The organism is Sporolactobacillus putidus (assembly GCF_014647035.1).
GTDB classification, from domain to species: Bacteria; Bacillota; Bacilli; order Bacillales; family Sporolactobacillaceae; genus Sporolactobacillus; species Sporolactobacillus putidus.
Genome location: NZ_BMOK01000015.1, coordinates 1 through 57,671 on the forward strand (window position 1 = coordinate 1; position 57,671 = coordinate 57,671).

At 45.7% G+C, this 57,671-nt stretch carries 58 protein-coding genes, 2 pseudogenes and 1 riboswitch (1 of these 61 running past the window's edge); of the genes and pseudogenes, 44 read left to right on the forward strand and 16 right to left on the reverse strand.

Annotation, left to right across the window (positions count from 1 at the left end; all coding sequences use genetic code 11):
• From IEX81_RS13870 to IEX81_RS13885, 4 genes are all read left to right on the forward strand, one after another.
• A partial coding sequence (locus IEX81_RS13870; RefSeq protein WP_229727626.1) for a YkoP family protein occupies positions 1 to 481 on the forward strand: 481 nt, incomplete at its 5' end.
• 193 nt (positions 482 to 674) lie between these two features.
• Positions 675 to 1,283 (forward strand): ECF transporter S component, encoded by a 609-nt coding sequence (locus tag IEX81_RS13875; RefSeq protein WP_188804392.1) that lies wholly within the window; start codon positions 675 to 677, stop codon positions 1,281 to 1,283.
• A gap of 105 nt (positions 1,284 to 1,388) precedes the next feature.
• Positions 1,389 to 1,649 (forward strand): holin, encoded by a 261-nt coding sequence (locus IEX81_RS13880; protein ID WP_188804393.1) that lies wholly within the window; start codon positions 1,389 to 1,391, stop codon positions 1,647 to 1,649.
• A gap of 177 nt (positions 1,650 to 1,826) precedes the next feature.
• Positions 1,827 to 2,768, forward strand: coding sequence for a 3-hydroxyacyl-CoA dehydrogenase family protein (locus IEX81_RS13885; RefSeq protein WP_188804395.1), 942 nt, complete (start codon positions 1,827 to 1,829; stop codon positions 2,766 to 2,768).
• A gap of 205 nt (positions 2,769 to 2,973) precedes the next feature.
• Here IEX81_RS13885 and IEX81_RS13890 read toward each other — a convergent pair whose 3' ends face one another.
• The gene (locus IEX81_RS13890) at positions 2,974 to 3,411 is read right to left on the reverse strand and encodes a DUF4395 domain-containing protein (RefSeq protein WP_188804398.1); all 438 of its coding nucleotides are present in this window, start codon (positions 3,409 to 3,411) and stop codon (positions 2,974 to 2,976) included.
• Positions 3,412 to 3,758: 347 nt separating this feature from the next.
• On the opposite strand from IEX81_RS13890, the gene IEX81_RS13895 reads away from it, so the two are divergent.
• Positions 3,759 to 4,637, forward strand: coding sequence for a cation diffusion facilitator family transporter (locus IEX81_RS13895; RefSeq protein WP_506003413.1), 879 nt, complete (start codon positions 3,759 to 3,761; stop codon positions 4,635 to 4,637).
• Between the two features lie 31 nt (positions 4,638 to 4,668).
• Here the strand turns inward: IEX81_RS13895 and IEX81_RS13900 are convergent, their stop codons facing one another.
• Both IEX81_RS13900 and IEX81_RS13905 read right to left on the reverse strand, forming a co-directional pair.
• Positions 4,669 to 5,697, reverse strand: coding sequence for an acrylyl-CoA reductase family protein (locus tag IEX81_RS13900; protein ID WP_373292385.1), 1,029 nt, complete (start codon positions 5,695 to 5,697; stop codon positions 4,669 to 4,671).
• A 112-nt stretch (positions 5,698 to 5,809) separates the two neighbouring features.
• Positions 5,810 to 6,556, reverse strand: coding sequence for an SDR family oxidoreductase (locus IEX81_RS13905; protein ID WP_188804403.1), 747 nt, complete (start codon positions 6,554 to 6,556; stop codon positions 5,810 to 5,812).
• Positions 6,557 to 6,824: 268 nt separating this feature from the next.
• Between IEX81_RS13905 and IEX81_RS13910 the strand changes: the two genes are divergently transcribed.
• From IEX81_RS13910 to ribH, 6 genes are all read left to right on the forward strand, one after another.
• Positions 6,825 to 7,589 (forward strand): DeoR/GlpR family DNA-binding transcription regulator, encoded by a 765-nt coding sequence (locus tag IEX81_RS13910; RefSeq protein WP_188804406.1) that lies wholly within the window; start codon positions 6,825 to 6,827, stop codon positions 7,587 to 7,589.
• A gap of 180 nt (positions 7,590 to 7,769) precedes the next feature.
• Positions 7,770 to 9,707: a PTS fructose transporter subunit IIABC gene (locus IEX81_RS13915; protein WP_188804408.1), complete on the forward strand. Its 1,938-nt coding sequence runs from the start codon at positions 7,770 to 7,772 to the stop codon at positions 9,705 to 9,707.
• A gap of 185 nt (positions 9,708 to 9,892) precedes the next feature.
• A riboswitch (FMN riboswitch) is annotated at positions 9,893 to 10,038 on the forward strand.
• 201 nt (positions 10,039 to 10,239) lie between these two features.
• The gene (ribD, locus tag IEX81_RS13920) at positions 10,240 to 11,331 is read left to right on the forward strand and encodes a bifunctional diaminohydroxyphosphoribosylaminopyrimidine deaminase/5-amino-6-(5-phosphoribosylamino)uracil reductase RibD (protein ID WP_188804410.1); all 1,092 of its coding nucleotides are present in this window, start codon (positions 10,240 to 10,242) and stop codon (positions 11,329 to 11,331) included.
• A complete protein-coding gene (gene ribE / locus IEX81_RS13925; RefSeq protein ID WP_188804412.1) occupies positions 11,331 to 11,993 on the forward strand; it encodes a riboflavin synthase in 663 nt (220 codons plus the stop codon). Before ribD ends, ribE begins: the two co-directional genes overlap by 1 nt.
• Before the next feature lie 67 nt (positions 11,994 to 12,060).
• Positions 12,061 to 13,248: a bifunctional 3,4-dihydroxy-2-butanone-4-phosphate synthase/GTP cyclohydrolase II gene (locus IEX81_RS13930; protein WP_188804414.1), complete on the forward strand. Its 1,188-nt coding sequence runs from the start codon at positions 12,061 to 12,063 to the stop codon at positions 13,246 to 13,248.
• Positions 13,249 to 13,288: 40 nt separating this feature from the next.
• A complete protein-coding gene (gene ribH, locus IEX81_RS13935; RefSeq protein WP_188804416.1) occupies positions 13,289 to 13,771 on the forward strand; it encodes a 6,7-dimethyl-8-ribityllumazine synthase in 483 nt (160 codons plus the stop codon).
• A gap of 352 nt (positions 13,772 to 14,123) precedes the next feature.
• Here ribH and IEX81_RS13940 read toward each other — a convergent pair whose 3' ends face one another.
• Positions 14,124 to 15,851: a pyruvate oxidase gene (locus IEX81_RS13940; protein WP_188804418.1), complete on the reverse strand. Its 1,728-nt coding sequence runs from the start codon at positions 15,849 to 15,851 to the stop codon at positions 14,124 to 14,126.
• 324 nt (positions 15,852 to 16,175) lie between these two features.
• Here IEX81_RS13940 and IEX81_RS13945 point away from each other — a divergent pair, with 324 nt between their 5' ends.
• On the forward strand, positions 16,176 to 16,769 hold the full coding sequence (locus IEX81_RS13945) for a hypothetical protein (protein WP_188804421.1): 594 nt from the start codon (positions 16,176 to 16,178) through the stop codon (positions 16,767 to 16,769).
• A gap of 74 nt (positions 16,770 to 16,843) precedes the next feature.
• On the opposite strand, the gene IEX81_RS13950 is transcribed toward IEX81_RS13945, so the two are convergent.
• Together IEX81_RS13950 and IEX81_RS13955 are read right to left on the reverse strand one after the other, a co-directional pair.
• The gene (locus IEX81_RS13950; protein ID WP_229727627.1) at positions 16,844 to 18,520 is read right to left on the reverse strand and encodes an ABC1 kinase family protein; all 1,677 of its coding nucleotides are present in this window, start codon (positions 18,518 to 18,520) and stop codon (positions 16,844 to 16,846) included.
• Between the two features lie 24 nt (positions 18,521 to 18,544).
• The gene (locus IEX81_RS13955) at positions 18,545 to 18,877 is read right to left on the reverse strand and encodes a phasin family protein (RefSeq protein WP_188804423.1); all 333 of its coding nucleotides are present in this window, start codon (positions 18,875 to 18,877) and stop codon (positions 18,545 to 18,547) included.
• Between the two features lie 145 nt (positions 18,878 to 19,022).
• Between IEX81_RS13955 and IEX81_RS13960 the strand changes: the two genes are divergently transcribed.
• Positions 19,023 to 19,982, forward strand: coding sequence for a hypothetical protein (locus IEX81_RS13960; protein ID WP_188804425.1), 960 nt, complete (start codon positions 19,023 to 19,025; stop codon positions 19,980 to 19,982).
• Between the two features lie 116 nt (positions 19,983 to 20,098).
• Here the strand turns inward: IEX81_RS13960 and lexA are convergent, their stop codons facing one another.
• On the reverse strand, positions 20,099 to 20,710 hold the full coding sequence (lexA, locus tag IEX81_RS13965; RefSeq protein ID WP_188804427.1) for a transcriptional repressor LexA: 612 nt from the start codon (positions 20,708 to 20,710) through the stop codon (positions 20,099 to 20,101).
• A 176-nt stretch (positions 20,711 to 20,886) separates the two neighbouring features.
• Between lexA and yneA the strand changes: the two genes are divergently transcribed.
• The 10 genes from yneA to acnA all read left to right on the forward strand — a co-directional run bounded on the left by yneA (position 20,887) and on the right by acnA (position 31,309).
• Positions 20,887 to 21,180 carry a cell division suppressor protein YneA gene (gene yneA, locus IEX81_RS13970; RefSeq protein WP_188804429.1) on the forward strand — a complete coding sequence of 98 codons (294 nt, stop codon included), beginning with the start codon at positions 20,887 to 20,889 and terminating at the stop codon, positions 21,178 to 21,180.
• A 610-nt stretch (positions 21,181 to 21,790) separates the two neighbouring features.
• Positions 21,791 to 22,273, forward strand: coding sequence for a sporulation inhibitor of replication protein SirA (gene sirA / locus IEX81_RS13975; protein WP_188804431.1), 483 nt, complete (start codon positions 21,791 to 21,793; stop codon positions 22,271 to 22,273).
• Between the two features lie 38 nt (positions 22,274 to 22,311).
• Positions 22,312 to 22,524, forward strand: a complete 213-nt coding sequence (locus IEX81_RS13980; protein ID WP_373292388.1) for a YneF family protein — start codon at positions 22,312 to 22,314, stop codon at positions 22,522 to 22,524.
• 741 nt (positions 22,525 to 23,265) lie between these two features.
• Positions 23,266 to 24,189, forward strand: a complete 924-nt coding sequence (locus IEX81_RS13985; protein WP_229727628.1) for a Gfo/Idh/MocA family protein — start codon at positions 23,266 to 23,268, stop codon at positions 24,187 to 24,189.
• Positions 24,190 to 24,283: 94 nt separating this feature from the next.
• Positions 24,284 to 24,760: a CcdC family protein gene (locus tag IEX81_RS13990; RefSeq protein WP_188804538.1), complete on the forward strand. Its 477-nt coding sequence runs from the start codon at positions 24,284 to 24,286 to the stop codon at positions 24,758 to 24,760.
• A 59-nt stretch (positions 24,761 to 24,819) separates the two neighbouring features.
• Positions 24,820 to 25,662, forward strand: a complete 843-nt coding sequence (locus tag IEX81_RS13995) for a DUF72 domain-containing protein (RefSeq protein WP_188804437.1) — start codon at positions 24,820 to 24,822, stop codon at positions 25,660 to 25,662.
• A gap of 106 nt (positions 25,663 to 25,768) precedes the next feature.
• A complete protein-coding gene (gene nagA / locus IEX81_RS14000; RefSeq protein ID WP_188804439.1) occupies positions 25,769 to 26,944 on the forward strand; it encodes an N-acetylglucosamine-6-phosphate deacetylase in 1,176 nt (391 codons plus the stop codon).
• Positions 26,941 to 27,693, forward strand: a complete 753-nt coding sequence (gene nagB, locus IEX81_RS14005; protein ID WP_188804441.1) for a glucosamine-6-phosphate deaminase — start codon at positions 26,941 to 26,943, stop codon at positions 27,691 to 27,693. The genes nagA and nagB overlap by 4 nt, the downstream gene beginning before the upstream one ends.
• Positions 27,690 to 28,418 (forward strand): GntR family transcriptional regulator, encoded by a 729-nt coding sequence (locus IEX81_RS14010; RefSeq protein WP_188804443.1) that lies wholly within the window; start codon positions 27,690 to 27,692, stop codon positions 28,416 to 28,418. Before nagB ends, IEX81_RS14010 begins: the two co-directional genes overlap by 4 nt.
• A gap of 149 nt (positions 28,419 to 28,567) precedes the next feature.
• Complete coding sequence (acnA, locus tag IEX81_RS14015; RefSeq protein WP_188804446.1) at positions 28,568 to 31,309, forward strand: aconitate hydratase AcnA; 2,742 nt, start codon at positions 28,568 to 28,570, stop codon at positions 31,307 to 31,309.
• A gap of 303 nt (positions 31,310 to 31,612) precedes the next feature.
• Here acnA and IEX81_RS14020 read toward each other — a convergent pair whose 3' ends face one another.
• Positions 31,613 to 32,986: a dipeptidase gene (locus IEX81_RS14020; protein WP_188804448.1), complete on the reverse strand. Its 1,374-nt coding sequence runs from the start codon at positions 32,984 to 32,986 to the stop codon at positions 31,613 to 31,615.
• 210 nt (positions 32,987 to 33,196) lie between these two features.
• Here IEX81_RS14020 and IEX81_RS14025 point away from each other — a divergent pair, with 210 nt between their 5' ends.
• The 4 genes from IEX81_RS14025 (at position 33,197) to dat (ending at position 35,756) form a co-directional block, all read left to right on the forward strand.
• Positions 33,197 to 33,316, forward strand: a complete 120-nt coding sequence (locus tag IEX81_RS14025; protein WP_188804451.1) for an FbpB family small basic protein — start codon at positions 33,197 to 33,199, stop codon at positions 33,314 to 33,316.
• Between the two features lie 164 nt (positions 33,317 to 33,480).
• On the forward strand, positions 33,481 to 34,002 hold the full coding sequence (locus IEX81_RS14030; protein ID WP_188804540.1) for a GrpB family protein: 522 nt from the start codon (positions 33,481 to 33,483) through the stop codon (positions 34,000 to 34,002).
• Positions 33,947 to 34,789: an SGNH/GDSL hydrolase family protein gene (locus IEX81_RS14035; protein ID WP_188804454.1), complete on the forward strand. Its 843-nt coding sequence runs from the start codon at positions 33,947 to 33,949 to the stop codon at positions 34,787 to 34,789. The genes IEX81_RS14030 and IEX81_RS14035 overlap by 56 nt, the downstream gene beginning before the upstream one ends.
• A 109-nt stretch (positions 34,790 to 34,898) precedes the next feature.
• Positions 34,899 to 35,756, forward strand: coding sequence for a D-amino-acid transaminase (gene dat / locus IEX81_RS14040; protein WP_188804457.1), 858 nt, complete (start codon positions 34,899 to 34,901; stop codon positions 35,754 to 35,756).
• Between the two features lie 140 nt (positions 35,757 to 35,896).
• On the opposite strand, the gene zwf is transcribed toward dat, so the two are convergent.
• A complete protein-coding gene (gene zwf, locus IEX81_RS14045; RefSeq protein WP_188804459.1) occupies positions 35,897 to 37,369 on the reverse strand; it encodes a glucose-6-phosphate dehydrogenase in 1,473 nt (490 codons plus the stop codon).
• Positions 37,370 to 37,737: 368 nt separating this feature from the next.
• On the opposite strand from zwf, the gene cshA reads away from it, so the two are divergent.
• A complete protein-coding gene (gene cshA / locus IEX81_RS14050) occupies positions 37,738 to 39,189 on the forward strand; it encodes a degradosome RNA helicase CshA (protein WP_188804461.1) in 1,452 nt (483 codons plus the stop codon).
• 200 nt (positions 39,190 to 39,389) lie between these two features.
• Positions 39,390 to 39,617, forward strand: coding sequence for an IDEAL domain-containing protein (locus IEX81_RS14055; RefSeq protein ID WP_188804463.1), 228 nt, complete (start codon positions 39,390 to 39,392; stop codon positions 39,615 to 39,617).
• Positions 39,618 to 39,781: 164 nt separating this feature from the next.
• On the opposite strand, the gene IEX81_RS14060 is transcribed toward IEX81_RS14055, so the two are convergent.
• Positions 39,782 to 40,696 carry a DMT family transporter gene (locus IEX81_RS14060; RefSeq protein ID WP_188804465.1) on the reverse strand — a complete coding sequence of 305 codons (915 nt, stop codon included), beginning with the start codon at positions 40,694 to 40,696 and terminating at the stop codon, positions 39,782 to 39,784.
• On the reverse strand, positions 40,693 to 41,118 hold the full coding sequence (locus IEX81_RS14065) for a reverse transcriptase-like protein (RefSeq protein WP_188804467.1): 426 nt from the start codon (positions 41,116 to 41,118) through the stop codon (positions 40,693 to 40,695). The genes IEX81_RS14060 and IEX81_RS14065 overlap by 4 nt, the downstream gene beginning before the upstream one ends.
• A 163-nt stretch (positions 41,119 to 41,281) precedes the next feature.
• On the opposite strand from IEX81_RS14065, the gene IEX81_RS14070 reads away from it, so the two are divergent.
• From IEX81_RS14070 to IEX81_RS14085, 4 genes are all read left to right on the forward strand, one after another.
• On the forward strand, positions 41,282 to 42,973 hold the full coding sequence (locus tag IEX81_RS14070) for a formate--tetrahydrofolate ligase (RefSeq protein WP_188804469.1): 1,692 nt from the start codon (positions 41,282 to 41,284) through the stop codon (positions 42,971 to 42,973).
• A 168-nt stretch (positions 42,974 to 43,141) separates the two neighbouring features.
• Positions 43,142 to 44,605, forward strand: a complete 1,464-nt coding sequence (locus IEX81_RS14075) for an MFS transporter (RefSeq protein ID WP_188804471.1) — start codon at positions 43,142 to 43,144, stop codon at positions 44,603 to 44,605.
• 45 nt (positions 44,606 to 44,650) lie between these two features.
• Complete coding sequence (locus IEX81_RS14080; protein WP_188804473.1) at positions 44,651 to 44,881, forward strand: DUF2164 family protein; 231 nt, start codon at positions 44,651 to 44,653, stop codon at positions 44,879 to 44,881.
• A gap of 326 nt (positions 44,882 to 45,207) precedes the next feature.
• Positions 45,208 to 46,083: a VIT1/CCC1 transporter family protein gene (locus IEX81_RS14085; RefSeq protein WP_188804475.1), complete on the forward strand. Its 876-nt coding sequence runs from the start codon at positions 45,208 to 45,210 to the stop codon at positions 46,081 to 46,083.
• A 35-nt stretch (positions 46,084 to 46,118) separates the two neighbouring features.
• On the opposite strand, the gene IEX81_RS14090 is transcribed toward IEX81_RS14085, so the two are convergent.
• Positions 46,119 to 47,393: a BaiN/RdsA family NAD(P)/FAD-dependent oxidoreductase gene (locus tag IEX81_RS14090; protein WP_188804478.1), complete on the reverse strand. Its 1,275-nt coding sequence runs from the start codon at positions 47,391 to 47,393 to the stop codon at positions 46,119 to 46,121.
• A 364-nt stretch (positions 47,394 to 47,757) separates the two neighbouring features.
• Here IEX81_RS14090 and trhO point away from each other — a divergent pair, with 364 nt between their 5' ends.
• Complete coding sequence (gene trhO, locus IEX81_RS14095; RefSeq protein WP_188804480.1) at positions 47,758 to 48,696, forward strand: oxygen-dependent tRNA uridine(34) hydroxylase TrhO; 939 nt, start codon at positions 47,758 to 47,760, stop codon at positions 48,694 to 48,696.
• An 826-nt stretch (positions 48,697 to 49,522) separates the two neighbouring features.
• Here the strand turns inward: trhO and IEX81_RS16620 are convergent.
• Positions 49,523 to 49,786: a hypothetical protein gene (locus IEX81_RS16620; protein ID WP_229727629.1), complete on the reverse strand. Its 264-nt coding sequence runs from the start codon at positions 49,784 to 49,786 to the stop codon at positions 49,523 to 49,525.
• 54 nt (positions 49,787 to 49,840) lie between these two features.
• On the opposite strand from IEX81_RS16620, the gene IEX81_RS16625 reads away from it, so the two are divergent.
• The 6 genes and pseudogenes from IEX81_RS16625 to IEX81_RS14120 all read left to right on the forward strand — a co-directional run.
• Positions 49,841 to 50,092, forward strand: a complete 252-nt coding sequence (locus IEX81_RS16625; RefSeq protein WP_229727630.1) for a hypothetical protein — start codon at positions 49,841 to 49,843, stop codon at positions 50,090 to 50,092.
• Between the two features lie 447 nt (positions 50,093 to 50,539).
• Entirely contained in the window at positions 50,540 to 50,845 is a 306-nt protein-coding gene (locus tag IEX81_RS14105; RefSeq protein ID WP_188804482.1) for a recombinase family protein, read from the forward strand.
• 57 nt (positions 50,846 to 50,902) lie between these two features.
• Entirely contained in the window at positions 50,903 to 51,187 is a 285-nt protein-coding gene (locus tag IEX81_RS16910; RefSeq protein WP_188804484.1) for a recombinase zinc beta ribbon domain-containing protein, read from the forward strand.
• Positions 51,178 to 52,368 (forward strand): SDR family NAD(P)-dependent oxidoreductase, encoded by a 1,191-nt coding sequence (locus IEX81_RS14115; RefSeq protein WP_188804487.1) that lies wholly within the window; start codon positions 51,178 to 51,180, stop codon positions 52,366 to 52,368. The genes IEX81_RS16910 and IEX81_RS14115 overlap by 10 nt, the downstream gene beginning before the upstream one ends.
• 239 nt (positions 52,369 to 52,607) lie before the next feature.
• Positions 52,608 to 52,898, forward strand: a pseudogene (locus tag IEX81_RS16630) (IS4 family transposase); the annotation flags it as partial.
• 99 nt (positions 52,899 to 52,997) lie between these two features.
• Positions 52,998 to 53,189: pseudogene (locus IEX81_RS14120) on the forward strand (oxygen-dependent tRNA uridine(34) hydroxylase TrhO); the annotation flags it as partial.
• An 88-nt stretch (positions 53,190 to 53,277) separates the two neighbouring features.
• On the opposite strand, the gene IEX81_RS14125 reads toward IEX81_RS14120, so the two are convergent.
• The 3 genes from IEX81_RS14125 to IEX81_RS14135 all read right to left on the reverse strand — a co-directional run bounded on the left by IEX81_RS14125 (position 53,278) and on the right by IEX81_RS14135 (position 55,565).
• On the reverse strand, positions 53,278 to 53,637 hold the full coding sequence (locus IEX81_RS14125; protein WP_188804489.1) for a YhjD family protein: 360 nt from the start codon (positions 53,635 to 53,637) through the stop codon (positions 53,278 to 53,280).
• A gap of 147 nt (positions 53,638 to 53,784) precedes the next feature.
• Positions 53,785 to 54,585: a protein-glutamine gamma-glutamyltransferase gene (locus tag IEX81_RS14130; protein WP_188804491.1), complete on the reverse strand. Its 801-nt coding sequence runs from the start codon at positions 54,583 to 54,585 to the stop codon at positions 53,785 to 53,787.
• Positions 54,582 to 55,565: a hypothetical protein gene (locus IEX81_RS14135; RefSeq protein WP_188804493.1), complete on the reverse strand. Its 984-nt coding sequence runs from the start codon at positions 55,563 to 55,565 to the stop codon at positions 54,582 to 54,584. Before IEX81_RS14135 ends, IEX81_RS14130 begins: the two co-directional genes overlap by 4 nt.
• A gap of 150 nt (positions 55,566 to 55,715) precedes the next feature.
• Here IEX81_RS14135 and IEX81_RS14140 point away from each other — a divergent pair, with 150 nt between their 5' ends.
• From IEX81_RS14140 to IEX81_RS14155, 4 genes are all read left to right on the forward strand, one after another.
• Positions 55,716 to 56,510, forward strand: a complete 795-nt coding sequence (locus IEX81_RS14140; protein ID WP_188804495.1) for a thymidylate synthase — start codon at positions 55,716 to 55,718, stop codon at positions 56,508 to 56,510.
• Positions 56,507 to 56,992, forward strand: coding sequence for a dihydrofolate reductase (locus IEX81_RS14145; RefSeq protein ID WP_188804497.1), 486 nt, complete (start codon positions 56,507 to 56,509; stop codon positions 56,990 to 56,992). The genes IEX81_RS14140 and IEX81_RS14145 overlap by 4 nt, the downstream gene beginning before the upstream one ends.
• Positions 56,993 to 57,096: 104 nt before the next feature.
• Positions 57,097 to 57,315, forward strand: a complete 219-nt coding sequence (locus tag IEX81_RS14150) for a hypothetical protein (RefSeq protein WP_188804499.1) — start codon at positions 57,097 to 57,099, stop codon at positions 57,313 to 57,315.
• A gap of 79 nt (positions 57,316 to 57,394) precedes the next feature.
• Positions 57,395 to 57,671: the 5' portion of a C39 family peptidase gene (locus IEX81_RS14155; RefSeq protein ID WP_188804501.1), read on the forward strand. It continues 332 nt past the right edge of the window; the window shows 277 of its 609 coding nt (coding positions 1–277); it begins with the start codon at positions 57,395 to 57,397; its stop codon lies off the right edge, out of view.

Below are 57,671 nucleotides of genomic sequence, written 5' to 3' on the forward strand. Positions count from 1 at the left end.
GGATACCATAAAATCCCATCAAGGGGTTATCTCTTTGTTTTATTTACACAGAACATTTCACTCTCCAGTTAATAATAATATGCTTCTGAATATCTACTTGAGATCAAAAAATCGCGTTCAGATGGCGTCAATCCTTATCCGCTCGATGAAATGGACATTAATCAGGTTAAATACCTATCTGGAAGAGACGAAAAGCCGGAATATCCATGTTAAAGCTCTTTATGGCGTGTCTTTACTGCATAAGGGAGCGAAACAATTCGGGTTCGATGTCATCGATTTGCCTTCTGGGTGGACGAAAAGATGGATCCGTTTTTTCATGCTGACACTTTTGATTATTGTTCATCCGAACGGCAGTAAAAGATTAACGACTCATACCAGAAAACTATCCCCTATGATCATTGTTTCTTCAACAGAATCATTTCAGAATAACATCGCGAGACTGCCGGTGACAGAGGAAAAAAGGCAAAGAGCACTGTGCTGACGTGCTGGCGCATTGTTAAAGCTTTTACGGATTCATAAATGCGCGTTTTCTTTTTTTATGGAAGGGCTTTATGATTTGAAAAACAAGGGTTTGAATGATCCTATCCAGGATAGACCTCAAAGCCGCGCTGTGCTATATTATAGAGCGGGAGCGCTTGCACGAAATCTTTCATACTTTGAGGAGATTCTAATCGATGACGATCAATCAACACAATAATAGAACCTATCGAATTGTTTTCATGGGAATATTCACCGCGATCATTATTATGCAAAACTTTGTCCCTTTTCTAGGCTATATACCTGTAGGCCCTTTGAGCCTGACGGTGATTCACATTACGGTCATTATCACCGCAATCGTGCTGGGGCCGGTTGACGGAGCGATAATTGGGGGAATCTGGGGGATGACAACTTTCATCAGAGCGTTTACATTCCCAAGCAGTCCGATTGCCCCTATTGTTTTTACTAATCCTCTGATATCCGTAGTTCCGAGAATACTTATCGGGCTGATCGCCGGTTATGCGTTCCAGTTGTTGAGGAGAATCAAACGGTTTGATCTTGCGGCCATGTCTCTATCTGCTGTCCTCGGATCTCTGACGAATACGATTCTGGTGCTAGGTTTGATTTATTTATTCTACAGAGTTCCTTATGCAAACTATTATCATATGGACGTAACCCAACTTCTTCCCGCCCTGCTTTTTATCGTTTGCACAAATGGTTTGGCGGAGGCTTTTGCTGCGGCATTGATTTCACCTCTCGTAGCCAAACCTTTGATGAAAGTAAGACGTAATAAAGAAAGAAGCTGATTTTCGGTTTATCCATGGCTTTGTCAAGAACCTCTTGAAAGATTAATACATCATAAATCTCGTCCCGCAGAAATACAATGAATTGTAGAAGGGAGCGCGATCGATATGGAACAAGTTCTCGTGCTTGCTACAATTCTCTCACCGGTCATTACCGCATTAGTCGGACTCCTGAAAAAATCGGTCTCTATGCCCAAAAATCTTGTTCCCGTGTTTGCCGTTGTCATCGGTATTGTGATCGGATATTTCGCTACGCCATTCACCGATTTGAATGCCGTTGACAGACTTTGGGCAGGCGGACTCTCAGGATTATCTTCCACGGGATTGTTCGAGCTCGCGTTCAATCCCCGAGAGGGGAAAACAAAATAAAAAGAAACAACCATTCTCCGCGGTTTTCCGGGGAGAATTTTTTTCGACTTGTTTGCTTTCATGCTATTATCGGAGGCACCTGTAAAAATGCCAAGCATAAATGTTCACAAATTAGACACATAGTTTTAAAATATTAAATGAAATAAGCGCTTACATTAATGTGGGAGGTTAACTTTGATGATAAAAAAAGTTACGATTATTGGATCGGGTGTCATGGGCAGAGGCATAGCCCAATCTTTTGCAGTTGGCGGCTTTCCGGTTAAAGTAAACGACATAAAGGAAACCTTTCTTGAAGCGGCGGAGAAATCGATTGATCAGAATCTGGCGTTGCTTGTGCATTCGGGAGAGCTGAGAGATGATGAGAAAAGAGATGCAAAAGGAAGAATCGCTTATACCGCAGATCTGAAAGATGCGATAAGAAATGCCGATCTGATTATTGAAGCCATTCCGGAAGTTCTCGAGATGAAGTGGGCACTTTACAAGGATCTCGAACAATACAAAAAACCGGGTGCCGTTGTATCGTCTAACACTTCAACCTTCCCAATATCCAAATTAACGGAACAAACGGCGTTCAATGGCGATTTCCTAATCACACATTTTTTTAATCCGGCCCACCTTGTCCCACTTGTAGAAATTGTGAAACAGGATGAAACGAAACAAGAAATCGTTGATGATGTTGTCGGTCTTCTGAAGAGAATAGGGAAGTCACCGGTAGTGCTAAAAAAAGAAGTCAATGGATTCATTGCCAACAGACTTCAGACAGCGCTGATGCGGGAGGCGTTTTCACTGGTCGGACAGGGAGTGGCCGATGCCGAGGATATCGACACCGCAATCACTGCGGGACCGGGATTCAGATGGGCGTTTGTCGGACCTACGAGGATTGCCGATCTCGGGGGCCTTGACACATGGAAACGTGTCTTTGACAACATCGCTCCGGATCTTGATAAGAGCGATGGAGCGCCGGAGATTATCAATCGCCTGGTTCAGGCAAACAAGCTAGGCGTCAAGACGGGGGAAGGTCTTTTCAAATACGGAAAACATGAAATTCAGACTGTTATTAATCAACGCGATGACTATTTTGTTAAACTTGGCAGAATTAAGAAGGTTAACGAATTCTGATTCCTTATGATCGGCTCAGAAGATTGGATCCGCACAAAAAAATCGAGACATCCGTCTCGATTTTTTTTATATCGGATACTTGGCAGATGAAATAAAGCGGAGATCACTCATTTCGGACAGCATTAAAGACAAGTATCATAAACCTACCCATCTTACGTCCGGACGGATGAACATTCTGGCCCCAAAGCTTCTTCCTGATGGATTTTTACAAATTTTCCATACGGGATTTTCTGCGCTGGCGGTACTGAGACAATTGAAAATGAATGAAGCAGCCAATGCAGAAACCCAGTATAGCGATAAAGGCCGCAAGTCCCACGATGGCCGTAAAAATAATTGCCGCTATACTCCAGTTCAGGGAGTAGCTGATCAAACCGATCAAAAGGAAGGATACGGCAATCGTCTGATTAAATTTTTGCTGATCGCGATCCTCGGGTATATAGGAGGAAGCCGGCTTGCGTAAAAAAAGTTTGGCAATTTTCATAACCGGATTGAACTGAAGGAAGAGTCCTGAAAGACCGGATAAAAGGGGAATCAGGAGTATCCAAAACTGGCCGGTCAGCCAAGTGGCTGCCACACTGAGAACGATGACCCACTGATTTGCCCGGACAAGAGGACGGGGAATGGACGGAGGATGATTAGTCATTTAAAACACACCTTTCATATATGATTACATCAATATTACGCTCTTTCAACAAGGTTGTGAACCGTTTTGCTTTGTGATGGAATTTGATGAAGAACAGATTCAATGCCGTTTCTGTCAACCGGGCATGACCCGGTCAGTTCAAAATAATCCTTTTTTTCTTGTATCCGTTTTAAAAACCGGATAAGATAATAGAATGTTGTGATCAGTGCTTGAGAATTAGAAATCTGAGTTACTGTGATCTTACAATTAAAAAATAATTCAGGCGATAATCCGCTTCTGATAAATACCGAAGCCGGCCATCGCTTCTTGTGATAAACAAATTAGGGGCAGATGGCTTAGAAAGGGGAATTGTTGTGGAACCATCCCGAATTGCGCTCTTGTCTGTTTTAAGCAACGCACTGATTGTTCTTTTAAAAATAATCGTTGGGATCTATACGGGTTCGATAGCGGTTCTGTCGGAGGCTATTCACTCGTCTATTGATTTGATGGCATCGGCGATTACTTTTTTCTCTGTACGTCTGTCCAACAGACCGGCCGATAAGATTCATCCGTATGGGCACGGCAAGGTTGAGAATATTTCAGGAACGATTGAGACACTTCTGATTTTTGTGGCCGGCATCTGGATTATTTATGAATGCGCGAATAAACTGGTCAGACTTGAACCTGTTCAGTTGCCATTGCTGGGCGTTCTGGTCATGCTGCTGGGAGCCGCCCTTAATTTCTTTGTATCCGGCATTATTCGTAAAAGTGCGGAGAGAACCCATTCGGTGGCCATGAAGTCCAATGCATTCCATTTGGTGACAGATGTCTATACATCTCTCGGAGTGGCTGCGGGCCTGCTGCTCGCCGGGTTGACCGGCTGGTCGTTTTTCGATCCTGCAATTGGCATTGTGCTAGCGTTTTTTATCATGTTCGAAGCGGCAAAGCTGATCCGGGAATCCTTTCCTCCATTAATGGATGCACGCTTGCTGCCGAAGGAAGAAAGAAGGATTAGGAGGATTATTGAAAGCCATCAGAAAGAGTATATTGAGTTTCATAATTTTCGTACGCGACGTTCAGGACACGATGTGTATATTGAATTTCATCTGGTTGTGCCGTCTCATCTTGAGATTGATACGGTGGATGAACTGTGCGACCGAATGGAAGACGATATTAAAAAAGAGATTCCGAACGCTCAGATTCTGATCCATTCCGAACCGGAACACGAGCGTCTGAATCACCATTAGTGCGGCCCAGAGTGAGAATGAGCGGTGTTTTTTATAAGCGGACAATCATTCTGCCGTGTGACCGGCCTTTTAAAAGAAGAGGCAATTTTTCAGGCAGCTCCTCCAGATGAACCACTTTCTGAAGGGATTCCAATACCTTTCCGGGGTTAAGATCTGATGCCATCCTGCGCCAGATATTTTTCCGCAGGTCCATTGGGCAGTAAACCGAATCAATCCCGAGAAGGCTGACACCGCGCAGAATGAATGGATAGACCGTCGTCGGAATATCTATTCCGCCTGTCAAACCGCTGACGGCAACCGAACCCCCATAGCATATTTTACTTAATATAGCTGCAAGAGTATTTCCGCCGACCGGATCAATTGCAGCGGCCCAAAGCGGTGTGTCCAGTTTCTTGATTTTTCCCGAGTACACGTCTTGTCTTGAAATAACTTCGCTTGCACCAAGCTGATGCAAATAATCCTGCTCTGTTTCTTTGCCGGTGCTGGCAACGACCTGATAACCCGATTTCGCCAGCATCGCTACTGCAAGACTCCCGACACCGCCTGTAGCCCCCGTAACAAGGACCTTTCCATTTTCAGCTGTTAGTCCGTTGTCTTCTAATTTTTGAATGGATAGCGCCGCAGTAAAACCGGCTGTTCCGAAAATCATGGCTTCTGCCAATGTCAGTCTTTCGGGTAAGGGAACGAGCCAGTCCGCAGGTATTTTCGCATATTCACTGAAGCCTCCGTAATGAGACACCCCGATTTCGAAACCCGTTGCAATAACCTGATCTCCTTCATGAAATCGGTGGTCCCTCGAAGAGACGACAATACCGGCAAGATCAATACCGGGAATAAAGGGATAGGTCGCAACAATTTTACCGTCCGGAATGCAGGCGAGGCTGTCCTTATAATTAATGCTGGAGTAGCGAACTTTAATTAAAACGTCATGATCAGGCAAATCATTCAATGCAAGCGTTTCAATGTCCAGGGAAAAACGATCATTCGTCTTATTGACAACTAAAGCCCTGAATCTCTCACTCAATGAAATCCCTCCTGATTGTGAATGGAAAAATGCCATGGCAAACCTTCGCAGGAAACGATTTAACATCTGCTGAGTGAATCATTAATTAGTGAAAACACAGAGAGAAAAGCAAAAATCGGAGTGGACAAGCTATTTCAGGCCTGTTCGTTCAGTTCATTTGGGTTGTTGGACGAACCAGAATTTCATTAATGGCCACGTTATCAGGCTGACTGACCGCATAGGCCACCGCATTGGCAATGTCCTCGGCAGTTATGCCATGGTATTTTTCCTTATCCATAATATGTTTCTTGAGTTCCGAATCGGTTATCGTGTTCGGAAGTTCGGTTAAAACGGCACCTGGCGAAATGTTGGTTACACGAATCAGACTCTCCGGTGATTCTTCTTTTCGAAGACCTTCGGCAATCGCCCGTACGGCAAATTTTGTTCCGCTGTAAACGGCACCTCCGGGACTCACAACGTGGCCCGCGACAGAATCTGTATTAATGATATGCCCGGATTTCTGCTCTCGCATGATCGGCAGAACCGCGGCAATGCCATAAAGAACACCTTTGATATTGACGTCAATCATTCGCTCCCACTCGTTTATTTTAAGATCCCGAAGACAGGAGAGAGGCATGAGCCCGGCGTTATTAAACAGTACGTCTACACGCTGGTACTTTTCTATGGCTGTGTCGACGAGTGCTTTAACTTCCTGTGCAGAAGTAACGTCCGTTTCCTTGCAGACAGCTTCTCCTCCATTTTTGTGTATATAAGAAACCAATTCCTCCAGCCGTTCCAAACGTCTTGCACCGAGAACCACTTTTGCACCTTCACCGGCCATTTTTTTAGCGGTGGCTTCTCCGATACCACTCGAAGCGCCGGTAATGACGATCACTTTTCCTTGTATATTTTCCATTAGTTCCATCCTCTCCACGCGTCTGATTATTCTGTACAGTGAAACTATAAGCCAATGCCTCATTAAATTCAAAAAAAGTGACTTGGTGAGTTTGTCGAGTTTTTCCCGGAAATTTCTTCCTTGTAAAGAATATCGCCAATGATTGGACCGGCAGAATCCGTTTGCAAGCCGTTCTGAAAGTTATTGAAATTTGAGGTGGCGGATTTTGATGTAAAAAGATTGATTTTGAATGAAATCATGGTACAATATTGTCGTGGAGGAATGGAATATGTTGGCCGAAGAGAGACAGCAGATTATTTTGCAGAAACTGAAACATGCCCACGTCGTTAAATTGCAGGATTTAGTGCGTTTTCTGAATGCTTCTGAGTCGACCGTCCGCCGCGATTTGCAGGAATTGGAAAGTCGCCACATGCTGCGGCGTATTCATGGAGGCGCTTCCCTGTCACGGCAGCGCAGTGAAGAGCCCGACATGGAAACGAAAACTTCTAAATATATGCGGCAAAAGAAAATGATCGCAGAACTGGCCGGACATTTGGTGAAAGATAATGAGTGTATTTATTTGGACGCAGGAACGACAACTTTGGAAATGATCCCCTCTATTAATGCAAGAAATGTAACCGTTGTCACCAACAGTCCCGCTCACGGTGAGGCACTTGTCAAAAAGCGGATTATGACTTATCTGATCGGCGGCATGATGAAGGGAACAACAAAAGCAATTGTCGGCAGCATTGCTTCTCAGACTCTGAATCTTTTCCGGTTTGATAAAGCTTTCATCGGCGTCAATGGAATAGATGCTGTCATGGGCTGCACGACACCGGATCCTGAAGAGGCGGCGCTTAAAAGGCGTGCCAGGGAACTGGCTGTTCAGTCATTTATCGTTGCAGACAGCAGTAAATTTTCCGATGTATCCTTTTGCAAGATGTTCGATATTGATCAGGCTGCAATTATTACAGACAAATTACCTGAAACAATTGATCCTTCAATACTTGAGAAAACAAAAGTCATTTGTGCCGATGCCGAGCATATCCGTTAAATAAAGTTTAATTGAAATCCCTTTGATTAGAAAGTTGGATGGACAAGTATTTCTATGTTTCTTTTTCATAAAGATGGGGGAGACTGATGCCTAGTGAAATCATTTCCTCTACAAAGTGAAGAACGGCTCTTATATTCTTTTTCCTTCATGTGAGTGCTGAGAAAAAAAGGAGTGAAACAAATGAAGATAACGGATCTCATGATTGAACGCGCTATGGTCATGGATATGAAAGCAACAACAAAGGAAGCGGCCATTGACGAGCTCATTTCCAGTCTGTATAAAAACGGCAGAATCAATGATCCAAAACTGTTCAAAGAGATGATTTTGAAACGGGAAGCGGAATCAAGCACCGGGATCGGCGATGGTATCGCCATGCCTCACGCTAAGACGAAAGCCGTCAATGAGGCGACGGTTGTTTTCGGACGCAGCAAGAGCGGTGTGAATTACGAGGCTTTGGACGGGAAGCCGTCTCACCTGTTTTTTATGATTGCCGCTCCTGAAGGCGCAGCCAATGTCCATCTTCAAACACTGGCAGCTCTGTCAAGATTATTGATTGATCAGGAATTTGTAGCGCAGGTGAAAGAGGCAAAAACATCCGGCGCAGTCGCGAAATTGTTTGACGAGAAACAAGCGGAAAAAGAGGCCCAAGAGGAGAAAGAAGCCAACGCGTCAGCTGCAGGGCCGTCAAAAGACGCGAAGTTTGTGCTCGCAGTGACGGCATGTCCGACGGGCATCGCCCATACTTATATGGCCGAAGACGCTCTAAAGAAAAAAGCAGAAGAAATGGGCATTCCTATTCGCGTTGAAACGGACGGCTCGGAAGGCGTTAAACACCGTCTGACTAGGGAAGAGATTGACCGGGCGACAGGAATCATCGTTGCCGCGGATAAAAAGGTGGAAATGGCGCGTTTCGACGGTAAACGTGTGCTCCAAACACCCGTCAGTGACGGAATCCGCAAGCCGGAAGAACTGATTAATAAAGTATTAAACGAACAGGCTCCCGTCTATCATGCTGAGGGAGGCGCTGCGGAAGAATATACAGCTGCAGATCAGCGCTCAGTATGGAGCAAAATTTACAAGGACCTGATGAACGGTATCTCGCACATGCTGCCGTTCGTTGTCGGCGGAGGTATTCTACTTGCCTTCTCGTTCCTGCTCGAAAATACGCTGGGCAAGACGAATCCGATTTATCTGATGCTTGGCGCGATCGCCGGAGGCGATACCGGTGCCTTTCATTTTCTGATTGCCATCCTTGCAGGTTATATCGCTGTCAGCATTGGCGACCGGCCGGCGTTAATGCCCGGTATCGTCGGCGGGTTTATGGCGTCTTCATCAAATGCCGGTTTTCTTGGCGGCCTGGCTGCCGGTTTTCTGGCCGGTTGGGTTATTATCCTGCTGAAACGAGTATTTAAAAACCTTCCGCAAACATTGGATGGTTTAAAACCAATTCTGCTTTATCCGGTTTTCGGTCTGCTGATTACCGGCGCGTTGATGTATTATATCTTTGACCCGATCTTCAAATGGATAAACGGCGGACTGATCGGGGCACTGAATAATCTCGGGACGGGAAATGCTGTTATTCTTGGTCTGGTGCTTGGTGGCATGATGGCTGTCGATATGGGCGGTCCGGTGAATAAAGCGGCCTACACATTTGCCATTGGTGTATTCACAAGCGGCGCTTCAAACGGCGGTCTGATGATGGCAGCGGTTATGGCCGGCGGCATGGTACCGCCTCTTGCGATCGCGCTAGCCACAACACTCTTCAAAAATAAGTTCACGGAAGACGAACGCAAGGCGGGTATCACAAACTATGTTTTGGGAGCGTCGTTCATCACGGAAGGAGCCATTCCATTCGCCGCTTCCGACCCGCTGCGGGTAATCGGTTCGAGCATCATCGGTTCGGCCATTGCCGGAGGTCTGACTCAATTCTGGCACGTTAATATTCCCGCTCCTCACGGAGGCATTTTCGTGGTTTTCCTTGGTAATCACGGTCTGCTGTTCCTTCTCTCAATAATTATCGGTGCGGTTATTTCCGGTTTTGTTCTCGGATTCTGGAAGAAACCGGTTGAGCAAAAAGGCATTTCTGAAAATGTCGAGAAGCAGAAACAGATTGTCTGAGTATTAACGATATAATAATGGCCGGGCTAAGAATCCGTCAGGGTTCCTGGCCCGGCTTTTATGATCAAAGCACATTGACCAATGAATGAGCTTGATTAAAAAAATTTTATTTCATTGAATTTTAGGTGCTGAATGTTGGATAGTGAAGGGACTTTATGTTAAAATGAAAACAATTTAATAAACGATTTGTCCTTCGGGGTCGGGTGAAATTCCCAACCGGCGGTGATGGCTTTATGCCTTAGCCCGCGACCCGCCTGCCAATATTTTGACGGGCGGTGGATTCAGTGAGAAGCTGAAGCCGACAGTAAAGTCTGGATGGGAGAAGGATTGGAGAAAGGCATTCAAGCATGTTTTATTTGAATTGCTTGAATCCGAGCGAAACCACACTCTTTTGCCAATTTTTAGTGAGAATTGCAAAAGAATCAAGTGGGTTATTTTGAGTATTATTATGATGCTGTCAAACCCCCGGGGAACTTAATTTCCGGGGGTTTTCTCGTGCTTGCTAATAGACATTCACTCAGGGGATGATCTCTTGAAAGAAGAGTATATGAAATTGGCGATTAATTTGGCAAGAGCCACCGCTCACCAGACAAGTCCGAACCCTGCTGTAGGAGCCGTAGTCGTCAATAATGGGGAAATCGTTGGAATGGGCGCACACCTTAAGGCCGGGGAAGCACACGCGGAAGTGAACGCCCTTAGCATGGCCGGTGATCGAGCGAAGGGGGGCACAATCTATGTGACACTGGAGCCTTGTGCCCATTTCGGCAGAACGCCGCCATGCGCTGATTTAATTATTAAAAAACAGTTGAGCAAGGTTGTGATCGCGTCATCCGACCCAAATCCGCTTGTCGCCGGCCTGGGCATTGAGAAGTTAAGAAATGCAGGCATTTCGGTCGAAACCGGTGTTCTTCAGGAAGAGGCCGACGCGCTGAATTCCGTCTTTTTTCACTATATCCGCCAAAGGACTCCTTATGTCACACTAAAAATGGCTTGCAGTCTGGATGGAAAAACAGCGACGGCAGGGGGAGAAAGCAAATGGATTACATGCGAAGCTTCACGGCTTGACGGTCATACGCAGCGCCGAATCCATGACGCGATTCTGGTTGGAATCGGGACTGTCATGGCGGATGATCCGAAACTGACGGCACGCTCGGAATCCATAGCTGAAAACCCGATCCGCGTTGTTCTGGATACACATTTACGAATTCGGGAAGACGCCCGTGTTGTGACGGACGGCGCGGCCGCGACATGGATATTTACAGGAAGAACGATCGACGGCGACAAGGCGCGCCGTCTGCAAAGCGAACAGGTTACCGTCATTCGCTTGCCGTCGGAGAGCATTGCGATTAAAGACGTTTTGAACGATCTGGGACAAAAAGGGGTGACCTCACTGCTTGTGGAAGGCGGATCAGCAGTACATGGAAGCTTTTTGAAGGCTAAAGCATTTAACCGAGTTATTGCCTATATCGCACCTAAACTGATCGGCGGAAGAGATGCAGTACCGGCGATTGGCGGCACGGGTATTAGATATCTGGCAGATGTTCCGGAATTGTCGATAAAAAATGTCGAGCGGCTGGATCAAGATCTGAAGGTCACATTGATTCCGAAAGCAGGTGATTTTTAATGTTCACGGGACTGGTTGAAGAAATAGGACAGGTTGCATCGCTTGAGAAACGGCCTGACGCCATTCGCATCTCGGTACGAGCAGGCCGGGTGCTTGAAGATGCGGAGATGGGCGACAGTATAGCGGTCAACGGGGTTTGTGTAACGGTGACAGACCTGTCAAAGGCATTTTTTTCTGCGGATATTATGCCGGAGACGATTCGTGCGACAACATTGCAGACGCTACAGAAAGGTGATTCCGTCAATCTCGAGCGTGCTATGAAAGCAGGAGGACGCTATGGAGGCCATTTTATGACCGGCCATATTGATGGGACAGGTGAAATTGTCAGAATTGTGCCGAAGGGGAATGCCCATTATCTTGATATTCAGTCGTCACCGGAGATACTGGCCGGTCTGGTCGAAAAAGGATCGGTTGCCGTTGACGGAACAAGCCTGACCGTTTTTCGTACCGGAACCCGGTTTTTTACAATATCTCTGATTCCGCATACGTCCGCACATACTATTCTGGGAAGCAAGAAAGTCGGCGATCCGGTTAATATCGAGTGTGATATTCTGCAAAAATATATCAGGAATCAGCAAAATGTACGCAGCCGTCCTGACGATTCCGGGGCTCTATCTTATGAAACGCTTAGAGATAACGGTTTTATCACATCCATTAAGTAAGTTTGACGGTTAAAAAAAACTGCGATGCGTGACAAAGGACGTGTCATCAATAGGGAGGTTGAAAAGTATGCCGGCTTCAATCGAGGAAGCTCTTTCTGACTTAAAAAAAGGAAAAATCGTGATTGTTTGCGATGATGAGGGACGGGAAAATGAGGGGGATCTGGTTGCTCTTGCGGAAAAAGTCACGCCGGAGACCATCAACTTTATGATTACACACGGCCGAGGCCTGCTTTGCACCCCGGTCTGCCGTTCGCTTGCGGAGTCGCTTGGATTCAAACCAATGGTAGCGAGCAATACCGATCGTCATGAAACGGCGTTTACGGTCAGTGTCGACTACAAAGATACAAAAACAGGGATCAGCGCATTTGAACGTGCGCAAACCATCAGAGCGATCGTTTCAGATGACGTCACCGCCTCAGACTTTAATCATCCCGGTCACGTATTTCCGCTCATCGCAAAAGACGGCGGAGTACTGGAACGTGGCGGCCACACGGAGGCGGCCGTGGATCTTGCAAAACTTGCCGGCGCAAAACCGGCGGGTGTTATTTGTGAGATCATTCGGGATGATGGGAGGATGGCACGGTTTCCCGAACTTGAGAAGATGGCCGAAACATTCGGGATAAAAATTATAACAGTCCGTGATCTGGTTGCCTACAGGCGTGCGCACGGAGTCAGCAGGGTTGTGACCGCCGATTTGCCGACGGATTACGGACATTTTAAAGCGATCGGCTATACCGGTCCGTTCGATGAAAAAGAAACGATCGCGATTGTCAAAGGCGATGTCGGCGGCGGTAATCCGACACTTGTCCGTCTTCATTCGGAGTGTCTGACGGGCGATGTATTCGGGTCAAAACGGTGCGACTGCGGTCCGCAGCTTCACGCCGCCCTGCAGATGATTGAAAGGCGCGGGGCAGGTGTAGTGATTTATTTGCGTCAGGAGGGGCGGGGGATCGGACTGATTAATAAATTGAAAGCATATAAGCTCCAGGAAGCCGGAGAGGATACGGTAGAAGCCAATGAGCACCTCGGCTTTCCTGCCGATCTGAGAGACTATCATACCGCAGCCGAAATTTTGCGAGACCTCGGTGTCACGAATGTGCAATTGCTGACGAATAACCCTCTAAAAATTTCCGATCTGAAAGAACACGGTATTTCTCAAATCGAACGTGTTCCGCTGGAAATGCCAATTGGCAAAGAAAATAAAAAATACATGCAGACGAAAGTTGAAAAGATGGGTCATTTGCTCCATTTATGATTAAAAGTTATATCAAAGACCACCAATGGGAGGACTTAATATGGGAGAAATATTTGAAGGCAAATTAATGGGTCAAGGGCTGAAAGTGGGCATTGTCGTCAGCCGCTTTAATGAATTTATTACGAACCGGCTTTTAGCGGGGGCACAAGACGCTCTGCTGCGTCACGGAGTTGACGGGAAAGACATCGACATTGCGTGGGTTCCGGGTGCTTTTGAGATTCCGTTCGTTGCTGGAAAAATGGCGGCAACCGGGCAATATGACACAATACTGACGCTTGGAGCGGTCATACGCGGTGCAACGTCGCACTATGACTATGTGTGCAGCGAAGTGTCCAAGGGTGTTGCAAAGATCGGGCTTGAAACCGGAGTTCCCGTAATATTCGGCGTCGTGACGACAGAAAACATTGAACAGGCCGTGGAGCGGGCCGGCACGAAGGCGGGTAACAAAGGATGGGATGCCGCCGTCAGTGGAATCGAAATGGCCGGCCTTAACCGCCAGCTTGAAAAAAAGAAAAACGAATAATAATCCAGATAATGATTCATTTTGGAGAATATATATGGGAGACGCTTTTAAGAGCAAACCTCTTCATACTAACAAGTAAAAAAATTTAGCAAAGCTGCACAGCGATATGAAATGAAATACCTAAAAAGAGCAGGCTGCAGGTAAAGTAAATTTTACAAATTCTCATTATTGGTTTAACACAGGCTTAATCTGCAGCTGATAGACTATTACTTGAACGAAAGCAAGGCCCCCTGATTTCATCAACTCCACACTTCATTTTTATTGCAGACCTTTAGGGGTCTTTTTTTTTTCGGAATACAAAAAGAGCTCTGAACCAGCATGAACTGATTCAAAGCTCCTTCAAATCGGTCAATCAGAGGAAGCGTCTGACAACGTCTTTCATAGGCGGCATTTTTTCCAGTTTATGATTTTCGATGACCGATTTTGACGCGAATTTCGCATAACCTTTGGCCTCATCCATAACGATTTTGCCTGGCAGCGGTGCTGCATTTTCATCCACAGCGACATCCAGGATCACAGGAACCTGTGATTCTTTAGCTGCCTCAAATGCCGGCTGCAGGTCTTCAAATTTCTCGACTCTGAACCCTTTTCCGCCGCAGGCTTCAGCAAACTTGGCATAATCGATGTCCTGAAGATCTATTCCATAATTCAACTGGCCTGCCGACTGCTGTTCATATTTAATAAAGGAAAGCTCTTTATTGTTCAGAACAACAACAATGATCGGCCATTTGTACTTGACAGCCGTTACGAAGTCCTGCATCACCATTGAAAAAGCCCCGTCCCCGGAAATCGCGATTGCCTGGCGATTCGGGAAAGCCTGTTTTGCAGCCATCGCTCCGGGAAGACCGCAGCCCATCGTGCCAAGCCATGCCGAAATAATAAAATCCTGATTCGTCACGTGCAGATAGCGTGTAGACCAGACAGTTGCAGTACCGACGTCAGCCGAGAAAATCGCATCGTCTTCAGCGATGGACTGAATGGCTTTCATAACTGCCTGAGGAGCAATCGGCGTTTTCGTGTTTGTTTTATACTCATCCATCCATTTCCACCAAACAGCCATCTTTTCCTGGCAAGTTTTCAGAAAAGGACGTTCTGACACAGGCGTCGTGTGTTCGGTCAGATAAGCAAGGGCCTGAGCAGCATCGCCAACAATGCCGACCGTAACCGAATAGCGTTTGCCTATGCGCACCGGGTCGATGTCAATCTGGACACATTTTGCGCCTTCAGGAAGATAGGCTGCATAGGGGTAGTCGGTGCCGACCATAATCAGCAGATCGGAGCTTTTCATGGCTTCATAAGCCGGTTTTGTGCCGATTTTGCCAATATTTCCAAGAAAATTCGGGTGTTCATCAGGAAGCGCGCCTTTTCCAGGAAGCGTCACAGCAACAGGGGCCGAAATACGTTCAGCAAATGCCTTCAGCTCTTTTTTCGCACCTTTTGCACCGACACCCGCGAGAATGACAGGGTTGCTTGCGTTATTGATTAAGGCGACGGCTTCGCTCAAGTCGTTTTCAATGAGACCCGGAGTTTTTGTTTCAAAAACTGTGGACATTTGAGGTACGTTCTCAGAAATTTCGCCGAGCGGGATATCATCGGGAATCGAAAGAACGGCAACGCCGCGTTCCTGATAGGCCGTGCGGATCGCTTGATTGACAACTGCCGGAAAACTTTCTGCACTGGTAATCTCCTTATTGTAAACCGCAACATCCTTAAACAAGTCGACGGTGTTGACTTCCTGAAAATAATCCGTTCCCGTCAGTTTTGATGGGATGTGTCCCACAAGCACAAGCATCGGAACATGGTCCATTTTCGCGTCATACATACCGTTTAACAAGTGGATGGCGCCGGGTCCCCCGATTGCAAGGCAAACACCGATTTTTCCGGTTAATTTTGCATATGCCGCTGCAGCCAGTGAAGCCACTTCTTCATGGCGAACCTGGTAAAATTTGATTTTACTCTCTTTTTTTCTCAATGCTTCAACCATCGTGTCGATTGAATCACCGGGGATTCCGTAAATATGATCAATTCCCCAGTTTTCGAACAGTTTGACAACTGCTTCGCTTGCCTTGATCTTTCCCATAATTAAATTCCTCCTCCAGAAGAGTAATAGCTTGCCTGAAACAGAGGTTCAGCACAGTTTCAAGCTTTTTCTTTTTATATATTTGACAATCCAGTGAACCTTATGAACCTATTCTATGACTATTTGCTGGAAAAAGAAATGCTTTTGCTTGATAAAGTCGTTTTTTATCAGAACTGATTTGGCAAAGGAGAAGCGAATGAGGCTTATTTGAGTCCCTCTTGTCCTTTTTTGTTGGACAAGCATTATACTCACGATATCGCATGAATCAGCCTGTCCCGTTATAATAAAGGATATAAAATTGTTGTAGGATAAAGGAGAAAAATCATGAGTTTTGTGTCAATTGTTGCTTCAGACAACATGGCTTCTGTAGTGAGTGACGGCCTGCTGGTCGATCTATCGGGTAACGGAGAACCGGCGATTCTGCCCGGAAAAAAGCCAAGCATGATCCGTATTTCCAGCCGGCAGATTCTTGCGTGCACGGGGAGCGCAGCGGTTCTGAAAAGCCTCAGAAAAGCTTTTCCTTATCAGGAAAACGCTTGGTCAATCAACGAATCGCGGATGCATATACTTGAGCAGCTCGTACGGGAAGTGCCGTTTGAAAAGCAGGAAGTCCTGCTCGCACTAGTTGATGCGGGAGGGATGATGACTTGCAGCATGTTTTCCAATGAACCGGGAGAAAAGTGGCATGTGCTTCGGCCGGAGGGAGAGCGTCTGGCCACAATGTTTTTAGCTGGGCGTGAAATCAATGAGACAAAAATAAAACAAGTTTCGGAAGAATTCGGCCGTTTGATTCACTTATATGGGAAGGACAGCACAGATCACATTTTTGCCGCACAACGGGAACTTATTCATTTTGTTTCCGAAACGGATCCCTTAGTCGGGGGCCAGATCTTTCATCAGAACATCACAAGAAAGTAAGAAGAGGCGTTTACAAATGAAAAGGAAAAAGATTTATGCGTGAAATATCGTTATTTCGCAGCATCTTTGAGGGCTCAGAAACGCCCGGACCGAAAAATTGCAAGCAGAACGAGAAGAAACATAAAGATCACAATCATCACGGCTATGTCAAGAAGGGGAATGCTGGTGAACAAAGGGTGGGCGCCGAATGTCTGTCCAAGAATCATCCCGGCGAGAATAATGCTGAACGCCAGAAGCATGATACTGAAAGAAATGCGGTTGGCAACACGGTCAAGTTTGGAAAGCAAAAGCTCCAGCTGAGGTAGTTCCATTTCGACATGAGTTTTCCCCTTGTACAGGTGCGTCAGCGTTTTCTTTAAAAGAGAGGGGATCTGAATGCTGTTCTCCAATGTCTCATACACGCTTTTTAAAGTTCTCTTTGCAACCTGTTCAGGATTGAGCCGGTTCAGCAGAAGCTTCTGTCCGTATGGTTCGGCAAGTTCCAGTATGTTGATTTGATTATCAAGACGCGTAATAATGCCTTCAAGCGTGATCAAAGCCTTGCCGAGCAGTGTGTAGTTTTTCGGAATGCTGATGTGGTGCTTTTTTGTGGTCTCGAAAATGTCCTGAATAACCTTTCCTATATGAATTTCCTTGAAAGGAAGTTCATAATATTTGTCGCGCAATAACTCGAGATCGGCTTTGAACTGCCTTTCGTCCAGTTCTTCGGGCATTGAGGACATCAGAAAGATCGTGTGAAAGAGCAGGTTTATATCCCCCTTCATGAGTCCGATGATCAGGCTGGCAAAATTGTGCTTCATTTCTTCATTTAAAATGCCGACCTGTCCAAAATCAATATAGCCGATTTTATTTCCTGAAAAGAAAAAAAGGTTGCCGGGGTGCGGGTCGCCATGAAAAACACCGACAACCAGAGCCTGATCGAGAAAGGAGCGTACCAACCGCTCGGAAACGATTCTTTTATCAATACCTTCAGGGGCAGAAGTAACGAGATCGGCATATTTCTCGCCGTGGATATACTCAAGAGTAAGGAGCTGATTGGTTGAATAATCCCAATATACTTTTGGAATGATAATGTTTTCGTTAGACGCGAAATAGTTATAGATTTTTTCGGTATTTCTTCCTTCTTTGAAATAATCCATTTCATTGCGAATGGCAATAGAAAATTCCTCAACAATATCACTGATTTGGAATTTTTTGGCCCATGCGTAGCGCTTTTCCACAAGCGCTGCGAGATCCCAGAGGATCTCAATGTCGGTTGAAACTACGGTTTCAATATCGGGACGGCGGATCTTGATGACAACTTCTTCACCGGTCTTCAGAACGGCCCGGTGTGCCTGAGCGATCGATGCGGCAGCGAGACACTGTTCATCAAATTCAGCAAAGACATCGCTGACAGGTGCTCCCAATTCTTGCTGGATGGCTGATTTGATGATCCGGGGGTCAATGGGCGTCACACTGTCCTGCAATTCGCGAAGTTCGTATGCGATCTGGTCGGGTATAAGATCTGATCTCAGGCTGAGCAACTGGCCGAGCTTAATAAAAGTCGGGCCAAGTTCTTCGAGCATCAGGCGGATCTTTCGACCAACGGGTTTTGAATCGTTATTTCCAGAAAAATCAGATGCGATCTGTTTCGGAAGAGAGAGCAAATGAAACAGTCCGACATCTCTGACAATGTACCCGAACCCGTATTTGACAAGAACGGTCACGATTTCACGATAGCGTTTGATGTGACGTATACGTTTTCCAATCATTCATTTCACCTGGCTGACAGCTCATTATTTTTCTGTTTCCTGTTCACTTGCTTCGTTTGGATCGTTTGATAACTTGGCTTCCAGTGCTTCCAATTTTTCTTTCAGTTTGTTATACTCTTCGGAGGTAACGAATCCCAGATCGCGGATGGTGTCTTTAATATCCTCTCTGATATCGTTCTGCCATTGCTCCTTTTTTGTTTTCCCTTTATCGTTCAGTGCATCGAGGAACGACTTGACTTCTTCCGCAGCTGCGCTGCCGCTTTTCGACAGATCACTGAGGAATTTGTCTGCCTTTTCCTTGCTCGCGAGCGTTGCGCCAAGACCAATAAAGAAACTTTTCTTGATCAGATCATTCATGCTGATCCCTCCTATCCTCTTTCCTCTATTTTACCCGACTTTAGAAACTCTGTCATTCATTGAAAGAGGGACAAAAGTACGTGGATAACAAACGAAAAATTATACTATCGTTCATACATCATGAAAACAGAAGGAGGCTCATGTGATGCTACAGGTCATTTATCTGATGATCATTCTAATCCTGGCAGGAATCATTTATTTTTTAATTCAAAAACAGAAAAAAATCAGAAGTCAGGCTGAAGAATGGATCGAGAAAAGCAGAAATGAAACCGCGTCGACAATCAATGAAACGGAAAACCGGCTAAAAGAAGAGTCGGAAACTAAAATTAAGAACATTATGACCGAAAATAGCGCCACGATTGCCGGCATTGAGGAATCTTATGAAAAAAGACTCGGGCGATATGAAGAATTAATCGATTATCTGCAGGGAGCGCAGAGATCTGAAAAAACATTCACCGCTTATCAGCATCTGGCTGCCATCAAAAAAATTCTCGTTCAATCCAATCGAATTTCTTCTCAGCAAATGGTGGTTGCGGGGAATGCTATCGTTCCTGCAAAGACCGTCGGGGGAGATTTGTCGGTAGTCAGAGCGGATATACTCTTTCTTCTGCCAACGGGACTTTATGTGGTGGATACAAAAAGGTACAGAGGAAAAATATTCCACGGAATGAACACGGAGAATGCGCAGGGGTTTGAGCGGCTAATTGGGGAAATCGTTCCGAAGCCTGAAAGTGGAACTGAAGAAACCCTGATTTTATCCAAACGCATGGAGCAAGGGAACAGCAATGAAAATTTTCTGAGAATAACGATTGACTGTCATTCTGATATTTCTGCTCCGGTCATGAAGGCCACATCTGAATTCCGTGCTTATCTCAGTGATCATCGAATCAGCGTGGAGCGTATTGTTCCAGTGATCTACTTTATGGATGACTCGGCTGATCAAATGAAGACAGAAAATTTTTCTGAAAGAGAACGGCCTTTGATTTGTCTGAGCCAGAACGATCTTTATCAAATGATCAGCCAGGAATTAGATCAGGAGGAGTGGATATTGGCAACAGAAAAAATACAGAAAATCAAACAACTTATCTCCGAAATCAATCATTGAAAAATGCATGAAACAGACTAAAAGCCGGGGCGGACATCAAATATCAAGTATGTCTGCTCCGGCTTTCTAGCGCGTACCGGAATACCAGGTGAAAATCCGGCTTCTTACCATAATAATTAGATTATTGTACGGAACACGCCGATTACCTTGCCAAGTATTGTACAGTTATCCAACAGTATTGGAGCCATTGTCGGATTTTCAGGCTGAAGGCGAATGTGATCTTTTTCTTTAAAAAACCTTTTGACCGTTGCTTCATCTTCATCGGTCATCGCCACAACAATTTCACCGTTTTCTGCGGTTCTTTGCTGACGGACAATCACTTTGTCACCGTCAAGAATGCCCGCATTAATCATACTCTCTCCCCACACGTTAAGTATAAAAACGTCTTTTTCATCAACCATCGACCTGGGCACAGGAAAGTACTCTTCGATATTCTCTACGGCGCTGATCGGCAATCCGGCCGTTACCTTGCCGATCACCGGAACAGAAACCGCCTTTTCACTGAATACGTCTCCGTCATGATCCAGAATTTCGATGGCGCGCGGTTTTGTCGGATCGCGCCGAATCAGTCCTTTTTTTTCAAGCCGGGCCAGATGGCCATGAACGGTTGAACTTGAAGCTAGTCCGACTGCGTCGCATATTTCACGAACCGACGGGGGATAACCCTTGGTCGCAACTTCATGCTTAATATAATCGAGTATTGATTGCTGTCGATTTGAGAGTTTCATCTGCCTGCTCCTTTTTCTTCTTCTTTAACACATTATATCATGTCATTTTTTGGGATGCAAACATCCGTTCGAGAGTATTGACACAAACTAATGTTCGCTATATACTCATCAATAACGAACAAACATTCTCGGGAATATATATTCTTATAATAATTCATTTCTTGGAGGGGTTGTAGATGAACGAATATTTGAATCAAAAGTTGAGAGGCATATCTTTTGTCGTTTTATTTGTTATTCTTGCGGTTACTCTTTTTTTTACACTGACAAACAGCGTTGTCGCCGACAGCAGTAATTATAAGACAATAACGGTGGAAAAGGGAGATTCTTTATGGGCTCTGGCTCAGCACTATCACAGTGGCAATCCCGGACTTACAGAGGAAGCCTTTATAACCTGGGTTGAGAGAGAGAACGGAATCAATCGTGATGCTATCCAACCCAATCAAAAATTAATAATTCCCGTACGGAAATAAGCAGTGCTGTCCATGAATCAGGTCTAACATTTTCCGTTTGGTACTGCTGTCTTGACCGCGCCAATTTTTAGTTGTGAAGAAGCCTTCCTAAAACTTGCAAGATAACTTATTTGTGTTATACTGTTATATAACAAGAGAAAGAAATAAGTCATTGTAATGATACAAAAGCGAATTGCGTTTTCCTGATTTCGTTTAATCGCGAGCTTTCGCATGCCCAATCTTAAAAGCTGTGGAATCCCGATTAAAATATGTTTATTTCCCTTCAGCGATTCAACCTTGCCTTTCGCTGACGGGTTCAATTTTTCATCCTCCTTCAGAAGAAAGCTTCTCTTCAATATTCTATTAAGAACAGAGCTTTCTTTTTTTTGCTTTCGTTCCCATTCATTGAACAGATTCAGTTCAATTGCTTATTTCCGAGTCTTCTGAAAGGGGGTCGATCACGGCCCCGGCCTTCAGGAAGGAAACCCGATAATCGCTAAAACTTTTGTTGTTTTGTTCCGATATAGCTTCTATCAAGTGCGGCATATAAACTGCATCTTTGATTACTTTCTGATGTCTGACCATCTTTTTCCTTAAGAAGGCAGACATGCTGCATGAGGGGGGAGGGCGAATGCGCAGCTATCACATTTACCTGATTAAAGACAGTATTTCAGAACATTATTTCGGTAAGGAAGAAAAACTGTTTCGATTGTTTAAGGACTGTCGTTCCGCTCAGGATAAACATTTGAAAGAAGTGATGTACAGACAGGTTTGTTATATTTCTCACCATCTGGACGTACGCCGCTTCGGAATGCAGCTTCAGACGGCCTGCAGTTTCATGCCCGAGTATACATATGAAGATCCGATTCATTATTTGAAAAGCAGGAGGCCATATAGCGAAGCTGTATTAGAACTTCGGGACCGGGAATTGAAAATGACAGCGCAAGGAACTTCAGACATGGAAGTGACATTTTTTGAGGTTCTGCGGAAGCTGGACGGACACTTTTTAGCGATAGATTTTCAAAGGAGACAATGCGCCTGGCTGAATCCTATAAAAAATGCAGATTTCCTCCAAAGTAAGGTTGACCTGATTTCACGCGATAGTGTACACTGATGTATGGATATTTGACACAAGGAGGAAACAGGCATATGCTGTGGCTATATATATTAGTGGGCGCTGTCTGCCTGGCCGTCGGATTGGTTCTCGGCTTTTTCATCGCACGGAGATACATGATGAGCTATTTGAAGAAGAATCCGCCGATCAATGAACAGATGCTTCGCGTGATGATGACTCAAATGGGCCAGCATCCATCGCAAAAAAAGATCAATCAAATGATGAAAGCGATCAACAATCAAATGAAATAAAAGAGCCCATGAAAAGAGGGGCTTTTGGCAACATAGCTGGGAAAGTCAGTTTGCCGTTTAATTTGATTAATAACTCTTCATTGGAAGTTAAGGCTTTTTGAGGTAAATCGTTGAGATATACCTTGTTTAATCACCATTTACTGCTGGGAATAGTCAGGCAGAAAGTGGTGATTTTTCGTTATGGGATTCATATGAAACCACGGAAGCGCATGCTGATTTTCAATTTCAGTTCCCGGCTCTCTGGTCTTAAAAAGGCTCTTAGAACTTTTGGAATTCTTAAGACATAAAAACATCAGATTTCGTATACAGTAAAACAGATGCAATTTGATAGGACAAGGGTCGACGGTATGTTTAAGCGTACGTGAACGATCACAATACAAAGGAAGTGATTACATGGTTGTTAACGTTTCAGCATGGAGAAAGCTGACAAAACGACAGAGATATTTGATGATCGTCGGACTATATACAGTACAACATTGTGAAATGAAATGACTGGGGCAAGCTGATTCATCAACCTTCTAAAAGTGTTAAAAATTAATAGACTTATAATTTCATCAATGGTATATTTTTCTTGACGCAAATACATTCTAGTTTTTTTATAAATTCAACGAGCAGATGCTTCGCATGATAACTCAAACGGACCGGCGTCAAACGCTCAAAGCTGGTCTGTTTTTTGTGTTCCGGATGAGGCAGAGATCTTAGTATAAGGCTGAAACAATATCAGACAAGGAAGCGATGACTATGCTTAAGATTGGAATTATCGGCATTGGCTCAATTGCGAGAAAGGCTTATCTTCCGATTTATGCCGGGCTGAGCGGAGTGGAATGCCACTTCTGTACAAGAAACAGAGAGACGCTGGAACAGATTCAAGCCAGTTACCGTTGGACACATTTTTATGATGATCTTGATCGATTAATTGAAAGCGGTGTCGAAGCTGTATTTATTCATGCTGCAACCACGGCACATCCGATGATTATTGAAAAATTGCTGAATAAAGGCATTTCCATCTATACGGATAAGCCAATCGCCGATCATTATGAGACGGCAAAGAGACTGACGGAGATTGCAGAAAATAAAAAAGTACTCCTGATGACCGGTTTCAACCGCCGTTTTGCACCTTATAATCTTGAAGTATCGTCAGTTCCCGAAAAATCGATGATAGTGTATCAGAAGAACCGTGTCAATGATCCGAAAGATATCAGAACGTTCATCTTTGACGATTTTATTCATGTTGTCGATACTGTCCGGTTTCTTTTGGCCAGCCCCATTGATACAATGACTGTTCACGCGACAAAAAACCGGGAGGGTTTCTACACAGAACTTACTGTCGTTTTTCATGCCGGCGGTAGGCTGGCAGTCGCAATAATGAGCAGAAAAAGCGGGGCTAGTCAGGAATTTCTTCAGGTGATGTCACCGCAAAGTGAATATGTTGTCCGTGATCTGTCTTCTATCGAGAGCATTCAAGGGACAGCCAAAACGATTAAACATTTTGGAGACTGGACGCCCATGCTTCATAAACGCGGTTTTGAACAAATCGTCGAGGCTTTCCTTAAAGCGGTCGCTGAGGGCGGCGATGAACCCATAGCCAAACGGGATGCGCTTGAGACGCATCGTATCTGCGAAAAGATCGTTCAGACTATTGAACTCGGAAACAATGAGAAATAGAATGACAGGCAGATCGGGGCGAAAGAGTTTTATTCACGATTCGAGTTCGATATAATTGGGTTGTAAGATTTCTGAAGTTGAGAAGGTGAGTAAAATAGCTGCGATCATCGGATTGTTGATCGGTATCTTGATGGCAGGTTCCGTGATTGTGATCCGGCTTAAAGCATCAAAGAAACCGACAAACGCAAAAAAAATATTGCTTCCGCCGCTCTTTATGTCTACCGGATTTCTAATGTTTATTGAACAGAGCACATGGATTCCTTACTGGGAAGTGATCGTCGCATTTCTGATCGGAACCTTTTTTTCGTTGTTTCTTATTAAAACATCAAGATTCGAGCTGCAGGGCGATGATGTTTATTTGAAACGGTCCAAAGCATTCGCGTTTATCTTGATTGGATTGCTGGTGCTCCGCACAATCATGAAACTCGTTCTGGAACAGAGCGTCAGTCTTCCTCAGACCGCATCGTTTTTCTTTATCCTTGCATTTGGAATGATTTTGCCGTGGCGTTTAACCATGTATATCATGTATCGAAAGCTGGCAAAAGAGCGGGGCGCTGAATCGAATGCGTGAGCAGGCAGTCCCCCGTTTATAACGGGGGTTTCGTTTATTACAGAAGGGAGAGGAGAGCGATGATCAGGATCGGCCTGACAGGATGGGGCGATCATCCAAGCCTCTATGAATCGGAAACACAGGCATCAAAGCTTGAGAGCTACAGCAGCCATTTTCCCATTGTTGAATGTGACAGTTCATTTTATGCAATTTTACCAGAAAAAAATTATGTAAACTGGGCGAAGGAAACCCCCGATAATTTCCAGTTTATAGTTAAAGCTTACCAGGGACTTACCGGGCATCTGCGCGGCAAGTCGAATTTTAAAAATATCGGTGAAATGTTTGACGCTTTTCAAGCATCAATCGGCCCAATGCTTCAGTCGGGAAAATGTGCTGTGATTTTATTTCAATATCCGCCGTGGTTCGACTGTACGAGGAAAAACATCGACAGGCTCAGGTACACTAAAGAAAAAATGAAGGGGATACCCGTTGCTCTGGAGTTCCGGAATCCAAGCTGGTTCTCAGCAGGGATGAAAGAGAAAACGCTGGAGTTTGCGGAAAAAGAAGGATGGATTCACACGGTTTGTGACGAACCGCAGACAGAAACCGGTTCTATTCCAATTGTATCTGCCGCTTGGGGAGATCGGGTGCTTGTCCGCATGCATGGGCGAAATACGGCGGGATGGCTGAATCACGGTCCGAACTGGCGCAAGCTGCGCTGCCTTTACCGCTATAACAGAGCTGAACTTGAGGAATGGAAATCGCGCTTAATTGATCTCGAGAGGAAGGCAAAGGACGTTTATGTCCTGTTTAATAACAATTCCGGAGGGGACGCAGCGGATAATGGAAAGCAAATGATTCGTCTGCTTGGGATCAATTACTCCGGACTCGCTCAGAAACAGCTCGGTTTTTTTGAAGTGTAAGAAGTGTTCTGATTCCGCCTAGAAATAGTGTACACCATTACGTCTAGTTGTCTAGACATTATGTTATTATTCATGCTAAAATGAAAGAAAAAGGGGAGCGAGAGAAATGGCGAAAAGCGTTAACGGTTGCTCTATTTATTCCGAACATGACTGGATCAGAAATGGGAGCCTGGCATTTGATGATGGGAAAATTATTTCGGTTGGTCGGTCGCTGAATCTTAGTGAAGATGAGGCTTATCACTTTCCATCTGAATTTAAGTGTATTCCCGGGATGATTGATATGCACATTCACGGTGCAAACGGTGCGGATACAATGGACGCCACTCCCGAAGCACTGCGCACGATAGCTGAGGCACTTCCCGAAGAAGGGACGACTTCATTTCTTGCAACGACCATCACTCAATCCAAGGATGCGATTGAAGCGGCACTGAAAAATGCATCGAATGTGATTGGGCATCAGAAGGCGGGCGAAGCGGAAATACTCGGTATTCATCTTGAAGGCCCTTTTATCAGTAGTGAAAAGGCGGGAGCGCAGCCGAGCGAGTATATTACGGATCCCGATGTCGAGTGCTTTGACAAGTGGCAGGAACTTACGGGAAATAAAATAAGAGAAGTCACTCTGGCACCTGAACTTAACGGCGGGCTGTCTATGATCCGGCATCTCGCCGACCGGGGGGTTGTCGCTTCGATCGGACACAGCAACGGCACCGATGAGGATGTCCTGAGGGCCATTGACGCGGGGGCAACACAGGTCACTCACGTATACAACGGCATGAGGGGCATGCATCATCGTGAGCCCGGTATCCTCGGCGGCGCACTGCTGCATCATGAACTTTATACCGAACTGATTGCCGACGGCCGCCATGTTTGCCAGGGTATGGTCAATCTTGCCTATAAACTGAAGGGCAGCGACCGGATGATTCTGATCACGGATGCGATGCGGGCAAAATGCCTGAAGAACGGTGTTTATGATTTGGGCGGGCAGAAAGTGCACGTTAAGGACGGACTCGCTGTTTTGTCATCGGGAACGATCGCCGGCAGTGTATTGAAAATGGATCAGGCCTTAAGAAATATGCTGTCCTTCACTGATGCGACCCTTGAAGATATTGTTCAGATGGGCGCAATCAACCCTGCAATCCAGTGCGGCGTATTCGATCGGAAAGGCTCGCTTGAGCCCGGCAAGGACGCGGATTTTATTATTCTGGATGGGAACAATCAATTAGTGATGACTGTTTGCAGTGGCATAGTATCTTATCAAAAAGAAAGGACTGTAGGACGATGAAAATACTGACTGTAGCTGATCAAGAGGAAATGAGCCGCAGAGCGGCAGAAATGATCATTGATCTTGTTCGTTTGAAACCTTCCGCCGTGCTCGGGCTTGCAACGGGGGGCACACCGGAAGGAACCTACCGCCTCCTGGCTCTCGATCATCGGAAAAACGGGACGGATTATCGTGAAGTCCGTACGGTAAATCTGGATGAATACGCGGGGCTGAAGCCTGAAGATCCGAACAGCTATCATACTTATATGGAGACCCATTTTTTCCAATATGTCAATATCCCTTCAGAACAGCATTTTCTTCCGGACGGGACTGCCGCTTCACTGAATGAAGAATGCGAAGACTATGATCGCTTGATCGACAATCTGGGCGGTGTCGATCTTCAGTTGCTTGGAATTGGCAGAAACGGACATATCGGATTTAATGAACCCGGCACCGCTTTTAATGCCGGCACGCATGTCGTTAAACTTTCAGAATCGACGCGGCAGGCCAATGCGCGATTCTTTGGAAGCGTGCAGGAAGTTCCCGAAAGGGCGATAACCATGGGCATCGGTACCATATTGAAAAGCAGGGCCATCCTCCTGCTCGTTTCGGGGCCAAGTAAAGCTGAAGCGATGAGCAGGCTTCTAGCCGGATCGGAACCGGATTCCAACTTTCCGGCATCGGCTCTGATCAGTCATCCGAACGTGACTGTCATTGCAGACGCAGCTGCAATCTCTGCCGCAAAAAGGAAAGTGGGGAGCGATGCATGATTGATCGGCGGTCACCGGTCCCGATGTACTATCAGATTGAAAAATATATCGAGGATTTAATCGAAAACAAAAATTTAAAGCAGGGAGACCGCATCCCCTCCGAACGTGAATTCACGGAACAGTTCCAGGTTTCAAGAATGACCGTTCGCCAAGCTGTCATGGATCTGGTCAATGCCGGGATTCTTCTGCGCAGGAAGGGCAAAGGAACTTTCGTTTCCGGGCAGCGAAAGATCGAAAAGTCGCTGAATGGATTGAGCGGTTTTTCAGAAGATATGATCAATCGCGGTATGAAACCCGACAGCAAGCTCCTTGATTTTCAAAAAATACGTCCGCCGGCAAGTGTAGTCAAACGACTTTCACTTGGGGAAGGAGAAGAGGTTTATGCAATAAAAAGGACGCGCCTCGCCGACGATCGTCCGATGGCCATTGAAACGACATTCATTCCTGCCAGCTTGGTTCCAGGTCTGACCAGACAGGCGTCTAACCAGTCCCTGTATGATTACATTGAAAAAGAATGCGGACTGACTATCGACCATGCCGATCAATCTTTGGAAGCTGTTCTTGTCACTGCGGCAGAAGCGGCCATTCTTGATGTTCCGAAAGGGTCCCCTGTACTGCTTATTGAGCGCTGCGCCTACCTTGCGGGCGGTAAGACGCTGGAATATACCAGGTCTCTTTATCGGGCTGACCGCTATAAGTTCATGATTCGCCTGCCAAGAGAATAAAAAGGAATATAAGGGGTTAATTGACGATATTGATAAGAAAAACTTATCGTTCCAGATAATATAATAAAAATTTACTTATTTACAAGATTCATTTAATATAGTATTAGAAACGGTTGTTTTGAGAGTCAAATTATAGAGAGGGTGACAAGATGGCAACAGTGACAGAAAAAAAAGCTGCCAGGCAGAAGGATTTGTTTAACGCCCGTAGGAAGTTTTCAAGCAGCGGAAAAACATATTATTTTTACAAACTGGATGCATTGGAGAATTTCGGAGATCTCGAACGTTTGCCTTATTCAATTAAGGTTCTATTGGAAGCGGTTTTACGCCAGTGCGATGGAACGGTCATTAAAAAGGAACACGTGGAAAATCTTGCAAAATGGGGAACAGCGGAATTAAATAAGAGCATCGACGTTCCGTTTAATCCAGCCCGTATTATTTTACAGGATTTTACCGGAGTCCCTGCCGTTGTCGATCTGGCCTCCCTGAGAAAAGCGATGGCCGATATCGGCGGCGATCCTGAAAAAATCAATCCGGAGAAACCGGTGGATCTTGTTGTGGACCATTCGGTTCAAGTCGATCGTTTTGGCACGAACGGCGCTTTGAAATTCAATATGGAACGGGAATTTGAAAGAAACGGAGAACGCTACAGATTTCTTAAATGGGCACAGAAATCATTTGAAAATTTCCGGGCGGTTCCTCCAGCCACCGGCATTGTGCATCAGGTCAATCTCGAATATCTGGCGTCGGTTGTTCGCACCGAGACAGAGGAAGGAGGCAGTCTGATCGCTTTTCCGGATACACTCGTCGGAACAGACTCACACACAACGATGATTAACGGAATTGGCGTTCTCGGCTGGGGCGTAGGCGGAATTGAAGCCGAAGCCGGCATGCTCGGCCAGCCTTCTTATTTTCCCGTTCCCGATGTTATAGGGATCAGAATTACCGGGAGCCTGCCCGAAGGAACAACGGCAACGGATCTTGCGTTGAAGGTGACCCAGCTGCTTCGCGAAGAGAGCGTTGTCGGAAAGTTTGTCGAGTTCTTCGGGCCAAGCCTCTCGCATATGTCACTCGCGGATCGGGCGACAATTTCAAATATGTCTCCCGAGAACGGTGCCACGGCGACTTTCTTCCCGGTTGATCAAGTCACTCTGGATTATCTCAGACTGACAGGGCGTCCTGAAGAACAGGTGCAGCTCGTTGAAGATTACTGCAAGGAAAACGGTTTGTTCTACACGCCAGCAGCAAAGGATCCGAATTTTACCAAGGTAATCGAATTGAATCTGTCGGAGGTGCAGCCGTCACTGGCAGGCCCCAAACGTCCCCAGGACAGAATTCAGCTGACGAAACTGAAAGATGAATTTGAAGCTTCGCTGACCCGTGCCGCTGGCAATCATGGATTCGGATTGGACGCCGGTGAAATCGGTAAAAAAGCGACGGTCGACTATCCGGACGGAAGCAAAACAATTCTGGAAACCGGTGCCGTTGTCATCGCGGCAATTACAAGCTGTACTAATACAAGCAATCCGAGCGTCATGATCGGAGCGGGCCTCGTTGCGAAAAAGGCGGTTGAGAAGGGGCTCAAAGTTCCCAGCTATGTCAAAACAAGCCTCGCACCGGGATCAAAGGTGGTTACGGATTATCTGGCTGAAGCGGGACTGACGCCTTATCTTGAAAAACTGGGCTTTAATGTCGTCGGTTATGGCTGCACGACATGTATCGGCAATTCGGGTCCTCTTCCTGAAGAGGTCGAGAAGGCTATTGTTGATCATGACATGACGGTTTCAGCGGTTCTTTCCGGCAACCGCAACTTTGAAGGGCGGATTCATCCGCTGATCCGGGCCAACTACTTGGCCTCACCGCCGCTTGTTGTCGCGTTTGCGCTTGCCGGGACTGTTCATTTCGATATGATGCACGATTCTTTCGGAAAAGACAAAGACGGTCATGACGTATATTTCAAAGACATCTGGCCGTCCCGCGATGAAATTGCGGAAGTCATGGGCCGGTCTGTCAATCCGGAAATGTTTAAAAAGGAGTATTCCCGCGTATTCAGCGAGAATCAGCGCTGGAATGCCATTCAGACGAGCGAGGGCGAACTGTATGAATGGGATCCGGATTCAACCTATATTCAGAACCCGCCGTTCTTTGAAAATCTATCTGCCGATCTAAATGAAATCAGGCCGCTTGAGAATCTGCGTGTCATTGGAAAGTTCGGGGATTCCGTAACAACGGATCACATTTCTCCGGCCGGTGCTATTGCCCAGAAAAGCCCTGCGGGACAGTACCTGCTCGGAAAAGGCGTTCAGCGTTATGACTTTAACTCATACGGTTCGCGGCGCGGCAATCACGAAGTGATGATGCGCGGGACGTTCGCGAATGTCCGGATCCGCAATCAGATAGCTCCCGGAACGGAGGGCGGCTTTACGACGTATTGGCCGACGGGAGAAGTGATGACGATTTACGATGCGGCGATGAAATACAAACAGGATGGAACCGGACTGATTGTATTAGCTGGGAACGATTACGGAATGGGCAGTTCACGGGACTGGGCCGCAAAAGGTACAAATCTTCTCGGTATCAAAGCTGTTATTGCGCAAAGTTTTGAACGGATTCACCGCAGCAATCTGGTCATGATGGGCGTTCTGCCGCTGCAATTCAAGAAAGGGGACAGCGCCGATTCGCTTGGACTGACCGGGAAAGAGGCCATTAGTATCAGCCTGGATGAACGAGTTAAGCCTGGGCAGACACTACAGGCAAAAGCGGTTTCCGAAGACGGGAAAGTAATACCTTTCGAGGTGGCCGTTCGTTTCGACAGCGAAGTTGAAATCGATTATTATCGTAACGGCGGTATTCTGCAAACTGTTTTGCGTCGAAAGCTGAAGGAAAATGGATAATTTTCTCCCGGTGTGTATGTTTTTTGCATGAGCGGGCAAAATAATAAACGAAGAAGACAACAGGTGCTTATAGACATTCGAATGGTTAATCAGAGAGAGGATTTCCATTGGAAAGATTCAATGTGTCCTTTGTGCCTTTGAAAAAAGCGTCTCTGAACATGATGATTCGAAAAGCCTGAATCAGCGTCTTCAGTCTTCTTCATTAAGGGACTGTCCATAAGGACAGTCCCTGTTCCTGTATATAAAAAAGGAGTGAGGGGGCAAAGCCGCTCACTCCTTTTTTATCCAAGCAGAGCATGTTCTTTACATTTTTTCGGGAAGAAAGTAAAGAAAAGCGATCAAAGCTCTCAAGCCGCGGTCAAAGTTGACAAGGTGAAAATGTTCGTTTGGTGCGTGAAAATTTTCACTGTCCAGTCCAAAACCCATGAGGACGGGTGCAAGTCCGAGTTTATCGTGAAAAGTGTTAACGATGGGAACGGATCCTCCCTGACGTGAAAAAACCGGTTTAAGCCGGAAGGCATCTTCAAGTGCGGCGTCTGCCGCTTTTAAAGCCGGATGGTCGAGCGGCATGACGAAGGGCTCGGCATGATCCATTAGAACGACATCCAGCTTTACTCCGACCGGAAGATGTTTTTCAAAATGTTTTTTAAGCAGGCTGCCAATCACTTCAGGATCCTGATCCGGAACAAGACGGCAAGTAATCTTTGCCGTTGCGGTCGAAGGAATGACGGTTTTCAGTCCTTCCCCCTGAAATCCGCCAAAGAGACCATTCAGTTCGAGCGTCGGGCGCGCCCAGATCCTGGCTACCGTCGAATAACCCTCTTCACCATAAAGAGCGTTGAGATCAAGCTGTTTCATCAGGGCTTTGTCATCCGAAAGCTTTTCACACGTCGCACGCTCTTCGCTGCTTAGCGGCCGGACCTGATCGTAAAAACCGTTTACCGTTACCTTGCCCGTCTTATCGTCGTGCAGCGTGGCAAGAAGTTCAACCATCGCATGCAAAGTGTTCTGAACCGCTCCACCGTAGACCCCCGAATGCAGATCACCGTTTGCCCCCTGGAGCCGGACTTCCAGGCCGCAAAGACCGCGCAGGCCGTAACATACCGCAGGCTGATCCAGCCCGACCATGGTCGTGTCTGAGACAAGCAGCACATCGGCTTTTAAAAGATCGAGATGGTCATCAACAAAATCGTTGAGGTGAGCGCTCCCAATCTCTTCTTCCCCCTCAAAAAAGAATTTAATGTTCACAGGCAGCTCTTTTTTTACGGCGAGAATGGATTCGGCCATCTTGGCCAGCATGAAAACCTGTCCCTTATCATCACTGCAGCCTCGTGCGTAGATAATATTATTCTTAATCACGGGCTTGAACGGTTCGGTTTTCCATTTGTCAATCGGATCGACAGGCTGGACATCGTAGTGTCCGTAAACAAGAACGGTCGGCTTTCCCTCCGCTTTCAAATAATCGCCATATACCACCGGATGACCCGCCGTTTCCATGAGCCGGACATGGTCCATGCCTCCGTTTTTCAGATCGCCGGCCAGCCATTCAGCCGCCCTTCTTACATCGGCCTTATGCGTCGAATCTGAACTTATACTTGGAATGGAGAGAAAATCGGTCATTTGTTTCAAATAAAGCGAACGATTTTTTTCCAAATAAGAATTAATTTGTTCATCCATGGAAAAGCCTCCTAACATTAATCTGACTTCTTTATTGTATCAGATAGTTTTGTTTCGTGATAAACAGAAATACCGGCAATTGGAGAGGGTTTAATAAATGAAATACAGGGAAAAATATAAATATAATAAAGTATTCACATATTTTACAAAAAGTATGTTTAAAGCTTTATGCTGAAAATGTAGAATGAGTAGTGAAAGGTGGGGAGAACGGTGAAAAGAAAAAATACTTTCAAAGACCTGGTTTTGAAAAACAAATCTGAAATTCTTCGAAATGAAAAAGCATTGGAAAAAATTGAAGAAAAAATTGATCAAAGGCATGTCATAAAATAAAAGCGATCAAAAAAAACAGCGGCAACCCGCTGTTTTTTTGTTGTCCTGTTTTCAAAAATAAATCCTATCTGCCGATCCACCCTGTGCTAAAATGGTATCGACTCGAATTTTATATCCGCAAAAAGAAAAAAGCTATCTTGAGGGGAGAGATCAGCCAATTGATAATGCGACATATTGTCGTCATACCTTTTCAGGATGAATGGAAACAAGCTTATGAAAGGGAAGCCGGCCGGCTTTCGCACGTTCTAAGTCCTGTAATCGCCGCCATTCATCATATTGGCAGTACAGCGATTCCGGGCGTGGCTGCAAAACCGACAATTGATATTCTTGCAGAGGTCAGCGATCTTAATGAGGTTGATAAAAAAAACGAGCCGATGTCGAAGATCGGTTATGAGGCATTCGGTGAATACGGCATCAAAGGGCGACGCTACTTTTGCAAAACGGATGCGGAGGGCAGCCACCTCGTTCATGTCCACGTTTTTGCAGCTGGCACGGAAGAAGTGATCCGTCATCTTGCCTTCCGCGATTATTTGGCGACGCATAAGGAGGATGCAGACTTTTACAGTGCGCTGAAACAGGAGCTTGCGTCTCAGTTTCCAAACGACATTCAGAGCTATTGTATCGGAAAAGATGCGGCCGCTGAAAAAATCGAGAAACTGGCATTGCAATGGTGGTATAGCGAATAAAGAGAAAGGGTTAGAGGGGTGCAGAACGATTAAGAAGACTGTCATACTTATCATAGCGCTCCTGGCGCTGATCTCCGCCGGGAGCTATGGAATCTATCACTATTCATCGCACCAGAAAACAGCTCCGCAGCAGAAAAAAAAGCCGATGCTGTCTTATCGGATCACGGCTCTTGGCGATTCGCTGACCGAAGGCGTTGGCAGCGAGGCAAGCAATGGCTATGTCGGATTGACGGCAGCGTCTCTCAAAAGTCAAAAGAATGTTAAATCGGTCTCATTTAAAGATTTCGGACATGTCGGAGACACATCGGGAGATTTGTTAAAAGTGCTGAAACGGCCGGATGTCGCGGAGAACATCAGGCAGTCGAATACGATATTTCTGACGATCGGGGGCAATGATCTCGTTCACGTTCTGAGAGATAACTTCATGGATTTGCAGCCGCGTGATTTTTCAGCACGGGAAAAAATATTTTCTTCAAATCTGAATGAGATTTTTACCGAAATACGCCGGCTGAATCCTTACGCCCCTATATTTTTCTTCGGCTTGTACAATCCGTTTGAAAACTATCTTGGCAACGCAAACCGGGATTTTGTTCCAATTCTCAATCAATGGAATAACAACAGCCGGGCGATTGCCGGAAAGTTTAATCATATTGCTTTTATACCGACATTTGATATTTTTCGCGGTAAAGGGCAGTCCCTTCTGTACGAGGATCATTTTCACCCGAATAAAGAAGGTTATATCAGACTGTCTTCACGGCTGCTGCAGTTCATGACAAAGAATCCATAATGTTTCAGGGAACGGATGCGTTGGGAAAGGCATTGTTTGTTTCGAATATAGAGAATATACTATCTTCATAAGAAGAAAAAATTTATCATTCAATGAGGGGGATTGGGCTGTGCCGACGATTTTATATCAGGATCAGTTTTTGTCGCGGGATCAGGGGAAAGTAGATATGGAGGACAGAGGCTACCAGTTCGGAGACGGTATTTATGAAGCAATCAGGGTCTATGGCGGCCGTTTGTTTTTACTTGACTTGCATATGAAACGGCTGGAGAGGAGCGCAAGGGAATTGAGGCTCCAATTGCCGTACAGTATCGACCATCTGACAGATAATCTAAGAACGCTGATCGCAAAAAATCAGATTGACGACGGACTCGTTTATTTTCAAATCACGCGCGGCGCCGCTCCCCGTCAGCATCTTTTTCCGGAAGAAACGGAAAGTGTACTGACAGGTTCTGCAATCAGCCTGTCGCGTGAAGATGCGTTGAGACCGGATGGGATAAAAGCGAGTCTGATTGATGACATCCGCTGGCTGCGATGCGATATTAAGACGCTTAATCTTCTTGGGAACGTGCTTGCGAAGCAGAAGGCCCACGAACAAGGTTCCGAAGAGGCGATTCTCCATCGTGGGGACACGGTTACCGAAGGATCGTCCTGTAATGTGTTCATTGTAAAAGAGGGACGGCTGATCACTCATCCCGCAGACCACTTTATTTTGAACGGCATCACACGCCTTTTTGTACTCGATCTGGCAGAGAGACTGGACATTCCTGTTCAGGAACGGCTCTTTTCAACAGAAGAGCTCCTTTCGGCTGATGAAGTTTTTATTACCAGTACCGGTGCTGAAGTCAAACCGGTTGTCCAGATCGGCGATCAGCTCATTGCGGGAGGCCGGCCGGGTGTGATTGCCGGGCGGCTGATGGATGCATTTGATAAGGAGGTTACACGGATCAGGACAGCAGCTTTGTCCTGATACGCCGGGCGTAACTCTTTTCTCGTTTATAGGTCCAAGCTAGAAGCGGACGGTATAAATCGATGTATTAAAAGGAGGTCTAACATTCCCGGGAATAAAACGATCCGGAACTGTTAAACCTCCTAATTGTATAGAGCAGATTATTCTGTTCTTGTCAGCGGCCACCAGTGAAAGCCGTCTTTTGCCAGAAGCTCATTCGCTGATACAGGACCCATGGACCCCGCTTCATAGCGATCAAGCGGCAACTGTTTTTCCGACCAGGATGCAACGATCGAATCCATTAACGACCAAGAATAGGCAACTTCATCCCAGCGGGTAAAATTAGTCGAATCGCCTTTCAGGCAATCCGCCAGCAGCCGTTCATAGGCGTCGGGTGTATTGCCCACATTCGCACAATTATTGCAGAACTTCATTGAGATCGGCATTGTATTCCCTGTTTCGTTGAACTGTTTAACGTTCAGCTTCAGGGACAGACCTTCGTCTGGCTGAACATGGATAACGAGAAGATTGGGTTCTGCATCATTCAAGTGGTAAAAATATGGATTTTTAGGATTGTCTTTAAATTGAATGACAATTTCCGTGGATTTTGCTGTCATTCGTTTTCCCGTACGGATATAAAATGGAACGCCGGACCAGCGATAATTATCGATGAAAAAACGGGCGGCGACAAATGTTTCCGTGTTCGAATTTTTATCGATTTTTTCTTCATCGCGGTAGGCGCACACTTCCGTACCATCGGACATCATCCCGCCGATATACTGTCCGCGGACAACCTGGTCGGAGACCTTTTCGGCCGACACGGGCCGGATCGACTGGATGACCTTGACCTTTTCATAACGGATTTCTTCCGTTTCAAACCGGCTTGGCGGCTCCATCGCTGTCAGTGCGATCATCTGCATGATGTGATTCTGAACCATGTCCAGAAGAGCACCTGTTTGATCGTAATAACTTGCCCGTTCGCCCACACCGAGTGTTTCGCTTAATGTGATTTGCACATTGGAAATGTACCGGTGATTCCAGACGGACTCAAAGATCGGGTTTGCAAATCGAAGAGCCTCGATATTCTGGACCATTTCTTTTCCGAGATAGTGATCGATCCGGTAGATTTCTTTTTCATCAAAGACCTGCAGCAGGTCGTTATTCAGTTTTTCAGCTGACATAAAATCATGCCCGAAAGGCTTTTCGATAATGAGATGTTTCCATCCTGATGTCTCGGTTAAACCGGCATTCTTCAGATTTTTTGCTGCAAGTCCGAAAAAACGCGGTGCAAGAGACAGATAAAAGATTCGGTTTCCTTGCAATAAGTATTGCTTGTCAAGGCGATCGCTTAACTCTTTGAGGACGCCAAAGTTCTCGGGGTGTTCGATATCAAGTGAAAGATAGTAAAAGCGATCCAGAAAGCCCTTGCGCTCCCCGGATTGTTCGGGCAGCGTATCACTGATCAAACGCCGGTAAGATTCGTGAGTATGTGGACGCCTTGCCAGTCCGATCACAGCAAAATCCTGATTTTTTTGATAAAGCTGGTAAAAAGCCGGATAAAGCTTTCGCCGGGCCAGGTCGCCGGTAGCCCCGAACATAAAAATAAGCGTTGGCTGTTTCTGTATTTCCATCATAGAAAGTGTCCCTCATTCCTCTTTCTGAATCGGTTCAATGTTATCGCACGTATCAAATAATGTGTTACACTTAAATATACCATGATTAACCGGATTATCAAATAATCATGCTCGAAATCCAAAAAAAAGTAAATCAGAACCGTTTTGATAAAAAGGAAATACTTCAATTCGTTGCATTTCATTTCTGTACATGTTATGGTGAAATTATGTGTTTAGGCAATCATAAGGATGGAAGAGGTTTGCTTTTGAAAATGAAGATAATGTTTGCTCAATTCTTGGTAGGCATTTTCCGTCCATTATCGCGGAGGATGCCTAATCATTTCTAAAATAAAACTGAATGTATTAAAAAAAGGAGACTTTATTGCTTAATGAAATTTTCAGAACTTGAAGTTAGTGAAGAAATAAGGAAAGCGACCGACAGGATGGGTTTCACTGAGATGACCCCTATTCAGGAACAGGCGATTCCAGTGGCCAAGACCGGTGTCGATCTGATTGGACAGGCACAGACGGGAACGGGAAAAACAACGGCATTCGGTATCCCGATGATCGAATCTGCAGATCCTTCCAATTATGATATTCAGGGCGTCGTCATCACACCGACACGCGAGCTTGCCATCCAGAATGCACAGGAACTGAACGCACTCGGCTATTATAAAAAAGTCAGAACAGCCGCGATTTACGGAGGACAGGACATTCAAAGACAAATCCGCGATTTGAAGAAACGTCCAAGCATTATTTCCGCAACTCCGGGCCGTCTGCTGGATCACATCAAACGCCGTACGATTCGGCTGGATCAGATTAAAATTATCGTTCTTGATGAAGCCGATGAAATGCTGAACATGGGATTCATTGACGATATTCATGAGATTCTTGAGAATACCCCTGAAGAACGGCAGACGCTGCTTTTTTCAGCGACGATGCCGCGTCCGATTCAGGTTCTTGCCGAAAAATTTATGCGCGATCCGAAAAAGGTTCAGATTAAGGCCAAAACATTAACGGTTTCTTTGATTGAACAGAACTTTGTGAAGGTAAAGGAACCGGATAAGTTTGATGCGTTAACCCGGTTTCTTGATATTCAAATGCCTGAGCGTGCGATTGTGTTCGGACGGACGAAACGCCGGGTTGACGAATTGATGCGCGCTCTTCAAAAGCGGGGGTATGAGGCGGAAGGCATTCACGGTGATCTGACACAGTCCAAACGGGATCTTGTGCTTCGCCGCTTCAAGCAAAACGAAGTCAAACTGCTCGTTGCGACCGATGTTGCAGCCCGCGGTCTTGATATCAGCAATGTGACACATGTCTACAACTTTGATCTTCCGCAGGATCCGGAAAGCTATGTCCATCGCATTGGGCGTACCGGGCGTGCCGGTAAAACGGGTCTTGCGCTCACATTCATTACGCCGAACGAATTCCCGCATTTACGGTCGATCGAACGTTTGACGAAACAACCGATGAAACAGGTCAGTGCCCCAAGTTACGAGGAGGCACTTGCGGGACAGCAGAAAGTAGCTGTTGATACACTGCGGAGTTCTTTAGAGAAGGACAATTATCATGCTTATGAAGCAAAGGCGCAAGAGCTGCTTTCCAACAATGATGCGGAAGATGTGGTTGCCGCTGCTTTGAAGGTATTAACAAAAGAACCGGATACAACGCCGGTACGTCTGACACGGGAAGCACCATTAATGGTCAAACGGAACAGCCACCATTCTCAGCAGCATGGCAGCAGAGGCAAGGGCTTTTACAGCCGATCCCGGGAATTTGAACATCGTCAGAACAGTGGTTACCGTGGAAGAGGCAGACAACGTTCTCAGCATTTTTGAAACAAACGGAATGAAACTTTGACGGGTGACCGCCATAATAGAGTAATAAAAAGGAGGAGCAGATCTGCTCCTCCTTTTTATTACTCTAAAGGAACTTTTTTCTAAATTATTGGAAAAGTTAAAAGAAAATAATTGAAAATGGTTGTAACTTTCAGATAAATAGTGCATAATGGTTAAAAGTGCAAAGGGGGGCAATTAAGATGAACAACGATCACTCTTTCCAACAGAATACAAAGGCGCTTGTTCTTTACAAAGAACAACAAGCGAAGGTCTCAGTAGTCGAAATGTATGCCCAAATGATCCTGGATGAAATGGAATTTAATCAAAAAGTAAAGCAGCTTCAGTCGGCGATTGATGCAAGCCTCGATTCTAAGGATAAAGCACAGTTTATGAAACTAACGGAGGAATATAAGGCATTGAAGCGCTGATTTTCCGCGCAAACCTGTATGAATAGATTTAAAAAGAAACGTCCGCCTGCCAGTAAAACAAACCGGCAGGATCCTTTTGAGACTGTTATTAAAACGACATAGAAAAAGAACCCTTATGAGGGTTCTTTTTCATATGTCCGGAATACCGGCGGATTTGAAAACGGTCAGGACTTGGCACGTTTACGACGCCGGCGGGCCGGCCATTCTGCCAGCAACATGCCGGCAAGAATCAGGGTACAGCCCACGAGTTCACTTCCTCCCAGCCGTTCGTGCTGAATCAGGACGGAAGTCCATGCTGCAAACACCGGCTCCATGATGAAAATAATCCCAACATGTGTCGCGGGTGTTTCTTTCTGCAACGCGGTTTGCAGCAGAAAAGCAAAAGCCGTCGCAAAAAGTGCCATGAATAAGACAACGGAAAGAACATCAGGAGCTGTCAATTGAGGAACGGCAAAGATCCGCTTACCGTCTGCGGCCAGACCAGATGCAAAACTTAGGAAGGCGACAACGGTCAGCTGGACAATCGTCAGAGAAAGACTGTCAAATTGTTCAGTTACTTTTGCAGTGAAGATAATATGGCACGCAAAAGCTGCTGCGCAGATCAGAACGATCAGATCCCCGCGATTCAATGTGAACTGGCCCCGGGTTGTCAGAAAAAAAAGACCGATTGCCGCAAAAACGACCCCGATAATTACAGGCGGCGAGGGTACTTTGCTTAAAAATAGCGAGGAAAGTACAGGAACAAGTACGACACTGAGCCCCGTGATGAAGGCAGCGTTTGATGCCGATGTGTATAGCAGCCCGATTGTTTGACAAGCATAGCCGATAAATAATAGGGTCCCAAGTACGCTGCCGGAGACAATCAGTCTGGGGGAACAGCGAAAGGCCGGCCTTTCGCGCCTTTTGGCCAAGAATTGCCATCCTGCAAGAAAAAAGGCGGCAATAAGAAACCGCCAGGCGTTAAATGTCAACGGAGTCAGTTTGTCCAGTACATTTTGAACAATAATAAATGTTGTGCCCCAGACGAATGTAATGCCTAGTAATAAAGTGTCTGCTGCGAGTACGCGTTTGAGGGTCACTGATGATCACACTCTTTATCGGATAAAGTCTGTTGCTTGTGAATCGCTTGCCGTGCAAGCGAATCCGCGTTATAATTCTGCTGGTCCGGGATCCACTTGCAGAAAAAAAGATCGAATTGTTCGATGAGTCCGAGCGCTTCATGAAGGTAGCGGTCGTAAATGCTTTTTTTGACGTAACGTTTCTCCAAAGCCTGATCGACCAATTGCGAATCAGTCCGGAAAGAAACCGACAGATAGCCTTTGTCAAGGCAAAAACGGAGTGCTGCAACGAGTGCCGCAAACTCCGCTTCATGGTTGCTTGACAAAATGCCGAGCGGGAACGAATGTCTCACCTCGTCTCCGCCATTCAATTTTATGTACAATCCTCCGCCTGCAAGTCCGGGATTGCCGCTTGCTGCCCCATCAAAAGAAACTTCAATCAATCGATGCCCACCCCGCTTATTCAGCTTCACATGATGACACTAGCATACAACAAAAACCCCTCCAATAAAAAGCGGTAATTTTTCTAATCGTTCATATTTGGATGGCAGACAATATGTTATGATGAGTATATTAATTATTTTTCGGATGGGTGATCAAACAAAAATGACAAGCAGCACAAAGACGGTAAAATCGGATATTGAAATCGCTCAGGAGGCGGTACTGGCGCCTATCGGTAAAATTGCCGGGGGACTCGGCCTTGATGAGGAGGACTGGGAGCCTTACGGACGCTATAAAGCCAAGGTATCGGCTGATACTTTGAAAAAACTGAACGGTAAAAAGGACGGGAATGTCATTCTGGTGACCTCGATTAACCCGACCCCGGCAGGAGAAGGAAAATCGACAGTAACTGTCGGACTTGGACAGGCGATGAATCGTATTGGGAGAAAGACAGTTATCGCGCTTCGCGAGCCCTCGCTTGGACCGACAATGGGACTGAAAGGCGGAGCCGCGGGAGGGGGCTATTCGCAGGTTGTTCCGATGGAGGACATCAACCTCCATTTTACCGGCGATTTTCATGCGATTACTTCCGCCCATAATGCGCTTGCCGCTTTTCTTGACAATCACATCTATCAAGGCAATGAGTTGAATATCGATCCGCGCCGGATCGTCTGGAAACGTGTCCTTGACCTGAACGATCGCGCACTCCGGCACGTCATCATCGGTCTCGGAGGAAGAACAAATGGGGTGCCTCGTGAAGACGGATTTGATATTACAGTAGCTTCCGAGATCATGGCCATTCTGTGCCTTTCGGTGAATCTTGATGATCTCAAAAAGCGTTTAAGTAAGATGCTGGTCGCTTATACTTACGACAACGAGCCGGTTTTTGTCAGGGATCTGAAGGTTGAGGGGGCGCTGACGCTTCTCTTGAAAGAGGCGATCCATCCTAATCTTGTACAGACGCTTGAGAACACACCCGCCTTTGTCCACGGTGGTCCGTTTGCAAATATTGCGCACGGATGCAACAGTGTGCTCGCAACCAAAATTGGAGCTAAACTCGGGGAGTATCTTGTGACTGAAGCGGGTTTCGGCGCGGATCTCGGTGCGGAAAAATTTCTTGATATTACGACGCGCGCCGGTCATATTAAACCGGGTGCCGTTGTCATTGTCGCAACGATACGCGCACTGAAAATGCACGGGGGCATGACAAAGGAAGAATTAAGAAATGAAGATATGGACGCTCTGGCTCGCGGCATGGAGAATCTGGCCTGCCATATCGAGACGATTCAGGCATTCGGTCTTCCTTATGTAATTGCGATTAATCATTTTATATTTGATACGGATCGTGAAGTGGCTTTTGTAAAGGATTGGTGTGCGAAGAACGGTCATCCTGTCGCGCTGGCCAATGTATGGGAAGACGGGGGGAAAGGCGGGGAACAGCTGGCCCGACTGGTTGTTGAAACAATAGAATCTCAAGAAAATCATTTCAAACCGCTTTACGAATTGGATGATTCCGTCGAGGACAAACTATATGCCGTGATCACGAAGGTTTACGGCGGCAAGGGTCTGGAATTATCTCCAAAAGCGCGCAGACAGCTTGTCTCCATCAAGAAAAACGGGTGGGATAAATTTCCAGTCTGTATCGCTAAAACCCAGTATTCGCTTTCAGATAACCCAAAATTGATTGGGCGGCCGAAAGACTTCGTTATTCATGTGCGGGAACTGAAAGTATCTGTTGGTGCGGGTTTCATTGTTGCATTAACAGGAAGCGTGTTGACGATGCCCGGTCTCCCAAAACATCCTGCGGCTTTAAATATGGATGTCGGCACTGATGGCAAGGTGGCCGGTTTGTTTTAATGCATCGTTCCAGGGAACGCCAGATCGGGGAGACGAGTTTGTTTATCATAATGATTTGAATAGAAGGGTATCACAGAGCAGTGCTGTGATATCTTTTCATTTATTTGGCTTGACGTGAGCTTTTCTTTTCGAGCTCGAAAAATGAAATTAAACGCAAGAAGGTGCAAAATGGTATCGGATTTATCAAGAATAACCTCTTATCAGCAAGATGAATCGGTGCAGAAAAGACGCTGGATCATTCTCATCATCCTCAATCTCTTTACCTTTATGTCCACGCTTGATGCGAGCATCGTCAATGTGGCTCTGCCTGACATTTCGCACAGACTTCACCTGCCTATTGCAAACAGCGAATGGGTCGTTACCATTTACCTGATGGTCATCTGTGTGTTCATACTGATGTTTGGACGCCTTGGAGACATGTTCGGCAAAATTATGATTTTCCGAATCGGCACAATTTTATTCATTGCGGGGTCATTGCTCTGCGGGTTCAGCGGGAATCTCCCCTTTCTTTTGGCTGCGAGAGTCGTTCAGGCTGTCGGAGCCTCAATGACAATGGCCAACAACTTCGGCATTGCGACGGATATTTTTCCAGGAAGGGAAAGGGGACGAGCGCTTGGCCTTATCGGCACTTTTGTCTCGCTCGGCGGCATCACCGGACCTGGGCTTGGTGGGTTTATCGTCTATTCGCTCGGATGGAATTATATTTTCTGGATCAACGTTCCAATCGGAATCGTCGTCATTCTTCTTGGCTGGAGAATGCTTCCGAAGGATATTTATCGATCAAAGGGCCGTTTGGATAAAAGCGGTACGCTGATCTTTGCTGCCTTTATCATTCTGCTCTTTACCGGGCTCCTGCTCGGACAGCGATTCGGCTATCAGGACGGTCGGATTATTTCGGCAATTCTTCTTGCTGCAGTTTTGCTGCTTGTTTTTATCATCGTTGAATGGCGCAAAGAGGAGCCGATGCTTCAACTAAAACTATTTAGAAACGGGCTCTTCTCAATAAGTATTATTTGTGCTTTTCTCGTGTTTGTCTCCAATTTTTGTTTTAATATCATTGCTCCTTTTTTTACCCAGGATATTCTGGGGCTGACAGCAAGAGACTCCGGTTTTGTGCTCATGTTTTTTCCGATGGCGATGGCCGTCGCGGCTCCGCTGAGCGGCGCGCTTTCCGATAAAATCGGTTCAGAAGTTCTGACTTTTATCGGACTGATGGTTCTGGTTGCTTCACAGATCGGTCTGGGATTCCTAAACGCGGGGAGCCCTGCGATTTACGTTAGTCTTCTTGTGGCGGTCATGGGGGCTGGTAGCGGCCTTTTTCAATCACCGAATAACTCGCTTGTGATGTCGACGGTCCCTAGATCACAGCTGGGAAGTGCAGGAAGTGTCAACGCACTGATCAGGAATCTGGGCATGATCGTCGGAATCACTTTTGCAACAAGTTTGTTGTTTTTCAGTATGAGTGTGAAAGCAGGCTACCGTGTGACCGGTTTAGTATCCGGGCGGCCGGATATCTTTCTTTATGCGATGCATATTGTCTTTCTGGCTTCAGCAGGTATTTGCATGGTGTCTGCCGTTCTTACAGGTGTCCGTTATATCCATTCAAGAAGAGTGCACGCCCGGATTCATTAATATGAACATGCTTCAAGAGGAAAATGTTGTAAACGGGGGAATAAAATGAATCTGACAAGAACACAGAAAAAGGAGCTGCTCGAAAAACTGCAAAGCTATTATTTTGATGCGAATCATGAACAACTCGGCCTGATCGGGGCCGAGAATCTGCTGACATTTTTCATGAATGAATGTGCGCAGCTGATCTATAATCAGGCACTGAAAGATGCCAGATTCGTTGTTGAACGGCAGTTTTCTTCACTGGAAGAAGAATTGGGTGTACTTGAGAAGAGATGATCCCTATGAGTAAGATGCTCATTAGAAAAAATAAATGATAAAAAAGATTTACAAACGATAATGATAATTATAATCAATTATGATAATACAGCAATAGATCCTTATAAATTAATAATATAGGGATCTATTAGTTTAATTATAAAAAGATAATTATTATACTTGAAACCAAGATTTAGCAGTGCTATTATGTATAGGTTATAAAGCGATTATTTACTTAGCGAATGATTGGATAAATCTATCTTATTTTCTTTAATGATCCAATAAAGAGATCAAAATTCAGAGATTTGTTCTGTGAAGATAATCGGGAAGGATAGTTGGTATTTAATATGAGTTCAAGAGATGAGAGACATCTTAAAGTTCTGGAGAAACTTGTGTTGCTCCAATCCATGCTTTATCAATACTGGCAGGAAAACCTCAAGGTAGAGCATAATCGTCAAATCTATGCTAAATTAGCCGGAGTGGAGCAGCAGCTGATCCGGCTTCTGCAGGCAGAAAACGTTCGTACCAATATTCACCGCTTGTTAAACGGGTCTGTTCTGTTCGCGCGTCTATTGGGATTTACGTTCGTCACCCAGTGGCTGATGAGAAAGAAGGAGCGCCAGATCAACCGCCTTTCCACTTCAAGCAACACGCAGCTCTTGGATAGAATCGAAAAAATCCGTGCTCTCGTTATACAGGAGAAGGAGTTGATTGATCAATTAAAGGAAAGCCGTCTCGATTTTGTCGGAGCAATTATTCTCGGCATGAACGATGCTCTTGTTGAGATTACGGGCAGTGTAGCCGGTTTCACTTTATCAATGTCCAACTCTTTTATGATTGCGATTGCCGGACTTATAGCCGGCATTGCCGCTTCACTGTCGATGGCGGCCAGCGAGTTTATGGCAGAAAGGTCGGAAGGGAATATTAAAAAAGCGGCTACTGCCGCGATCTACACAGGATTTTCGTATATCCTCACCGTCATTTTGCTTGTCCTGCCGTTTTTCCTGATGCCGAATAATCAATATATGCTGGCTCTTCTTGTCACCGTAATGATCTCCGTGGTTATTATTTTTATTTTCAGCTATTATATGGATGTTGCGAAAAAGATTGGTTTTAAACAACGCTTTTGGGAAATGGTCATCATTTGTCTTGGTGTTTCAGCCCTTACTTTTTTCATAGGGTTTGTTGTGAAAGCCTATTTGGGCGTTGGGGCGGGATCATAAAGAAACCGGATAAAACCGGCTCTTTTTCCCGTTTTTTAATTGACCGGACGGTGCTGCTTTTTCGCTGCAGCTGCAGCCCCTGCTGCGTGGCCGGTAACAAATGCGGCAGTAATATTGTAGCCTCCAGTGTAGCCGTGAATATCCATGATTTCGCCGCAGAAGAAGAGACCGGGCATGACTTTGGATTCCATTGTTTTCGGGTTGATTTCTTTTAGTGAAACACCACCGCCCGTAATGAATGCTTTTTCAATCGAAAGGCTTCCGTTCACCCTGACAGGGAGTGCTTTGAGCGCCTTTGTCATGTGCCGCATGTCTTCTTTTGAAAGCTCATGGGAATTTTTTTCGGCAGAAAGGTGAATCTCTTCATATAAGAAGGATAAATAGCGCTCCGGAACGATCCCTTTCCAAACGTTTTTGACCGCTTTTTTAGGTTCTGCCTTCGCCTTCTGAAAGAGCAGCTGAAAGAGCGCTTCCTCGTTAAGATCAGGGAGCGCATCAATCTCAATTGTCACATCTGACGTTTTGAATTTTTTCAGTGCTTTAACGACAAATTGGCTGAGTCTTAAAATGGCGGGACCGGACAGTCCGAAATGTGTGAAAAGAATGTCCCACCGGTGAGTCTGAATCGGTCTTCCTTGAGGATTCACAAGGGTGACGGCGACGTCACGCAGGGAGAGGCCCTGCAAGGTTTTCGATTGGATAAACGGTTCTGCAGACGTGAGCGGTACTTCGGTGGGATAAAGATCGGTAACAGTATGCCCGGCAGCTTTTGCCCATGAGTAGCCGTCTCCCGTAGAACCGGTCTGTGGAACCGACTTTCCGCCGACCGCGACAATGACGCATGGGGCGGCTATTTTCTCGCCTGCGGCTGTCTTCACTCCTTGTACACTTTCTCCATACAAAACGGCCTGCACGGGCTGGTTGACCCTGATCGTTACCCCGAGTGCATGAACCTTACTGAGCAACGCGTCCACCACCGAAAGGGCATTGTTCGAAACGGGAAACATCCTTCCGTGATCTTCTTCTTTCAACCGGATACCCAATCCTTCAAAGAAAGCGATGATATCCTGGTTGTTGAATGCCGAAAGTGCACTGTATAAAAATCTTCCATTGCCTGGAATGTGGCGGATCAGCTGATCAATAGGCATAGCATTGGTTACGTTGCAGCGTCCGCCGCCTGAAATAGCCAGCTTTCTGCCGAGTTTGTTTCCCTTGTCCATGAGCAGGACTCTGGCCCCACTCTCCGCTGCTGCAATCGAAGCCATTAAACCGGCCGGACCGCCGCCAACCACAATCACATCATAAGTCATTGCCGCATCCTACTCTCATTTTTGCATAGTCATATTAAAATCAGTTCCGTTTCTGACTATACCAGAAGATGAGTTTCTTTTCACCTCAGATTGTCCAATTGTTCTTTTATCTATCCGTTCTCAATTCACCTGTACGGCACAGCAGCAAAATAAGGCTAATGCCAGCAGATTAATCCAAGTTACGAACTCTTTTCCGGATAAATTTTCAGATGCAGCAAGGATTTTTTATTCGAAGACAATAGTTGACAAATTGAAGTGTGATATTTGTCACTGATATAAATATTTGATAGGATGTATGGTGTGGTCTTTTTCGATTTCTGCAAGAATGGCAGGATCGGACGAATTCTGATCGAGGTGTGAAGCATTGACGGAACAAAAACCTTTTCGTGTTTTACTGTATTATAAATATGTGACCATTGATGATCCGGAAACTTTTGCCAAAGAGCATCTGGATTTTTGTAAGCGTCTCGAACTGAAGGGGCGTATTCTGGTCGCAAAAGAGGGACTGAACGGCACATTGTCCGGAACAGCGGAGCAGACGCGGATTTACATGGATACGCTGCATCGCGACCCGCGTTTTGAGGATATGGTGTTTAAAATCGATGAAGCCGATGGCCATGCGTTTAAGAAAATGCATGTCCGGCCGCGAAAGGAAATTGTTGCGTTTAAACTTGAGAACGATATCGATCCACACCGGGTGACAGGAAAACACCTGAAACCTAAATCGTTTTACAACGCGCTTCAGGACAAGGATGCTATCGTTATTGATGCACGCAACGACTATGAGACACAGATCGGCCATTTCAGGAACGCGATATTGCCTGATATTGAAACATTTCGCGACCTGCCCAAGTGGATTGAACAGAATTTGTCGGACTATAAGGACAAGAAAGTACTGACTTACTGTACCGGCGGCATTCGCTGCGAGAAATTCAGCGGCTACCTGCTCAGGGCTGGGTTCAGGGACGTCAGCCAGCTGGACGGCGGAATCGTTGAATACGGCAAAGATCCGGAAGTGAAAGGGAAGCTCTATGACGGCAAATGCTATGTGTTTGACCAGCGTATAGCCGTACCGGTCAACCGTACAGACGAAGATCGGGTGATCGGTCATTGCCATCATTGCGGCAAGCCGACCGACCGGATCGTCAATTGTGCGAATCCCGAATGCAACAGGCAGTATATTTGCTGTGAAGCGTGCGAAAAAAAGTATCAACGTTCCTGCAGCGATGCCTGCCGGGAGCATCCGCGCAACCGTTGGGTTTTGGAGCATGGGAATCTAAAAGATGCAACGTCAGTTAAGTAACAAATATCTAATTCCCAACTCACATTTGTAACATAAATTATTCGAATTAAAGATGAGCATCTTCATTTGTTGGATAGGGTCTAAATCTAACAATGGGGGTGCTTTTTTATTGAAATGAATGCGGATTTTTATATTGAGAATTATATGTGCCACTGCCAGGCAAAAGGGATGAACCAAAAGACATTACGAACATATGAGCAATCCATCAAGTTATTTTTTGTTTATCTAAAAAATCTGAAGAGTGAAAGGTTCTGTGTAAATAATACAAAAGGATAACCCCTAAATGGGATTTTATGGTATCCTCTTATCTGCCAAGAAAGAGAGGAAAAATCGCCAAGGGTTATCTTTCTTCTAGTTTATCCTGTTCCTTCGCGGTTGACTAGTGCCATGTTGAAATTTATTGATTCTGTACTTCTGTTGTTTCGTTCCTGTTTTCATAGATTCGCCGCGTTTCAGTGGTTTGTTGTGATCATCATTGGTGATGATCCGTTCTGACTGTCGCGGGGTCACCTCCGTGATTCGTGATTTAGCGTTGAACCCAAATGGTTATGAGCCCCTGATTCATTTTTTCCGTTCCTCGGCCTGGTCTTTGACCGACCTGCGCCAACAGGGACTGGGTGTGGTACTCAAGTTCGCGCCTCTCAAACGTGAAGGGGACGCGGTGATTCTTGTCGGTGACGGGTCAAACAGGCCAAAGAAGCGCGCTACATGCCTAGCGTGAAGAAACTGTATCAGGAATCCGAGGACGTGTCCAAGGCTGCCTTCATCTTCGGTCATCTCTGGGGATCGGTGGGCATCCTCACCGGAAACGCCAAAAACGTTTTGCCTACCGCTCGCTCTTCGTCTTCACGACGGCGTACAAGCCATACGTCATTGGGAAAACAGCGATGAAGAACGGGGCTCTCATGCGGTGCAGATGATCGACCAGGGTTTTTCGGCAGCTCAGGTGTTCGGCCGGGTGCTGTTCCTGCTGGATCGCTATTTCTTGTCCGTTCCTGCACTTTGTCGTTTGAATCAGCGGAATCGGGAAGGCGACACGCGATTGGATCTGGTAACCAAAGCCAAAACTTTTTGCGTGGCCTATGAACACCCTGTTCAAACCGGACGCCGGGGCCGTCCCTGAAAAAAAGGAGCCCGTCTCAAATTGAAAACGCTGTTTGACACACAGGAAAAATCCTTCAAAACAGCAGCCCTTTCGCTTTACGGGAAAGAAGAGACCGTGTCCTATCTCTGCCGGGATCTGCTTTGGGGGCAGGAACTGTATCAGGAACTGCGCTTTGTTCTCGCCGTGATGGGCGAACGACGCGCCATCCTAGTCAGCACGGATCGGAACCCGACACCATCATCCGGCTCTACGCGCAGCGGTTCGCAACCGAAACAACCTTTCGTGCACTGAAGCAATCGCTCGGCGCGTTTGCCTATCATTTTTGGAGCTGGTCGATGTCCCGACTGAACCGATATCGCCAATCGGATGAAGCCGAGCCCCTGGATCAGGTGACGGATAGACACGCTCAAGAACGGATTCTCCACACCGTTAAAGCCATTGAGGCTCCATGATGTGCCACTGCATCGCGATGGGCCTGCTCCAAATGATTGCCCTCCGCAAGGAGAGCCGGCGGAAAAGCAAACTTTTCCGCATTTTAAGGACACCGTCCAAAGGGATAGCTTCAGAGGCCACGATCATGGCCCATTTACGCCAAACGATTTTTCAACGTTTGCCCGAAACCAGCATTTAATCCTAACACAAATCATTCAGGAAAAGCAGGAAACACCTGAAGTACAAGACGAATTACTGATTTCTTAGCATCCTAGAACTTTTGCCTGTCCAGTAAGTATAATAAGAGTGACAAAGAAACTAGAACCCAGTGAGGATGCTCCAATCATTAAAAAAATGTTTAAGCTCTACCCTGAGGGAATGTCTACAAAGGACATTGCTTTCAAGTTTGAGCGTGAAAATGTTGTGACCTCTACTGGCCTCATCTGGACTCCTGCTGGGGTTTCTCGGCTTCTTAATAATTCGGTTTACTTAGGGCATTCACTCTACGGAAAAACTACTCAAAAGAAGGTTAATGGGAAAAGAGTGACAATGAAAACAAAAAGGGAGGAGCAAATTCTGGTTGAGAATACTCATGGAGTTCTTATTTCTTAGGAAGACTGGGGACAAGTTCAAATAATTAAGGAGAAAAGGGCCTCTAGGTCGCCATCTTTGAAACTTGGTAAACATAAATTCTCTGGTCTCATTCATTGTGGCATTTGTGGAGGTGTTCATTCTTTTCAGACATCAAGAGGTAATAAAAAAAGAATTTCAAGCTGTCAAACTCGAAAATATAACGAGGATATGACTCAATATTCAGATTGTCAGAATAAAGAAGCGAACCTCTCCGAGTTCGAAAAGCTTTTTTATACTGAACTTGGTCAGTATGCTGATAAGCTGGAGGAATATGTTGATCTGATTAAAAAAATTAATAGAGGAGAGAAAATATGCTTATAGAGAAAAGTATATCCTTTAAAAATGGATTAAAGGATAAGATAGTTTTATTAACTGGTGCAGGTGGAGGAATAGGTTTAGAAACTGCAAAAGCATTAATTTATATGGGAGCAAAAGTTATTATAGCTGAAATAGATAAACAAAAACTGGTCCATGCAGAAAACTCTTTAAACAGTATATTTGGGAAAAACTCTGCAGAGTTTTATGAAATTGACCTATTCGATGAAAAACAGATATATTCTCTTACTTCTTACGTGAAAGAAAGATATGGCAGCATAGATGTCCTGTTTAATAATGCAACTATGACTGCTATTGGGGCAGTAGAAGAAGTTCCTATTGATGTATGGGACAAGAGTTATGCTGTTAATTTCAAAGCTCCTTTGTTATTAACTAAAATTTTTTTACCATTAATGAAATACAAAAATTCCGGTACAATTGTATTTGTATCATCATCTGGGGCCGCACCTTTTATGGGGGCATATGAAGTATTCAAGACAACACAGGTTGAATTGTGTAACACTCTGTTTGGAGAATTGGAAAACACTAACATAAAAGTATATACTGTCAGTCCAGGACTTGTGAAAACAGAAACAGCAATGAAAGGGATAGAAGCAGTTTCATCTCATATGGGAATAACAACCGAGGAATTTTATCAGATGAATGAAAGCCATATACTTGGGGTTGAAGAAGCTGGTACAGGATTTGCACTATCAATTTTAATGGCCGATAGATATAATGGTCAGGAAATTGGTTCTATACAAGTTTTGTCCGATTCTGGGTTATTATCAACCTTAGGCGATAAAGAAAATAACAAGGCTAAGGACTATCAAAAGATAGTACCAAAGATTATGAATGTGGTAAAGGTTTATAAGGAGCAATATTCGGGTTGGATGGGGAGAAATATTTTTGAGCGTCAATGGGTATTACGTGATTTTAAAAAAACAGTAGGATATTCTGCTGACCAGTTTCTTGAAATTATGCATCATATTGAATCAATAGTTGCTAACCAAAACATTCAGGAGTTAAGCTCTTATTCATCTAATTTTGAAAAATTAATGCTTTATTATCAGAGACAGTATAAATTACTTCAAGGGTTTGAAAAGAATCCCAAAAAACTAAAGGAATATTCTAAAGCTCTTCAACATTACATTGAAGATTTGAACTTTATCTGTGACAATTTATAACTGCTGACTTTAATGGGGTATGGGAGGTGTGTTATGAAATCAAAATCCAAAGTATAGGTGGCACTGTCAGTATTTTTTACATTTGTTATAGTTATTATTTACATAATGATATTTAAGCCTATTTCAAATGATACTGTGAGGATGGTTATAAGGCCAAAATTTGATGAGCTGGGAATTCTGAAGCATCTGCGTCAGGCAGGAATGACTAAGACCTTCGGCTTCTCCTGTGGCTATCTCTTCTGATCAGCCACACAACAATCGTGTTTACCCGGTTGATTCTTCTGGCGTGGCGGAATCGCTGCAGTTCAGACGAACGGACACTAGGTGGCATGTTTTACGAGCTTTGCGACAAAATGAGTGAACTGAATTGGGCTGTTGCCCTGACCCAGCTTCTGGATCTTCTCCATGAAGCTCTAGCCTGGACAAAAAATACGATCAAGAAGTGAATCATTTGTCAACTCCAGCAATGGATTGACAGACTACCCAACTATATCAAGGCTTACCTGCCAGAAATAAGCTGCGAAAGTTGAGTAAAGTAAGTTAGGCAACTAAAAATATGACCTTATTGCAACAAATGTTGATATAAATTTGAATAATGTTAGTTTTACAAATGTGAAGAAATCCTTTTATATTGCGGCAAGCCGACCGACCGGATCGTCAATTGCGCGAATCCCGAATGCAACAGGCAGTATATTTGCTGTGAAGCGTGCGAAAAAAAGCATCAACGTTCCTGCAGCGATGCCTGCCGGGAGCATCCGCGCAATCGTTACAATCTTAAGCTGGAACAGGAGCGGCAAAGAGAGGCCGCCGGACATCCCTGATTTAAAAAAAAGCGCTCTTCGGCCTTATTCACGTGATGAAGTCATCTGAAGAAACATTCAGATGGCTTTTTGCGTGTGCCCGCGGCGGTCAGTAGAAATGTCTATGCGAAAACGGCAGATAGTCATCGATCCTTTCGCGAATCCACTCTCCGGCCACACTTTTTTGGTAAACGACGTTGAAAATCCGGTTCCTGGCGCAGACTTCATAATCAAGCCAGCTTATCCTTGTCATCCGGATATGGTGTTCAAACAGGTCATCCTTGTTTTTCCTTATGTCGCTTGTCACACGATGGATTGCTCTGTCGATGACCGTGATGTAGCCTTCTCTGAATTTAGCACTCGTGATACCGATGACCTTTTTGTCGTGCTCCAGAGCCGTTCGTACCAGTGGAAGAAATATATACTTTTGAATCATCTTTTTTTCGTGCGGAGTCAATTCAATGGCCATCATGGATATCACCTGCATTCATTATAGGCGAATATATGTTCTTTTATCAACAACAAATCAGAAACCTCCCCCATACTTCGACGTACGGAAAAAGATCGCGACGGTCAATTAAGAAGAGAAAGCGGCCGTCCGATTTTCGGATGGCCGTTAAAAAGTATAAGTCGATGTTCCCGCTGCAATTCTTATAACATCTGTCTGCACACCGGCATCAAGCTCCGAAAGCGCGAGGTAATCTGGACGGGTGGCGCCCGGCATCAGAAAGGCGGAGATCTCCGCGCCTCTTCTTCTATATTTGTTAAGCTCCGCAATGATCTGCTCAGCGGGGAGAATACCGATTCCGTGACCAAAGTAGAGATTGTTCGGCAGATCGACTGCGTTTTCACCCTGCCACTGCGGTGTCTGGGGATTGACCTCGGGATTTTTAAAGTAGCGGACATCTCCGGGAATTCCAGATGTGATGTAGCTTACGTTTCTTAAAGGAAAAAAGGGGTGATTCTGCCAGTCCCAAAGATAGAGGTGCTGAAAAATAACATTGAAGCGTTCTTCATGCAAAGTTTCAATCAGAGCCTTATAAAAGACAATCATCATTGCAGTTGCGCACTCAAAGGCATAGGCGTCTCCATTTCTAAAGATGTCGCGTATGGCTTCCGAAGGCTGTCGCCCGGGTCTGAGCTCGAAACCGCCTTCACCTGTCAGAGACCAGAAAAGCTCGTTGCATGCCGAGTAATAAAAGGTGGCGAATGCGGCTCGGCTGTCCTGAAGAGCGTGTGCCGCAGCAATCGTTTCAGAACGGAACTTGATTTCAAAAGCCAGTTCGCGGCGGGACGGGTAAATGAACATTTCCGGTGAATGGATCATGGCCTGAACAATTTTCGAAGCGTTTTGTCCGATGACACTGAAGCTCTCCAATGAATCTGTTGTGAGCGTCTGACCTTCAACAATAATCACGCACCTTCACCCCCATAACGGCGCTCCCTGAGAGAACCGATCTGCTGGTTCAGAGGCTGTGCAATCCAGAATCGCCAGTTTCTCGGCTGTCGCTTCCGCAGTTGAGCGGAAAAGTTGGAAAGGGCAATCTGAGTCTTGCGTGGTAATTTTAAGAAAGCTAGGTAACTTCTTTTTTCTTCAGGCAAAAGTGTCTGGATCGGCTCTCCGTTCCGGGGCATGACCGCTTTTCCGAGATATTTTGCGCTGTAATGAATCCGGTAGGGCCTGCCGCCCGGAACGGCATCGTTCGTCTCCCCCGTATAGACCAGATAATGCCCGTTTTCTTCGTACCAGGTCTCAAAAACAAAAAAGGCGCTCTTACAGTCCAGAGTGTGACGGACTTCCGGAATAAAAGAGAGCATGCGCCGGGCATAATCGCTCTCCACAGTCTGGTCCGAAAGAAGATAATTGGCCAGATAAACCAGACAGGCAGGGTTTGCGGTTTCCAGCAGGGCACTGATCAAATAATGGCGCTGACTTTTGTTTTTATAACGGTAGAAAATGAGATCGATCATTTCTTTTGTCCAGTCCTGATGGTACGTGTGCAGAATATGAATCGCTGTTAGATCAATGACCTGAGCGTAATCTGTGGAAAGAATGTTTTTCCATCCGGTACGAAGTATCCAGAGGAGCGATCCGACAACAAGATCGTGTTGATCTGGAAAAGGGGCGTTCGTGTCAATTCCAAGGTCGGCTCCCTGAAGCACATTACGGATGTGGGCGAGAGCAATACGGTTGCGTGGATTCAGGACGGCTCCCCGTTCCTCTAATTGATCTTTCAAGGTGAACAAAGCCGGAAATTCAAGCTTCGGATCATTAATCAGCCTGAGTGCGCTTTTGATGTCTGTCTGACAGAGGTGTGTCCACTCTTCTTGTAAAGCGCCGGGACGTTCGCGGCGCAGACGATTCAGATGATTGCCTTGCTGCGTGTCGGCGTTCATCGCTTTCTCCTCCCATTAACGGTGCTTTTAACATGATTATGCATCACCGCAGACAATTATGATTTCGTAAACGCGCTCCGGCAAAAGTGTCAGGGTTTGTCGGATTATGATAAACTATAGAGAACAGAGAGACGTGAGAGGTGATTGATCATGAAAGAGTATTTGGATTTGTGCCGCAGAGTTCTGAAAGAAGGCCACCGGAAATCGGATCGAACCGGAACCGGAACGATCAGTGTCTTCGGTCATCAGATGCGCTTCGATCTCCAAAAGGGTTTTCCACTGATGACGACAAAGAAATTGCACTATAAATCGATTATTTATGAACTGCTTTGGTTTCTGAAGGGCGATACGAATGTAAAATATCTTCAGGATCATGGGGTCCGTATCTGGAACGAATGGGCGGATGAAAAAGGTGATCTTGGCCCAGTGTACGGTCATCAGTGGCGCTCGTGGCCGGGCAAAAACGGCGGGACCGTAGATCAGATTTCGAATGTGGTTGACCAGATCATTCACCAGCCGGATTCCCGCCGTCTGATTGTTACGGCTTGGAATCCTGCGGACATTCCGGACATGGCACTGCCGCCATGCCACTGCCTCTTTCAATTTTACGTCAATGACGGCAGGCTAAGCTGTCAGCTTTATCAGCGCAGCGCCGATATCTTTCTCGGGGTGCCGTTCAATATCGCCTCTTATGCGCTTTTGACGGAGATGATCGCCCATGTGGCAGGGCTGGAACCCGGGGAGTTTATCCATACATTTGGCGATGCGCATATTTACCTGAATCACGTCAGCCAGGTCAAAGAACAACTGTTGCGGACTCCCCGGCCGCTTCCTAAACTGAAAATTCTGCGTGACGTATCGTCCATTTTCGATTTTGATTATGATGATTTCAGGATTGAAGACTATCATCCTTATCCGCACATCAAAGGCGAGGTGTCCGTATGATTTCATTTCTTGTTGCGATGGACCGCAACCGGCTGATCGGTCGGGATGATGATTTGCCGTGGCATTTACCGGCAGATCTGCGCTATTTTAAAAAATTATCGACAGGCCATCCGGTTATCATGGGCAGGAAAACGTTCGATTCGATCGGAAAACCGCTTCCGGGGAGAAAAAATATCGTACTGACGCGTAATCCGGAGTTTGAACATGAAGATGTTGATGTCTTTCATTCTGCAGAAGATTTCTTGAAAAGCGGGATTCCTTTTGGAAAAGAATGTTTTGTCATAGGAGGAGCGCGAATTTTCGAAACGTTTATTTCTTATGCCGACCGTCTGTATATAACCCGGATTGATGCAGAATTTGAAGGAGATACATACTTCACGGTTTTTAATGAAGAAAAGTGGCGGCCTGTCTCTGAAATACCTGGAATACTTGATCAAAAGAATGTTTTTCCGCACACTTTTTTTGTCTATGAACGTGTGTGAATAGACTGCTTGAGGTTTATCATTAAGACAGTAGTTTATTCATCTCTTTCACCCCTTTGCACCCGGTGCATAGACTGTTAAAAAGGGTGACGGAGTTGATATGAATGATCGGTTACTCTCTTCAGCTTATCCTCTGTTATGGAATAACCGGGCTGATGATGGGATGGATGCTGGGCCTGCTTCCGTTTTGGCAAACGTGGAAAAAGCGTCACGTTGCCGCTTTCCTCTTCTTGATCATCGCATGGCTGCCTGTCGCAATTCTGGCCTTATTCGCTGCTCCGTTTGTGAACTTGATAGGGATTAAGGAAGAAACAGAACTTTAGAAAGGGGCTCCATCTTACGGGCCCTTTCGCTTTTTAACAGAGCCTGAATGATAAAAATAGACAAAGTGAGGGATGCCGGATGGTCCGGGAACAAAATATTCTGGACGTACCTCTGATCGCACAGATGCCCGAGCTTCCAAGAGGCTGCGAGGTGACCAGTCTGGCGATGCTTCTGGCTTATGCAGGCGTGGAGGCGGACAAGTTGACATTGGCCGGGGAGATACGAAAAAGCCGGATTCCGTATGAAAAGAAGAACGGAGATACCTATTTCGGCGATCCGAACGAAGGCTTTGTCGGATCGATGACCGATTTTCGATCCCCGGGACTTGGCGTTTATCATAAACCGATTGCAGAAC

Bases quoted from the DNA above. Each gene is read 5' to 3' on its own strand.
- IEX81_RS13875 (WP_188804392.1), top strand. From the start codon at position 675: ATGACGATCAATCAACACAATAATAGAACCTATCGAATTGTTTTCATG.
- IEX81_RS13880 (WP_188804393.1), top strand. From the start codon at position 1,389: ATGGAACAAGTTCTCGTGCTTGCTACAATTCTCTCACCGGTCATTACC.
- IEX81_RS13885 (WP_188804395.1), top strand. From the start codon at position 1,827: ATGATAAAAAAAGTTACGATTATTGGATCGGGTGTCATGGGCAGAGGC.
- IEX81_RS13890 (WP_188804398.1), bottom strand. From the start codon at position 3,411: ATGACTAATCATCCTCCGTCCATTCCCCGTCCTCTTGTCCGGGCAAAT.
- IEX81_RS13900 (WP_373292385.1), bottom strand. From the start codon at position 5,697: ATGGCATTTTTCCATTCACAATCAGGAGGGATTTCATTGAGTGAGAGA.
- IEX81_RS13905 (WP_188804403.1), bottom strand. From the start codon at position 6,556: ATGGAAAATATACAAGGAAAAGTGATCGTCATTACCGGCGCTTCGAGT.
- IEX81_RS13910 (WP_188804406.1), top strand. From the start codon at position 6,825: ATGTTGGCCGAAGAGAGACAGCAGATTATTTTGCAGAAACTGAAACAT.
- IEX81_RS13915 (WP_188804408.1), top strand. From the start codon at position 7,770: ATGAAGATAACGGATCTCATGATTGAACGCGCTATGGTCATGGATATG.
- ribE (WP_188804412.1), top strand. From the start codon at position 11,331: ATGTTCACGGGACTGGTTGAAGAAATAGGACAGGTTGCATCGCTTGAG.
- IEX81_RS13930 (WP_188804414.1), top strand. From the start codon at position 12,061: ATGCCGGCTTCAATCGAGGAAGCTCTTTCTGACTTAAAAAAAGGAAAA.
- ribH (WP_188804416.1), top strand. From the start codon at position 13,289: ATGGGAGAAATATTTGAAGGCAAATTAATGGGTCAAGGGCTGAAAGTG.
- IEX81_RS13940 (WP_188804418.1), bottom strand. From the start codon at position 15,851: ATGGGAAAGATCAAGGCAAGCGAAGCAGTTGTCAAACTGTTCGAAAAC.
- IEX81_RS13945 (WP_188804421.1), top strand. From the start codon at position 16,176: ATGAGTTTTGTGTCAATTGTTGCTTCAGACAACATGGCTTCTGTAGTG.
- IEX81_RS13950 (WP_229727627.1), bottom strand. From the start codon at position 18,520: ATGATTGGAAAACGTATACGTCACATCAAACGCTATCGTGAAATCGTG.
- IEX81_RS13955 (WP_188804423.1), bottom strand. From the start codon at position 18,877: ATGAATGATCTGATCAAGAAAAGTTTCTTTATTGGTCTTGGCGCAACG.
- IEX81_RS13960 (WP_188804425.1), top strand. From the start codon at position 19,023: ATGCTACAGGTCATTTATCTGATGATCATTCTAATCCTGGCAGGAATC.
- lexA (WP_188804427.1), bottom strand. From the start codon at position 20,710: ATGAAACTCTCAAATCGACAGCAATCAATACTCGATTATATTAAGCAT.
- yneA (WP_188804429.1), top strand. From the start codon at position 20,887: ATGAACGAATATTTGAATCAAAAGTTGAGAGGCATATCTTTTGTCGTT.
- sirA (WP_188804431.1), top strand. From the start codon at position 21,791: ATGCGCAGCTATCACATTTACCTGATTAAAGACAGTATTTCAGAACAT.
- IEX81_RS13985 (WP_229727628.1), top strand. From the start codon at position 23,266: ATGCTTAAGATTGGAATTATCGGCATTGGCTCAATTGCGAGAAAGGCT.
- IEX81_RS13995 (WP_188804437.1), top strand. From the start codon at position 24,820: ATGATCAGGATCGGCCTGACAGGATGGGGCGATCATCCAAGCCTCTAT.
- nagA (WP_188804439.1), top strand. From the start codon at position 25,769: ATGGCGAAAAGCGTTAACGGTTGCTCTATTTATTCCGAACATGACTGG.
- nagB (WP_188804441.1), top strand. From the start codon at position 26,941: ATGAAAATACTGACTGTAGCTGATCAAGAGGAAATGAGCCGCAGAGCG.
- IEX81_RS14010 (WP_188804443.1), top strand. From the start codon at position 27,690: ATGATTGATCGGCGGTCACCGGTCCCGATGTACTATCAGATTGAAAAA.
- acnA (WP_188804446.1), top strand. From the start codon at position 28,568: ATGGCAACAGTGACAGAAAAAAAAGCTGCCAGGCAGAAGGATTTGTTT.
- IEX81_RS14020 (WP_188804448.1), bottom strand. From the start codon at position 32,986: ATGGATGAACAAATTAATTCTTATTTGGAAAAAAATCGTTCGCTTTAT.
- IEX81_RS14030 (WP_188804540.1), top strand. From the start codon at position 33,481: ATGCGACATATTGTCGTCATACCTTTTCAGGATGAATGGAAACAAGCT.
- IEX81_RS14035 (WP_188804454.1), top strand. From the start codon at position 33,947: ATGCGGCCGCTGAAAAAATCGAGAAACTGGCATTGCAATGGTGGTATA.
- zwf (WP_188804459.1), bottom strand. From the start codon at position 37,369: ATGATGGAAATACAGAAACAGCCAACGCTTATTTTTATGTTCGGGGCT.
- cshA (WP_188804461.1), top strand. From the start codon at position 37,738: ATGAAATTTTCAGAACTTGAAGTTAGTGAAGAAATAAGGAAAGCGACC.
- IEX81_RS14055 (WP_188804463.1), top strand. From the start codon at position 39,390: ATGAACAACGATCACTCTTTCCAACAGAATACAAAGGCGCTTGTTCTT.
- IEX81_RS14070 (WP_188804469.1), top strand. From the start codon at position 41,282: ATGACAAGCAGCACAAAGACGGTAAAATCGGATATTGAAATCGCTCAG.
- IEX81_RS14075 (WP_188804471.1), top strand. From the start codon at position 43,142: ATGGTATCGGATTTATCAAGAATAACCTCTTATCAGCAAGATGAATCG.
- IEX81_RS14080 (WP_188804473.1), top strand. From the start codon at position 44,651: ATGAATCTGACAAGAACACAGAAAAAGGAGCTGCTCGAAAAACTGCAA.
- IEX81_RS14085 (WP_188804475.1), top strand. From the start codon at position 45,208: ATGAGTTCAAGAGATGAGAGACATCTTAAAGTTCTGGAGAAACTTGTG.
- IEX81_RS14090 (WP_188804478.1), bottom strand. From the start codon at position 47,393: ATGACTTATGATGTGATTGTGGTTGGCGGCGGTCCGGCCGGTTTAATG.
- IEX81_RS14115 (WP_188804487.1), top strand. From the start codon at position 51,178: ATGCTTATAGAGAAAAGTATATCCTTTAAAAATGGATTAAAGGATAAG.
- IEX81_RS14125 (WP_188804489.1), bottom strand. From the start codon at position 53,637: ATGGCCATTGAATTGACTCCGCACGAAAAAAAGATGATTCAAAAGTAT.
- IEX81_RS14135 (WP_188804493.1), bottom strand. From the start codon at position 55,565: ATGAACGCCGACACGCAGCAAGGCAATCATCTGAATCGTCTGCGCCGC.
- IEX81_RS14140 (WP_188804495.1), top strand. From the start codon at position 55,716: ATGAAAGAGTATTTGGATTTGTGCCGCAGAGTTCTGAAAGAAGGCCAC.
- IEX81_RS14145 (WP_188804497.1), top strand. From the start codon at position 56,507: ATGATTTCATTTCTTGTTGCGATGGACCGCAACCGGCTGATCGGTCGG.
- IEX81_RS14150 (WP_188804499.1), top strand. From the start codon at position 57,097: ATGATCGGTTACTCTCTTCAGCTTATCCTCTGTTATGGAATAACCGGG.